At 63.2% G+C, this 57,671-nt stretch carries 49 protein-coding genes (2 of these 49 only partly in view); 24 read left to right on the top strand and 25 right to left on the bottom strand.

The window, feature by feature from the left end; translation table 11 throughout:
• The 3 genes from CCD76_RS02980 to CCD76_RS02990 form a co-directional block, all read left to right on the top strand.
• On the top strand, positions 1-323 hold the end of the coding sequence (locus CCD76_RS02980; protein ID WP_087718039.1) for a TRAP transporter large permease. 961 nt of this gene lie to the left of the window's left edge; 323 of the gene's 1,284 nt are visible here — the last part of the coding sequence; the start codon falls outside the window, past its left edge; it ends in the stop codon at positions 321-323.
• 160 nt (positions 324-483) lie between these two features.
• Positions 484-1,251: a FadR/GntR family transcriptional regulator gene (locus CCD76_RS02985; protein WP_087718040.1), complete on the top strand. Its 768-nt coding sequence runs from the start codon at positions 484-486 to the stop codon at positions 1,249-1,251.
• Positions 1,252-1,346: 95 nt separating this feature from the next.
• Complete coding sequence (locus CCD76_RS02990) at positions 1,347-2,135, top strand: SDR family oxidoreductase (protein ID WP_087718041.1); 789 nt, start codon at positions 1,347-1,349, stop codon at positions 2,133-2,135.
• Positions 2,136-2,786: 651 nt separating this feature from the next.
• Here CCD76_RS02990 and CCD76_RS03000 read toward each other — a convergent pair.
• Both CCD76_RS03000 and araD1 read right to left on the bottom strand, forming a co-directional pair.
• Complete coding sequence (locus CCD76_RS03000; RefSeq protein ID WP_087718043.1) at positions 2,787-4,586, bottom strand: IlvD/Edd family dehydratase; 1,800 nt, start codon at positions 4,584-4,586, stop codon at positions 2,787-2,789.
• Positions 4,587-4,694: 108 nt separating this feature from the next.
• On the bottom strand, positions 4,695-5,702 hold the full coding sequence (araD1, locus tag CCD76_RS03005; protein ID WP_087718044.1) for an AraD1 family protein: 1,008 nt from the start codon (positions 5,700-5,702) through the stop codon (positions 4,695-4,697).
• A 474-nt stretch (positions 5,703-6,176) separates the two neighbouring features.
• Between araD1 and CCD76_RS03010 the strand changes: the two genes are divergently transcribed.
• The 5 genes from CCD76_RS03010 to CCD76_RS03030 all read left to right on the top strand — a co-directional run bounded on the left by CCD76_RS03010 (position 6,177) and on the right by CCD76_RS03030 (position 11,652).
• Entirely contained in the window at positions 6,177-7,154 is a 978-nt protein-coding gene (locus CCD76_RS03010) for a tripartite tricarboxylate transporter substrate binding protein (RefSeq protein WP_087718045.1), read from the top strand.
• A gap of 28 nt (positions 7,155-7,182) precedes the next feature.
• A complete protein-coding gene (locus CCD76_RS03015) occupies positions 7,183-7,677 on the top strand; it encodes a tripartite tricarboxylate transporter TctB family protein (protein ID WP_087718046.1) in 495 nt (164 codons plus the stop codon).
• A 6-nt stretch (positions 7,678-7,683) separates the two neighbouring features.
• Positions 7,684-9,201 (top strand): tripartite tricarboxylate transporter permease, encoded by a 1,518-nt coding sequence (locus tag CCD76_RS03020; protein WP_087718047.1) that lies wholly within the window; start codon positions 7,684-7,686, stop codon positions 9,199-9,201.
• On the top strand, positions 9,198-10,253 hold the full coding sequence (locus tag CCD76_RS03025) for an Ldh family oxidoreductase (RefSeq protein WP_087718048.1): 1,056 nt from the start codon (positions 9,198-9,200) through the stop codon (positions 10,251-10,253). Before CCD76_RS03020 ends, CCD76_RS03025 begins: the two co-directional genes overlap by 4 nt.
• Before the next feature lie 214 nt (positions 10,254-10,467).
• Positions 10,468-11,652, top strand: a complete 1,185-nt coding sequence (locus CCD76_RS03030) for a fumarylacetoacetate hydrolase family protein (RefSeq protein ID WP_087718049.1) — start codon at positions 10,468-10,470, stop codon at positions 11,650-11,652.
• A gap of 76 nt (positions 11,653-11,728) precedes the next feature.
• On the opposite strand, the gene CCD76_RS03035 is transcribed toward CCD76_RS03030, so the two are convergent.
• Positions 11,729-12,658: a LysR substrate-binding domain-containing protein gene (locus CCD76_RS03035; RefSeq protein WP_179208823.1), complete on the bottom strand. Its 930-nt coding sequence runs from the start codon at positions 12,656-12,658 to the stop codon at positions 11,729-11,731.
• A gap of 272 nt (positions 12,659-12,930) precedes the next feature.
• Between CCD76_RS03035 and CCD76_RS03040 the strand changes: the two genes are divergently transcribed.
• From CCD76_RS03040 to CCD76_RS03065, 6 genes are all read left to right on the top strand, one after another.
• The gene (locus CCD76_RS03040) at positions 12,931-14,229 is read left to right on the top strand and encodes an L-fuconate dehydratase (protein WP_087718051.1); all 1,299 of its coding nucleotides are present in this window, start codon (positions 12,931-12,933) and stop codon (positions 14,227-14,229) included.
• Between the two features lie 117 nt (positions 14,230-14,346).
• Positions 14,347-15,441 (top strand): TRAP transporter substrate-binding protein, encoded by a 1,095-nt coding sequence (locus tag CCD76_RS03045; RefSeq protein ID WP_087718052.1) that lies wholly within the window; start codon positions 14,347-14,349, stop codon positions 15,439-15,441.
• A gap of 64 nt (positions 15,442-15,505) precedes the next feature.
• Positions 15,506-16,009, top strand: coding sequence for a TRAP transporter small permease (locus tag CCD76_RS03050; RefSeq protein WP_087718053.1), 504 nt, complete (start codon positions 15,506-15,508; stop codon positions 16,007-16,009).
• On the top strand, positions 16,006-17,262 hold the full coding sequence (locus tag CCD76_RS03055) for a TRAP transporter large permease (RefSeq protein ID WP_087718054.1): 1,257 nt from the start codon (positions 16,006-16,008) through the stop codon (positions 17,260-17,262). Before CCD76_RS03050 ends, CCD76_RS03055 begins: the two co-directional genes overlap by 4 nt.
• Positions 17,263-17,333: 71 nt before the next feature.
• Positions 17,334-18,761, top strand: coding sequence for an FAD-binding oxidoreductase (locus CCD76_RS03060; protein WP_087718055.1), 1,428 nt, complete (start codon positions 17,334-17,336; stop codon positions 18,759-18,761).
• Positions 18,762-18,809: 48 nt separating this feature from the next.
• On the top strand, positions 18,810-19,736 hold the full coding sequence (locus CCD76_RS03065) for an NAD(P)-dependent oxidoreductase (protein WP_087718056.1): 927 nt from the start codon (positions 18,810-18,812) through the stop codon (positions 19,734-19,736).
• 55 nt (positions 19,737-19,791) lie between these two features.
• Here CCD76_RS03065 and CCD76_RS03070 read toward each other — a convergent pair whose 3' ends face one another.
• Both CCD76_RS03070 and CCD76_RS03075 read right to left on the bottom strand, forming a co-directional pair.
• Positions 19,792-20,772: a GntR family transcriptional regulator gene (locus CCD76_RS03070; RefSeq protein WP_087718057.1), complete on the bottom strand. Its 981-nt coding sequence runs from the start codon at positions 20,770-20,772 to the stop codon at positions 19,792-19,794.
• A 252-nt stretch (positions 20,773-21,024) separates the two neighbouring features.
• Complete coding sequence (locus CCD76_RS03075) at positions 21,025-22,740, bottom strand: DEAD/DEAH box helicase (protein ID WP_087718058.1); 1,716 nt, start codon at positions 22,738-22,740, stop codon at positions 21,025-21,027.
• A gap of 466 nt (positions 22,741-23,206) precedes the next feature.
• On the opposite strand from CCD76_RS03075, the gene CCD76_RS03080 reads away from it, so the two are divergent.
• A complete protein-coding gene (locus CCD76_RS03080; RefSeq protein WP_087718059.1) occupies positions 23,207-23,674 on the top strand; it encodes a YaiI/YqxD family protein in 468 nt (155 codons plus the stop codon).
• A 40-nt stretch (positions 23,675-23,714) separates the two neighbouring features.
• Here the strand turns inward: CCD76_RS03080 and CCD76_RS03085 are convergent, their stop codons facing one another.
• From CCD76_RS03085 to CCD76_RS03095, 3 genes are all read right to left on the bottom strand, one after another.
• Entirely contained in the window at positions 23,715-24,719 is a 1,005-nt protein-coding gene (locus CCD76_RS03085) for a glutathione S-transferase family protein (protein ID WP_087718060.1), read from the bottom strand.
• A gap of 111 nt (positions 24,720-24,830) precedes the next feature.
• Positions 24,831-25,769, bottom strand: coding sequence for a LysR family transcriptional regulator (locus CCD76_RS03090; protein ID WP_087718061.1), 939 nt, complete (start codon positions 25,767-25,769; stop codon positions 24,831-24,833).
• A 12-nt stretch (positions 25,770-25,781) separates the two neighbouring features.
• Positions 25,782-26,039, bottom strand: coding sequence for a hypothetical protein (locus tag CCD76_RS03095; protein ID WP_143543247.1), 258 nt, complete (start codon positions 26,037-26,039; stop codon positions 25,782-25,784).
• A 247-nt stretch (positions 26,040-26,286) separates the two neighbouring features.
• Between CCD76_RS03095 and CCD76_RS03100 the strand changes: the two genes are divergently transcribed.
• Both CCD76_RS03100 and CCD76_RS03105 read left to right on the top strand, forming a co-directional pair.
• Positions 26,287-27,903 (top strand): peptidoglycan DD-metalloendopeptidase family protein, encoded by a 1,617-nt coding sequence (locus CCD76_RS03100; protein WP_256961064.1) that lies wholly within the window; start codon positions 26,287-26,289, stop codon positions 27,901-27,903.
• 326 nt (positions 27,904-28,229) lie between these two features.
• Complete coding sequence (locus tag CCD76_RS03105; protein WP_087718064.1) at positions 28,230-29,645, top strand: PhoH family protein; 1,416 nt, start codon at positions 28,230-28,232, stop codon at positions 29,643-29,645.
• A 79-nt stretch (positions 29,646-29,724) separates the two neighbouring features.
• Here the strand turns inward: CCD76_RS03105 and CCD76_RS03110 are convergent, their stop codons facing one another.
• The 3 genes from CCD76_RS03110 to CCD76_RS03120 form a co-directional block, all read right to left on the bottom strand.
• Positions 29,725-29,964 carry a hypothetical protein gene (locus CCD76_RS03110; protein WP_087718065.1) on the bottom strand — a complete coding sequence of 80 codons (240 nt, stop codon included), beginning with the start codon at positions 29,962-29,964 and terminating at the stop codon, positions 29,725-29,727.
• A 102-nt stretch (positions 29,965-30,066) separates the two neighbouring features.
• Positions 30,067-30,696 (bottom strand): DUF938 domain-containing protein, encoded by a 630-nt coding sequence (locus tag CCD76_RS03115; protein ID WP_218776949.1) that lies wholly within the window; start codon positions 30,694-30,696, stop codon positions 30,067-30,069.
• Positions 30,697-30,708: 12 nt separating this feature from the next.
• Positions 30,709-31,374, bottom strand: coding sequence for an alpha/beta hydrolase (locus tag CCD76_RS03120; RefSeq protein WP_087718066.1), 666 nt, complete (start codon positions 31,372-31,374; stop codon positions 30,709-30,711).
• A 248-nt stretch (positions 31,375-31,622) separates the two neighbouring features.
• Here CCD76_RS03120 and CCD76_RS03125 point away from each other — a divergent pair, with 248 nt between their 5' ends.
• Positions 31,623-33,299, top strand: coding sequence for a hypothetical protein (locus tag CCD76_RS03125; RefSeq protein ID WP_087718067.1), 1,677 nt, complete (start codon positions 31,623-31,625; stop codon positions 33,297-33,299).
• Here the strand turns inward: CCD76_RS03125 and CCD76_RS03130 are convergent.
• The 5 genes from CCD76_RS03130 to CCD76_RS03150 all read right to left on the bottom strand — a co-directional run bounded on the left by CCD76_RS03130 (position 33,256) and on the right by CCD76_RS03150 (position 38,312).
• Positions 33,256-34,257 carry a TerC family protein gene (locus tag CCD76_RS03130; protein WP_087718068.1) on the bottom strand — a complete coding sequence of 334 codons (1,002 nt, stop codon included), beginning with the start codon at positions 34,255-34,257 and terminating at the stop codon, positions 33,256-33,258. The two genes, CCD76_RS03125 and CCD76_RS03130, sit on opposite strands and share 44 nt — an antisense overlap.
• A gap of 247 nt (positions 34,258-34,504) precedes the next feature.
• Entirely contained in the window at positions 34,505-34,864 is a 360-nt protein-coding gene (locus CCD76_RS03135; RefSeq protein WP_087718069.1) for a hypothetical protein, read from the bottom strand.
• A gap of 191 nt (positions 34,865-35,055) precedes the next feature.
• A complete protein-coding gene (locus tag CCD76_RS03140) occupies positions 35,056-35,646 on the bottom strand; it encodes a DNA-3-methyladenine glycosylase I (protein WP_087718130.1) in 591 nt (196 codons plus the stop codon).
• 244 nt (positions 35,647-35,890) lie between these two features.
• Positions 35,891-37,084, bottom strand: coding sequence for a formaldehyde dehydrogenase, glutathione-independent (fdhA, locus tag CCD76_RS03145; protein ID WP_087718070.1), 1,194 nt, complete (start codon positions 37,082-37,084; stop codon positions 35,891-35,893).
• Between the two features lie 124 nt (positions 37,085-37,208).
• Entirely contained in the window at positions 37,209-38,312 is a 1,104-nt protein-coding gene (locus CCD76_RS03150) for an FAD-binding oxidoreductase (protein WP_373419395.1), read from the bottom strand.
• A 429-nt stretch (positions 38,313-38,741) separates the two neighbouring features.
• Here CCD76_RS03150 and CCD76_RS03155 point away from each other — a divergent pair, with 429 nt between their 5' ends.
• Positions 38,742-40,031, top strand: a complete 1,290-nt coding sequence (locus CCD76_RS03155; RefSeq protein ID WP_087718072.1) for an aromatic ring-hydroxylating oxygenase subunit alpha — start codon at positions 38,742-38,744, stop codon at positions 40,029-40,031.
• Between the two features lie 138 nt (positions 40,032-40,169).
• Here CCD76_RS03155 and CCD76_RS03160 read toward each other — a convergent pair whose 3' ends face one another.
• On the bottom strand, positions 40,170-42,221 hold the full coding sequence (locus tag CCD76_RS03160) for a TonB-dependent siderophore receptor (RefSeq protein WP_087718073.1): 2,052 nt from the start codon (positions 42,219-42,221) through the stop codon (positions 40,170-40,172).
• 240 nt (positions 42,222-42,461) lie between these two features.
• Here CCD76_RS03160 and CCD76_RS03165 point away from each other — a divergent pair, with 240 nt between their 5' ends.
• Together CCD76_RS03165 and fhuB are read left to right on the top strand one after the other, a co-directional pair.
• A complete protein-coding gene (locus CCD76_RS03165; protein ID WP_179208824.1) occupies positions 42,462-43,382 on the top strand; it encodes an ABC transporter substrate-binding protein in 921 nt (306 codons plus the stop codon).
• A complete protein-coding gene (gene fhuB, locus CCD76_RS03170; protein ID WP_087718075.1) occupies positions 43,379-45,376 on the top strand; it encodes a Fe(3+)-hydroxamate ABC transporter permease FhuB in 1,998 nt (665 codons plus the stop codon). The genes CCD76_RS03165 and fhuB overlap by 4 nt, the downstream gene beginning before the upstream one ends.
• Before the next feature lie 13 nt (positions 45,377-45,389).
• Here fhuB and CCD76_RS03175 read toward each other — a convergent pair whose 3' ends face one another.
• From CCD76_RS03175 to CCD76_RS03210, 7 genes are all read right to left on the bottom strand, one after another.
• Positions 45,390-45,635 (bottom strand): hypothetical protein, encoded by a 246-nt coding sequence (locus CCD76_RS03175; protein WP_087718076.1) that lies wholly within the window; start codon positions 45,633-45,635, stop codon positions 45,390-45,392.
• Between the two features lie 105 nt (positions 45,636-45,740).
• Complete coding sequence (locus tag CCD76_RS03180) at positions 45,741-46,583, bottom strand: electron transfer flavoprotein subunit beta (protein ID WP_087718077.1); 843 nt, start codon at positions 46,581-46,583, stop codon at positions 45,741-45,743.
• On the bottom strand, positions 46,570-47,883 hold the full coding sequence (locus tag CCD76_RS03185; RefSeq protein WP_087718078.1) for an electron transfer flavoprotein subunit alpha/FixB family protein: 1,314 nt from the start codon (positions 47,881-47,883) through the stop codon (positions 46,570-46,572). Before CCD76_RS03185 ends, CCD76_RS03180 begins: the two co-directional genes overlap by 14 nt.
• A complete protein-coding gene (locus CCD76_RS03190; RefSeq protein ID WP_087718079.1) occupies positions 47,880-49,910 on the bottom strand; it encodes a (Fe-S)-binding protein in 2,031 nt (676 codons plus the stop codon). The genes CCD76_RS03185 and CCD76_RS03190 overlap by 4 nt, the downstream gene beginning before the upstream one ends.
• A 673-nt stretch (positions 49,911-50,583) precedes the next feature.
• The gene (gene dgcA / locus CCD76_RS03200) at positions 50,584-52,641 is read right to left on the bottom strand and encodes a dimethylglycine demethylation protein DgcA (RefSeq protein ID WP_087718080.1); all 2,058 of its coding nucleotides are present in this window, start codon (positions 52,639-52,641) and stop codon (positions 50,584-50,586) included.
• Between the two features lie 108 nt (positions 52,642-52,749).
• Positions 52,750-53,280: a DUF5943 domain-containing protein gene (locus CCD76_RS03205; protein ID WP_087718081.1), complete on the bottom strand. Its 531-nt coding sequence runs from the start codon at positions 53,278-53,280 to the stop codon at positions 52,750-52,752.
• Positions 53,281-53,493: 213 nt separating this feature from the next.
• Positions 53,494-54,471: a dipeptidase gene (locus tag CCD76_RS03210; protein ID WP_087718082.1), complete on the bottom strand. Its 978-nt coding sequence runs from the start codon at positions 54,469-54,471 to the stop codon at positions 53,494-53,496.
• Between the two features lie 266 nt (positions 54,472-54,737).
• Between CCD76_RS03210 and CCD76_RS03215 the strand changes: the two genes are divergently transcribed.
• From CCD76_RS03215 to CCD76_RS03225, 3 genes are read left to right on the top strand one after another with little or no spacing between them, the layout of a single operon-like run.
• On the top strand, positions 54,738-55,283 hold the full coding sequence (locus CCD76_RS03215; protein ID WP_087718083.1) for a helix-turn-helix domain-containing protein: 546 nt from the start codon (positions 54,738-54,740) through the stop codon (positions 55,281-55,283).
• Positions 55,276-56,028: an AzlC family ABC transporter permease gene (locus CCD76_RS03220; protein WP_087718084.1), complete on the top strand. Its 753-nt coding sequence runs from the start codon at positions 55,276-55,278 to the stop codon at positions 56,026-56,028. Before CCD76_RS03215 ends, CCD76_RS03220 begins: the two co-directional genes overlap by 8 nt.
• Complete coding sequence (locus CCD76_RS03225; RefSeq protein ID WP_087718085.1) at positions 56,025-56,372, top strand: AzlD domain-containing protein; 348 nt, start codon at positions 56,025-56,027, stop codon at positions 56,370-56,372. The genes CCD76_RS03220 and CCD76_RS03225 overlap by 4 nt, the downstream gene beginning before the upstream one ends.
• Before the next feature lie 113 nt (positions 56,373-56,485).
• Here the strand turns inward: CCD76_RS03225 and CCD76_RS03230 are convergent, their stop codons facing one another.
• A protein-coding gene (locus CCD76_RS03230; protein WP_218776950.1) for an EAL domain-containing protein crosses the window boundary here: on the bottom strand, positions 56,486-57,671 show its 3' portion. Its footprint extends 1,343 nt past the window's final position; 1,186 of the gene's 2,529 nt are visible here — the last part of the coding sequence; its start codon lies off the right edge, out of view; the stop codon is at positions 56,486-56,488.

A 57,671-nucleotide genomic window follows, 5' to 3' on the forward strand; every position in this document is an offset into this window, starting at 1 on the left:
CCAACGTCCTGCTGCTGGTTCTCGGCATGTTTCTGGAGGGCAACGCGATTCTGATCGTGCTCTCGCCGTTGCTGGCTCCCGTGGCGGCCCAGTTCGGTATCGACCCGGTGCACTTCGGTATCGTGTTCATCCTCAACGCCTCGATCGGCACCATTACGCCACCCCTGGGCACGGTGATGTTCACGACCTGCAGCATCACCGGCGTCTCGATCGGCGCCTTCATTCGCGCCATCGCGCCCTACTGGCTGCTGCTGGTCGCCCTGCTGCTGGTGGTGACCTTCGTACCGGCGATCTCGCTGGCGTTACCCAACTGGGTGTTCTGACCCGGGAGCGTGCCCTGAACGCAAGCCTCCGAGTACGACCATGGCCGTATGTCGGCCTTTCCCGGTCGCGCGTTCGGCGGCCGGACAGGTAAGATGAAGTCGAAACAGCCAATGTTGACCATACGGCTCAACCCACTTCGAAGGCCGGGATTCGACTGACGTGAAGGACACCTCGACAACGCGTTCCCCACGCCGGCCCAGCGTCGCTGAAGCGCTGGTCAGGGAGATCTTCGCCGGCCATTACCAGCCCGGCGAATTCGTGCCCAAGGAGATCGACCTCTGCGAGCAGTTCGCGCTCAACCGCTCGGCGGTGCGCAGCGATCTGCGCCAGTTGGTCGACGCCGGCATCATCGAGCGTATCTCCGGTTACGGCTCCCGCGTTCGGGATTATGCCGAGTGGAACATTCTCGACCCGCAGGTCACCGAGTGGATGGTGCGTTTCGCCACACCCAACCCGGGTATTCAGCGCGAGATCCTGACCTTCCGGCTCGACGTCGAGCCCTATGTGGCGATGACGGCGGCCAAGCGCGCCACGGCGAGGGATCTCGTGGCGATCGAAGAAGCCTTCGAAGGCATGGGCCGTGACTTCCACAACCCCGAATCGGCCAACCGCGGGAGGCTTCACAGCGACCACGACGTCGCCTTCCACGTAGCCATCTTCAAGGCGACCCACAACATCGTCTGGAAGCAGCTATCGCACATCCTGAAGCCCTCGATTCATCTACTGGTGGAGACCTCCAACGTCAGCGCCAGCGATCCTGAGCAGAGCCTGGAGCGCCACCGCCACTTGATGGAGTGCATTCGAACCCGGCGGCCCCGCGAGGCCTTCTTCGCCTCGGTGGCGGTTTTGCAGGGAACGGCCGACGCGCTGGGGATGGAGATGCCGGAGACCTTGCTGGGCGAAGTGCCGGCAGCCGTCGAGCGCTGAGCGCCGTCCTCGCGTGCCGGCAGCGCGATACCCAAGGAGCGCGGAAACTCGCATGCCTGCGATGCCCGCCTCGATCTCGTCAGAGGAGAACCAACATGGATTTCGGTATCAACGGCCGCTGGGCCATCGTCTGCGCCGCCAGCCAGGGACTGGGCAAGGGTTGCGCCGTTGCCTTGGCCAGGGAAGGGGTCAATCTGGTCATCAACTCGCGCCGGCAGGAGACGCTGGACGCCGTCGCCGAGGAGCTGCGCGCACTCGATCCGGCGATCGAAGTGCGTACAGTTGCCGGTGACATCGGCGATCCGGCCATCCGAGAGGCGGTGCTAAGCGCGCCGCCCCAGGTCGATATCCTGGTCAACAACAACGGTGGCCCGCCTCCCGGCGATTTCCGAGACTGGGAGCGGGACGACTGGATCGCGGCGCTGGACGCCAACATGCTGGCGCCCATTGCGTTGATTCAGGCCTGCGTCGATGGCATGGCCGAGCGCGGCTTCGGCCGGATCGTCAATATCACCTCGTCGGCGGTGAAAGCCCCGATCGACGTGCTCGGGCTCTCCAACGGTGCCCGCAGCGGCCTGACCGGATTCGTCGCCGGCACCGCTCGCCAGTCGAGACTGGCCAGCCGCAACGTCACCATCAACAACCTGATGCCGGGCGCCTTCGACACCCAGCGGCTGAGGGGCGGCATCGACAAGGCCGCCAGCAAGAGCGGCCGCACGCATGACGAGGTGGCACAAACGCGTCTGGACGCGATTCCCGCCCGCCGCTTCGGCAACCCCGAGGAGTTCGGCGAGGTCTGCGCCTTCCTCTGCAGCCGCCAGGCCGCCTACATGACCGGCCAGAACATCCTGCTCGACGGCGGCGCCTATCCAGGAACTTTTTAAGGCGCCCGAGACTGCGCCTCTATCTAAGACGCCCGAGACCGCGCCTCAATCTCGGTCGAGGCGCCCCGAGCCGCGCCTCTGTCCATCGCGCTCGGAGGCTAGCGCCGCCTTCTATAGCGCCCAATGCTGACCTTCGCTCGTAGCTCGTAGCTCGTAGCTCGTAGCTCGTAGCTCGTAGCTCGTAGCTCGTAGCTCGTAGCTCGTAGCTCGTAGCTCGTAGCTCGTAGCTCGTAGCTCGTAGCTCGTAGCTCGTAGCTCGTAGCTCGTAGCTCGTAGCTCGTAGCTCGTAGCTCGTAGCTCGTAGCTCGTAGCTCGTAGCTCGTAGCTCGTAGCTCGTAGCTCGTAGCTCGTAGCTCGTAGCTCGTAGCTCGTAGCTCGTAGCTCGTAGCTCGTAGCTCGTAGCTCGTAGCTCGTAGCTCGTAGCTCGTAGCTCGTAGCTCGTAGCTCGTAGCTCGTAGCTCGTAGCTCGTAGCTCGTAGCTCGTAGCTCGTAGCTCGTAGCTCGTAGCTCGTAGCTCGTAGCTCGTAGCTCGTAGCTCGTAGCTCGTAGCTCGTAGCTCGTAGCTCGTAGCTCGTAGCTCGTAGCTCGTAGCTCGTAGCTCGTAGCTCGTAGCTCGTAGCTCGTAGCTCGTAGCTCGTCGCTCGTAGCTCGTCAGTGATTATCTCGTGGCAAGTCCCAGGCAATCGCCCGGTACTTGGTCGCCGGCGCCAGGGTCATGCCGCGGTCGAGCTGTTCGACCATCGAACGCTGGATCTCCTGCCACGGGGTCTGGTGGTCGCGATACGGGTAGCCGCCGCTGGCTTCGAGCTTGGCGCGTCGCGCTGCCAGCTCCTCGTCGTCGATCAGCAGATTGGCCTCGCCCCGCTTGAGATCGATACGGATCCGGTCGCCGGTTTCGAGTAGCGCCAGGCCGCCGCCCGTCGCCGCTTCCGGCGAGGCGTTGAGAATCGAGGGCGAGCCGGAGGTTCCCGACTGGCGTCCGTCGCCCAGGCACGGCAGCGATTCGATGCCCTGCTTGATCAGCGCTTCCGGCGGCTGCATGTTGACCACCTCGGCGCCCCCGGGATGCCCCACCGGGCCGGCACCGCGCATCACCAGGATGGTGTTCTCGTCGATCTCGAGCGCCGGGTCGTCGATGCGCGCATGGTAGTCCTCGGAGCCGTCGAACACCGCGACCTTGCCTTCGAACGCTTCCGGATCGTCCGGATTGGAAAGAAAGCGGCGCCGGAAGTCTTCCGAGATGACGCTGGTCTTCATCAGCGCGGAATCGAACAGATTGCCCTTGAGATTGAGAAAGCCCGCCGATTCGACCAGCGGCTTGCCGTAGCGCAGGATGACGTCTTCGTCCTGAGTTTCCTGGCCGAAGCAGTTGGCATGCAGCGTCTGACCGTTGACCGTCAGCGCGGCGCCATGAAGTCGTCCTGCCGCCAACAGTTCATGAACCACCGCCGGGACTCCACCCGCCCGGTAGAACTCCTCGCCGAGATAGGCACCGGCCGGCATCACGTTCGCCAGCAGCGGCACGTCGTGACCCAGCCGCTGCCAGTCGTCGTTGGTCAGCTCGATTCCTGCGTGACGGGCGATCGCGTTGATGTGAACGGGGGCATTGCTCGAGCCGCCCAGTGCCGAACAGACGACGATGGCGTTCTCGAACGCTTCACGCGTCAGGATGTCGCTCGGACGCAGGTCTTCCCACACCATCTCGACGATGCGCGCCCCGGTGGCGTAGGCGACCATCGGTCGCTCCTTGTAGGGGGCGGGAATCATCGCCGAGCCGGGCAGACTCATGCCCAGCGCCTCGGCCATGGAGTTCATGGTCGACGCCGTGCCCATGGTGTTGCAGTGCCCCACAGAGGGCGCGGAATCGGCGATGCGGGCTAGAAACTCGGGATAGTCGATCTCGCCGGTGGCGAGACGCTTGCGCAGCTCCCACACGATGGTGCCGGAGCCGACGCGCTCCTTGCCGCGCCAGCCGTTGAGCATCGGCCCGCCGGAGAGCACGATCGCCGGGATGTCCGCCGTGGCGGCGGCCATCAGACAGGCCGGCGTGGTCTTGTCGCAGCCGGTGGTCAGCAGCACGCCGTCGAGCGGATAGCCGTGAAGCACCTCGACCAGACCGAGATAGGCGAGATTGCGATCCAGCGCGGCGGTGGGCCGGCGTACGTTCTCGTGAATCGGATGCAGCGGAAATTCGAACGGGACGCCGCCCGCCGCGCGGATACCCGCCTTGACCCGCTCCACCAGCTGGATGTGATGGCGGTTGCACGGCGTGAGATCGGAGCCGGACTGGGCGATACCGATGATCGGCTTGCCGGAAGAAAGCTCTTCCAGGGTGATGCCGTAGTTCATGTAACGCTCGAGGCACAGCGCCGTGGTGCCGGCGTGGTCAGGATTATCGAACCACCAGCGTGAACGGAGTTGATCGGGGGTTCGGCGGGGACGTTCGGTCATGATCGGGGCTCTCACAAACTTGTCACTGACTTGGCCGACGGGCCAGCGGCGTAAACGATCGCTGGCCCGGCCGGTGCTGAAGCATTGGTGCGTTGGGTCGGCGAACGCTTATAGCGCTTTTGCGGCCGCGTAGCCAAAATCCTCTTCGCTCCCGAGCGTGTTGCGCAGCGGGCGACCCAGTGCCGGCAGGTCGATCTCGTAGCGATCGCCCGGCTCGACCACGACCTTGTCGGCGAAGCTCAGTGTCGCGGTGCCGAAGAAATGGACATGAACGTCGCCGGGACGGCGGAAGTTGCGATACTTGAAGTGGTGATGCTCGAGGTTCGCCAGGCTGTGAGCCATGTTGCCCTCGCCGGTCAAAAACGGCTTCTCCCATAGCGTGCGACCGTCGCGCACGATGCGGCTGGTGCCTTCCAGGTTCTCCGGCAGCTCGCCGATGAAGAGCTCCGGGCCGAAACTGCAGGCGCGCAGCTTGGAGTGCGCCAGCCACAGGTAGTTGAAGCGCTCGGTGACGTGATCCGAGAATTCGTTGCCGATGGCGTAACCGACGCGCCAGGGCGTGCCGTCCTGGCCGACGACATAAAGCCCGGCCAGCTCCGGCTCCTCGCCAGCATCCTGGGCGAACGCCGGGGACGGGATGTCGGTTTCCGGCGCCACCACGCAGTCGCCATCCCCCTTGTAGAACCATTCCGGCTGCGGCCCGACTTCCCCCGCCTTCGGCTTGCCGGCCTCGATGCCCATGCGGAACATGCGCATGGAGTCGGTGAGTTCACTTTCCTCGACCCTGTCAGGCGAGGACATAGCGGCAGCGTGCATCGCCGAACGGGTATCGGCGCTGCCGAGATGCGTCAGCCCCGTTCCCGTGACCAGGCAGTGCGCCGGATCCGAATGCGTCAATGGCGGCAGCAGGCGACGCTCGGCGACGATCTGCGCGTAGTCGAGACGCTTCTCGGTTAGCGCCGATTCGACTACCGCGGTCAGCGGCTTGCCCTCGTCGATGGCGCGTCTGGCCAGACCGTAGACGCCCTCGTCGGCGTCGACGACCTGGACCTCCCGTTCATCGATGACCATCGCCACGGTCAGTTGGTCGTCGTTCAGGCACTGTATCAGGCGCATCGTTCTTCTCCTCCATCGCTCATCGGTCATTGCCACCACGACGTCTCGACCACCCTGGCGGGACGTCTCGAATCTCATCCGGCTGGCCACCCGGCCCGGCGTCGGCGCCTCGTGACGCAACGGCCGCCGTTTATCACCTGACGCCTATGTTGAACATATGAAAAATAAGTACAACATAGACTTTCGGAGCAAATACCTCCGAAGCGAACCGGCGTAATCTAGCGGTGAAGGTCATTGTTCGGCACGAAGGGTTTCTCCACGATTTGCCTGACGATATTGATTAGCCAGAATAAAACTGCCTTCATCCGATCCGTTTTCAGCATGTCGCGTCACCAGAAAGGCATGGCCATGGTTTCGCAGTTATACCAATGTCTAGCCAATACGCATATTGCACTCAATGGTCATAAACCATAGCTTCATTGAGCGAAATGCAGGTTCATAACCACACAAAATATCCCCGCCGAGGAACATGCCATGAAGACGTCAATAACCAGAAGTCATCTCGCAGGATTGCTCGGATTGTCGTTACTGCTGCCGCTGCCGGCAATGGCCGACTATCCCGAGAAGCCGATTACGTTGATCGTTCCCTGGGCGGCCGGCGGGGGCACCGACGCGACCGCTCGAACCATCGCTGCCGCGCTGGAAGAGGAGCTGGGTCAGACGGTCAATGTGGTCAACCGAACCGGCGGGAGTGGCGTGGTCGGACATACCGCCATGGCCATGGCCAAGCCGGATGGCTATACGCTCGGTCTGATCACCGGCGAGATCAACATGATGCACTGGCAGGGACTGACGCAGCTCACCTACCAGGACTACACGCCGATCGCCCAGATCAACTACGACTACGCCGGCATCCAGGTCGCCGCCGACGGCCCGTTCGACTCGGTCGAATCGCTGGTCGAACAGGTCAAGAACGAGCCTGCCCGAACCTATACCGCTTCCGGTACCGGACAGGGTGGCGTCTGGCATCTGGCCTTCGCCGGCTTCCTGCTGGATCAGGGAATGGAGGCCGATCGCGTCTCGTGGATACCCAGCCAGGGCTCGGCCCCGGCGATGACCGAAATGGCAGCCGGCAGTATCGATATCGTCCCGAGCTCGGTCCCCGAAGGGCGCTCGATGATCGATGCTGGCAAGGCCAGGAGCCTGGCGATCATGGCGCCGGAGCGGCTCGACAGCTTCCCCGACGTCCCGACTTTGAAGGAAGCGATCGGCAGCGACTACGCCATCGGCGAATGGCGCGGCATCGCCGGTCCCAAGGGGATGGATCCGGCCGTCGTCGAGACCCTCGAGAAAGCGGTCGAAGCTGCCTACAACAGCGACACCTACCAGAACTTCATGGCCAAGCAGGGCTTCGGCACTGAATGGCGGGGCGCGGACGATTTCGGCAAGCTCATGGCCGAACAGGACGAGCGCTTCGGCAAGATCGTCGAACAGGTAGGTCTGGCCAAGTGATCCGACGACCCGACCGGGAGACGACCTCATGAGAGATTTCCTGCTCGGACTGGCGTTCATGATCGGCGGCGGCGTGGTCATTGCCGTCGCCCAGACCTATCCGACCATGCCGGCGCTGCAGTTCGGCCCGTCACTGTTCCCCTCGCTGATCGGCGGGGGAATGGTGGTCGGCGGGCTGCTGCTGGCACTGACTCGGGTGGGTCAACTCAGGAACGCGCTCGCCGGTCCTCGCGCGGGTCCACACACCCTGGCGACGCGCTACGATTACCGCGGCCTGTTGATCTCGCTGCTGCCCTGCGTGCTGATCGTGTTCTACATCCTGGCCAGTGAATTTCTGGGCGCGCCGCTGTGTATGGCGGTGAGCATGCTGGTCCTGATGCTGATGCGTGGCGCCAGGCTATGGCTTGCGCTGATCGTCTCGATCATCGTCGCCGTGGCAATCTATGTGCTGTTCTCGCGCTACCTGCTGATCCCGCTGCCGGAAGGCACCCTTTTCTCCCAAACCCTTCCCTTCGCCTGGTGACTGCTCATGGACGCTTTTCTGCAAGGCCTGGCAATGGTGTTCAACCTCCAGACGATGCTGGTCATCGTCGCGGCGGCCGTTTTCGGGCTCTTCGTCGGTGCCATACCCGGCTTGACCGCTACCATGGCGGTGGCACTGCTGGTGCCGATCACGTTCTATATGGATGCCACCCCGGCCATCGCCGCGATCGTGGCGACGTCGGCGATGGCGATTTTCGCCGGTGATATCCCCGGCACCTATCTCAACATTCCCGGCACGCCGGCATCGGCGGCCTACGTCGGTGAATCCTATCGACTCGCGCAGAAGGGGCGCGCCCGCGAAACGCTGGGCACCAACCTGGTCTGTTCGGTCATTGGCGGGCTGTTCGGCACGATGGTGCTGGTGTTCGTGTCACCCTCGCTGGCCGAAATGGCGCTCAATTTCAGCTCCTTCGAATACTTCTGGCTGGCGCTGCTGGGCCTGAGCAGCTCGATCTTCATCGCCATCGGATCCCGGGTCAAAGCCTTCCTGTCGCTGACGGTGGGCCTGCTGCTGTCGACCGTGGGGCTGGACATGATGAGCGGTGCGCCCCGCTTCACCTTCGGCGTTCCCGACCTGATGGCCGGGATCAACTTCATCCCGGTGATGATCGGCATGTTCGCGCTGAACGAGATCATGATGTTCTACGGCTCGCGGGTCGAGGAACGCCATGTCCCGGTGACAGCGAAGGACAGCGTCTTCCTCAAGGCGCCGGGGCACATCAAGACCTACTGGCGTAACGTCCTGCGTGGCAGCTCCCTCGGTACGCTGATCGGCGCGCTACCCGGTGCCGGAGCGGACATCGCCGCCTGGATCGCCTACGCACTGGGCAAGAGCCGCTCCAAGGAGAAGGAAAAATACGGCACGGGCCATATCGAGGGTATCGTCGACGCCAGCTCCGCCAACAACTCCGGCATCAGCGGCGCTTGGGTCCCGGCGCTGGTGTTCGGCATCCCCGGCGACACCATTACCGCCATCGTCATCGGCGTGCTCTACATGAAGGGCATGAACCCCGGCCCGACGATCTTCATGAATGGCGGCGGTCAGGTCTATGCGCTGTTCACGGTGTTCTTCGTCGCCAACCTGATCATGCTGCCCATCGGCTATCTCGCCATCCGCGCCTCGAAGGTGTTCATCCTGACACCGCGCAAGATCCTGATGCCGGTCATCCTGAGCTTCTGCATCGTCGGCGCCTTCGCCATCAACAACTCGATCACCGATATCTGGATCATGCTGATCATCGGACTGGTGGCCTTCGTGCTCGCCCGCAACGACTTCCCGATGGCCCCCGCCATTCTCGGACTGGTGCTCGGCAGTACCCTGGAGAACAGCTTCATGAGCTCGATGCTGAAATCCAACGGCGACCTGCTAGCCTTCTTCGAGCGGCCGATCAGCGCCGCGCTGGGCGCGCTGGTCATCCTGATATGGCTGTTGCCTTCACTGATCCGCCTGTTCCGCCGCTGGCGTAGCACGCCACAACCCAGCCACAAGCCGAGGTCCTCATGACCCGATATGATGCCGCCGCCCTGCATTCGACGCTGGTTACCCTGTTCGAGGAAAACGGCGTAAGCCCGGAGGTGGCGGAAACCACCGCACGCATTCTGGTCGAGGGGGACCTGCTCGGCCATCACACCCATGGGGTGAAGCTGGCCAACGGCTACCTCAAGGATCTCAAGGCGGGCCATGCCTGCGGCGATCACGAACGGCTCGAAATCCAGCAGAACAGCCCGGTCGCGGCGCTGTTCGACGGCCACTACCTGCTGGGGCCGTACCTCGTCCAGCGTGCGCTGGACCACTGCCGCGAGGCGGCCACCACCTTCGGCATCGGCATGGTCAGCCTCAAGCGCTCGCATCACATCGCCTGCCTGGCGGCGTACCTGCAGCCGTTGGTCGAGGCCAACCTGGTGCCGCTGATCCTGACCTCGGACCCGGCGGTCGCCTCCGTCGCCCCTTATGGTGGGCTGGATCGCGTCTACACGCCGAACCCATTGGCGATCGGCATTCCGGGGCGCGAGCAGCCGATGCTGATCGACGTCAGCATGTCGACCATCACGAACGGCACCGTGGGCAAGACCCGCGCGGCCGGCGAAAAACTCGACCATCCGGCGATCCTGACCGGCCAAGGCGAGATCAGCGACGACCCCGAGGACTACTTCGCCTCGCCCGAAGGGAGCATTCTGCCGCTGGGGGAACTCGCCTTCGGCCACAAGGGCTTCGCGCTGGGGCTGATGGTCGAAGCGCTGACCTCCGCCCTGTCCGGTTTCGGCCGCAAGGACGCCCCCGAGGGCTGGGGCGCTTCGGTGATGGTGATGGTGATCGATCCGGCCCGCTTCGGCGGCACCGAGTCGTTTCTCGACGAGACCGATCATGTCGCCAGACGCTGCCTCGACAGCCGGCCGCGCGACCCCGCCAGGCCGGTGCGTCTGCCCGGTCAGTCCGGCCTGGCCCGGCGCCGGGACTATCTCGACAACGGCATTCCCCTGCCCTCGGACGTGGTCGAGGCCATGCGCGATGCCGTGGCAGACTCATCTCTGGCCGGCAAGACAGCCTTCGGCTAGGCACTGTCTGAAAAGTACTGCGCTCGCCCATGCGGCGTTAAAAATCGGCTGGAGCGCCAGCCCGGTCAAAATGCTCATTTACACCCTGTAAACTGGAGCGCCAGCCCGGTCCGCTTTCGCCGATTTTTGCCTTGCCTGGCCTTCGCTCGTCGACTTTTCAGACAGCACCTAACAAGCACACATCCCTTTCGACTCGACAGGAGCTCTGTTTTTCATGACCCAACCCAATGATCCCGGTCGCCTTCACGACAACTGTCTTCCCGAAGATGCCGATCAGGCGCTGCTGGTGGGGCGCGTCTGGCTGACCAGCGATGATGGCCGCGCCGGCCCGGCGCTGGTAGCGCTGCGCGGCGAGGTATTGGTCGACCTTTCCGAGCATGTCTCGACCATGGCCGACCTGCTGGAACGCGACGACGCCGCCTGGCTCGCCCGTGAAGCGCCGGGTAACAGCGTTGGCACGCTGGCAGAAGTGCTCGCCAACAGCCACGGGGACGCACCGCGCGCGCCCTATCTGCTGGCCCCCTGCGACGTGCAGGCGATCAAGGCGTGCGGCGTGACCTTTGCGGTCAGCCTGCTGGAGCGGGTGATCGAGGAGCAGGCGGGCGGCGATCTCAAGCGCGCTGCCGAACTGCGTCAGGAGATTCAGTCGCTGATCGGTGGCGATCTGTCGCGGATCAAGCCGGGCTCGGAAGAGGCGATGGCGCTCAAGGCGGAGCTGCAGGCGCGTGGCGGCTGGTCGCAGTACATGGAAGTGGGTATCGGCCCCGATGCCGAGGTGTTCTCCAAGGCGCAGCCGCTGTCCGCCGTCGGTCATGGCGCCCGCGTCGGGCTGCACCCCGCCTCCGAGTGGAACAATCCGGAGCCGGAGATCGTGCTGGCTGTAGACGCACAGGGGCAAGTGCGTGGCGCCACGCTGGGCAACGACGTCAATCTGCGCGACGTCGAGGGTCGCAGCGCCCTGCTGCTGGGCAAGGCCAAGGACAACAACGCCTCCTGTTCGATCGGGCCGTTCATCCGGCTGTTCGACGAGCACTTCGGCATCGACGACGTGCGCAATGCACAGGTATCACTGCGCATCGAGGGCGCGGACGACGACTTCCTGCTGGAAGGACAGAGCGACATGCGCGAGATCAGCCGCGATCCGCTGGATCTGGTGGCGCAGACCTACGGCGTCCATCATCAGTACCCGGATGGCTTCATGCTGTTTCTCGGTACCATGTTCTCGCCGATTCAGGACCGTGACGGCGAAGGCCAGGGCTTCACTCACCACATCGGTGACCGGGTGACCATCTCGACGCCCAGGCTGGGGTCGCTGAGCAACGTCGTCGATCGCAGCGACCGCCTACCGCCCTGGACTTTCGGCATCCGCGCATTGCTGGCTCACCTCGGGCAGCACTGACGCCGGTTCGGCGTGAGCCCGAAGCCATCGCTTCTGCCTCTGCTGCCGACGCTGCCTTGGCGTCGGCAGTTAAAATTCAGGGTTCGTCACGCATCAACAGCGTATCGATGAACTCGCCAACCACATCGGAAATCTCCTCTCCCTTGCGGGTCAACACGCCGTAGTAGCCCAGCGGTTCGCCGATCACCAGCGGCAGCGCGGTGAACTTGCCCGCCGAAATGGCCGTCTTGAGCACCGATGTCGGCAGCAGGGCGATGGCATCCGACGAGCTGACCAGTTGCAGCGTGGTCTGCGTCGAGGTGGTTTCCACCACGTTGCGCGGCGTCGCGACTCCGGCTTCGGCCAGCGCCACCTCGAACAACCCCCGCATGGGGCTGCTCATGGGATGCAGCACCCAGGGCCAGCGCACGACCTCGCCCAGGCCGGGCGGGCGCTCGCACAGCGGGTGCCCCGCCCGCACCACGATCGAGACCGGCTCTGCCTGAAGAGGCAGGAAGTCGAACAGGTGATGCTGAGCGTGTTCTGTCACGCGTCCGATGACCACGTCCAGCCGTTTGTACTCCAGGTCCGCCAGCAGCCGATCGCTGGAATTCTCGAACAGGCTGACCGCCAGTTGCGGCCGTCGCGACTTGATCGTGGTGATCGCCTTGGGCAACAGCAGCGGTGCCGCGCCAGGGACCGCGCCAATGACCAGCTTGCCGTGGCCCCCTTCACGCAGCGATACCAGATCGTCTATCAGCCGATCGGTGTCGTTGAGGATCGTCCGGGCGTAACGCACCAGCAGCCGCCCGGCGTCGGTGATCTCCATGCTGCGAGGCTGGCGATAGAACAGCGTCATGCCGAAAAAGGTCTCGATATCCTTGAGCATCTTGCTGGCCGCCGGCTGGCTCATGTTCATATGGCGAGACGTGGCGTGGAGATTGCGACTTTCGTCCAACGTGACAAGCAACGCGAGATGCTTGATACGCAGCCAACCCTTGACGTGATTACGACTATCGTTGGACATCATTCCGATCCGGATAAGCCTTTGGTCAAAGACAATAACCCCCGGTTATCGAGGTTGCAAAAAAAAAGATTGGTCAGCGGCAACGAGCGCCAATTAGTCTGACAAGACATCGCCAAAAGGCAGCCAGCGCTCACGATGGCTTTTCTTGAAATAGCCGCACCAATTAACTGGAATCGTACGACTAAAGATATCGAATTTTTGTCCGTTATTTTTCGAAATTCCCCATAGAAATCGTGACAACCTTCATCCATAAGGCAAGGAATCTCGTCAGCATGCCCACGATTCAACGGGTCGAAGTTCAGGACATTCGTTTCCCGACCTCCCGCGAGCTGGACGGGTCGGATGCCATGAACGCCGCGCCGGATTACTCGGCCACCTACGTCATCCTGCATACCGACGCCGACGACGGCATCACCGGCCATGGCCTGACCTTCACCATCGGCCGGGGCAACGAGATCTGCGTCAAGGCGGTAGAGTCTCTCGCCTCCCGCCTGGAAGGGCGTTCGCTTTCGGATATCACCGGCGACATGGGTGCCTACTGGCGCGAGCTGACCAGCGGCGACAGTCAGTTGCGCTGGCTGGGTCCGGAGAAAGGCGTCATTCATCTGGCCTGTTCGGCAATGATCAATGCCGTCTGGGATCTGTGGGCGAAGCACGAAGGCAAGCCGGTGTGGAAGCTGCTCGCCGACATGACGCCGGAGGCGCTGGTGCGGTGTCTCGATTTCCGTTTCGTTACCGATGCGCTGACCCCGGAAGAGGCGATCGGCCTGCTCAAGCGTCGCGAGGCCGGCAAGGCCGAGCGCGAAGCCGCGCTACGCGAGCACGGCTATCCGGGCTACACCACCTCGGCCGGCTGGCTGGGCTACTCGGAAGAGAAGATGCGCCAGCTCTGCCGCGATGCCATCGCGGACGGCTGGGATCATTTCAAGCAGAAGGTCGGCGGCGACATCGAAGAGGATCGACGTCGCGCCCGTATCCTGCGCGAGGAGATCGGCGAAGCGCGCCTGCTGATGATGGACGCCAATCAGATGTGGGATGTCGACGAGGCGATCGCCAACATGCGACGGCTGGCGGAGTTTCGCCCTCACTGGATCGAGGAGCCGACCAGCCCCGACGACGTGCTGGGTCACGCCGAGATTCGTCATCGCCTGGCGCCGATCGGCGTCGCCACCGGCGAGCACTGCCACAACCGGGTGATGTTCAAGCAGCTGTTTCAGGCCGATGCGATCGATTTCTGCCAGCTCGATGCCGCCCGGCTGGGGGGCCTCAACGAAGTGATCGTGGTGCTGCTGATGGCCGCGAAGTACGACATTCCCGTCTGCCCCCATGGCGGCGGCGTGGGCCTATGCGAATACACCCAGCACGTCTCGATGTTCGACTACATCGCGGTTTCCGGCTCGTTGGAAGGCCGTTTGCTCGAATACGTCGACCATCTCCACGAACACTTCGTCGACCCGGTACGAATCCGTCGCGGGCATTATCTGGTGCCGGATGCCCCCGGCTACGGCGTCACCATGAAGGCGGACTCGCTCGCCGCTCATCGATATCCCGATGGCAGCGCCTGGCAATGACGGCGCCGCCGACCCGAGCATTCGGCCGCCGCCGAGACCCGCGGCGCCGGACTGCACGTCACTCACGCCATGCACGCCAATTGCGCTATTCACTTCACTAACGTTCTGGAGCTGAAGATGACAACAATCACATCATCGCATCCCGCCACACGATCCCGCCGCGCCCGTTCTCCGTTGACGACGCTGATGGTGGCGACCGTCCTGAGCTTGACCAGTCTCTCCGCCACGGCCGCCACCGAGATGCCGCCCTTCCCGGAAGTGACCGGCGATGTCGTCGAGGGCGACGGCAACGACTACAGCCTCAAGTTCAACATCGGCCTGACCCAGTCCAGCGCGCAGTACCGGGGACTGGAATACTTCAAGAAGATCGTCGAGCAGCGTAGTGACGGCCATATCGAGGTGCAGACCTTCCACAGCGCCCAGCTTGGCGATGACCTTCAGTCGGTCAGCGCCCTCCAGGCCGGCACGCTGGAAATGACGGCGCCTTCCACCTCACCCATGGTCAGCATGTTCCCGCAGTTTGCGGTGTTCGACCTGCCGTTCCTGTTCCCGACACCAGAGATCGCCGACAAGGTGCTCGACGGCGATATCGGCCAGCAGATGCTGGAAGAGGCGTCGACGAAAGGCCTGGTCGCTATCGGCTGGTCCGAGAACGGCTATCGCCAGCTCACCAACAGCAAGCAATCGGTGACCTCCCCCTCGGACCTGGACGGGCTGAAAGTCCGTACCATGCAGAACCCGATCCACCTGGACATCTGGCGTACGCTTGGCGCCAACCCGACGCCAATGTCGTTCGCCGAGCTGTTCACCGCGCTGGAACAGGGTGTCGTAGACGGGCAGGAGAACCCGTGGATCACCATCGAGTCCTCCAAGTTCAACGAGGTCCAGCCCTACGCCACCGAGACGAACCACGTCTACACACCGTTCATCACGCTGGTTTCCGAGCGTTTCTGGAACCGCCTGCCGGAGAGCTACCAGCAACTGCTGCGTGAGGCAGCCAAGCAGATGGGCGACTACGAACGCCAGGTCAGCCGCACCCTCAACGACCAGATCAAGCAGGAGCTGAAGAACGAGGGCATGCAGATCACCGAGCTCACGCCGGAACAGATCGCGACCTTCCAGGAGGATCTGGCGCCGGTCTACGACGAGTGGCGTGACAAGATTGGCGGCGACCTGATCGACCGTATCCGCGCCGAGTCCCAGGCTCAGTAAGTGCCGATTCGCCGCAGGCGTCACGGACGCCTGCGGCTAGCCCTGCGTGATCATGGAGGTGATGATGAATGCCGACTCCCCCGCCACCCGGGGTCTCCTGGGCTGGCTCCGCCAAACGCTGGAAATCGCCGCCGGGCTGCTCGTGCTCGGTGTCGTCTTCTGCGTCACGGCCAACGTCTTTGGTCGTTTCGTACTCAACTATTCCTACACCTGGGCCGAGGAGCTCTCCCGGGTGCTGTTCATCTGGCTGGTGCTGCTGGGCGCCGGCGTCGGCAGTCTCAGCAACGAGCATGTGGCGGTCACCTTCTTCCGCGACAAGGCGCCCGCCGGCCTGCGCAAGGCCGCGGTCCTGCTGAGCATTGCCATCATCTACATCGTCTGTATCTGCATTCTGCTGGGGTTCAAGGAAGTGATCTCAGGTTACACCAGCGCCACACCGATGCTGGGCATTCCCCAGACCTTCCTTTACAGCGCCATGCCAGTGATGGCGATCCTGACGATGATCGCCAACACCATTGCCTTGGTCGAATTGATCAGAGGCGCCCTGTTTCGGAGCAAGACACCATGATCCTGTGGAGCATTCTGATCGGGCTGGCGATCTGCATCGTCATCGGTATGCCGATCTCGTTCGGCCTCGCGGCCATCAGCCTGTTCATCTTCTTCGAATCCGGCTATGCGCTGACGCCGATCGTATCCCAGGCGGTCAATGGCCTGGACTCCTTTCCTCTTCTGGCGATTCCCTTGTTCATTCTGGTCGGGGAAGTGATGAGCGCGGGCGGTATCGCCACTCGACTGGTCCGTCTCGCCAGCGCCCTGGTCGGTTTCGTCGCCGGTGGCCTCGGCCAGGTGGCAGTGCTCACGTCAATGTTCTTCGGCGGCATCAGCGGCTCCGCCGTGGCCGATGCCTCCGCCGTCGGCAGCATGATGATCGAGCCGATGAAGCAGCATCGCTACAGTGCGCCAATGGCAACGGCCATCGTGGTTGCCGCTTCGGTAGTGGGCATCATCATTCCGCCGTCGATCCCGATGATCCTGTTTGGCGTGGTCACCAACACCTCGATTTCACAGCTGTTCATGGCGGGGATCGTGCCCGGCATCCTGATCACGCTGGGGCTGGCGGCCACTACCTACGTACAATCGCGCAAGAACGGGCGCGGCCAGCCGTTCTCGGTGCCTGAGCTGTTCGCGGCATTGAAGGAGGCCCTGCTGGCGCTGCTGTTGCCGGTCATCATCGTCGGGGGCATTCTCTCCGGCGTGTTCACACCGACGGAGAGCGCGGCGATCGCCCTGGTCTACGCCTTCGTGGTGTCGTTCTTCATCTATCGCAGCCTGACGTTGAAGCGCTTCTTCGAGCTTTGCATCGCTACCGGCAAGCTCACCGGCGTCGTGATGCTGCTGCTGGCGTTCGCCAGCGTGCTGGCCTGGCTGCTGACCGCCAACATGATTCCGCAGCAACTGGTGGTCACCCTGTCGGCCATTACCGAGAACCAGTTCCTGCTGCTGCTGATACTGACAGGATTCCTGCTGGTGGTCGGCTTCTTCATGGACCTGACCCCGGCGATGGTCATTCTGGCCCCGCTGATGACGCCGGTGGTGGTCAAGCTGGGCGTCGATCCGGTCTATTTCGGCGTGCTGATGTCGTTCGTGCTGGGGATCGGCCTGATCACGCCACCAGTGGGAACGGTGCTCTACGTCGGCTGCGGCGTGGGCAAGGTCGGCATGGAGAGTCTGGTGAAGAGCCTGCTGCCCTTCTATTTCACGCTGTTGGCACTATTGGCGCTGTTCCTGCTCTTCCCCCAGATCGTGCTGTGGTATCGCTGAGGCCGAGTGATTTCGATGATGCTGAGTGATTTCGACGACATCCCCTTCGATGGTTCCTAGAGAGGTGATTCATGACCCCGCAAGCTGCGCTGCTCGACGATCTGGCTACCCTACTTGGCAAGGGCGGGCTGCTGACCGAGGCCGACGACATGGAGCGCTATCGCGTCGACTGGCCAGGCCATCGCGGCGCCGAGCCGCTGGCCGTCGCCCGTCCCTCGACGACGCGCCAGGTGGCCGATGTGGTGAGCTACTGCCATCGCCACGATATCCCGCTGGTGCCACAGGGCGGCCACAGCGGGCTGGTCGGCGGTGCGCTGCCGGATGCGGATCACCCCGAGCTGGTCATCAGCCTCGAGCGCATGGCGTCGATTCGCCATGTCGACCCCATCAACTTCACCATGAGCGTCGACGGCGGCTGCGTCCTGCAGTCGATCAAGGATGCCGCCGAGGCGGCCGACTGTGATTTCCCGCTCTCGCTGGGGGCCCAGGGCAGCTGCCAGATCGGCGGCAATGTCTCGACCAATGCCGGCGGTCTCAATGTGCTGCGCTACGGCATGATGCGGCAGCTGGTGCTGGGTCTCGAGGTCGTGCTGCCGGACGGACGTATCTACAACGGCATGAAGGCGCTGCACAAGAACAACACCGGCTACGATCTGAAGCAGGTGTTCATTGGCGCCGAGGGCACGCTCGGCATCGTTACCGGTGCCGTCCTCAAGCTGTTTCCGTGTCCTCAGATCAGCCGCACGGCGCTGCTGGCGTGTCCGAACGTGGACGCGGTGCTGGCGCTCTACGCCCTGGCGAGACGCAGTTGCTGCGATCTACTGACCGCATTCGAACTGGTGCCGCGCACCTGCCTCGAACTGGCGATGGAGGCAGCCCCCGATCTGCGCGACCCGCTCGACGCCCCGGCACCGGTCTACGTGCTGATGGAGGTCGCCGCCAGCGGGCCACTGGACCTCGACGCCATGATAGAAGACCTCTTCGAGCGCGGGTTCGAAGCCGGCGCCCTCACCGATGGCGTGCTCGCCGCCAGTGAAAGCCAGGCCGGGAATCTCTGGCACATCCGCGAAGCGATGCTGGAGGGCCAGCGCAATCGGGGCGAACACCTGCGCACGGATGTCTCGATACCCATTTCGTCGCTGAGCGCCTTTCATCAGCGCGCTTCCGAGGAGATCCAGGGGCTATGTCCGCAGGCGACGATCATCGCTTACGGCCATATCGGTGACGGCAATCTGCACTTCAACATCCTGCCGCCGCCCGAGCAGGGGGCCGACGAGCGTTCGGCGCTGCTGCACGAGCTGGAGGAGCGGCTGTTCGAGATCGTCGACGACTTCGACGGCAGCATCAGCGCCGAGCACGGTATCGGTCGCTTCAAGCAGAGTGCTTTCATGGAGACGCTATCGGAACCGGAATACGACATCATGCGGGGGCTGAAGCACCTGCTGGACCCCCGCGGCCTGATGTCTCCCGGTCGCATTCTCCCCCGCCCCGCCGAATGACGCGCCGGGCTCGGACCCGGCGCTCGATCCCGTTCAGGAAATTTCGTCATGCCCCATTCCCACACGCTTTCGGACCGTCCCGCCCATCCCGATAGCCGGACCGTCGCCGTCATCGGCACCGGCATCATGGGCGCGCCCATGGCCAGCCGTCTGGCCGCCGCCGGCCATCGCGTACGCGCCTGGAATCGCTCGCCGGACAAGCTGGTTCCGTTGCAGCGCGTAGGCGTGGAAGCGGCCAGCTCTCCCGTGGCCGCCGCCCGCGACGCCGATGTCGTCATCGTCATGCTGAGCGCCGGGCCGGTCTGTGACGAGATTCTGCTGGGCGAGGACGGTGTCATTGCCATGATGCCGCCCGGCAGCAGCCTGATCGTGATGAGCTCGATTCCCGTGGATACGGCTCGGCACCAGGCGGAAGTCGCGAACCGCCAAGGCGTCGGCTACCTGGACGCCCCGGTCTCCGGCGGCGAACGCGGCGCCATCGACGGCACGCTGGCGATCATGGCCGGCGGCGAGGCGGAAGTCTTCGAGCGCTGCCGGGCCTTGCTGGCGAATCTCGGCCGCCCGACCCACGTCGGCCCTGCCGGGAGCGGCCAGCTTGCCAAGCTCGCCAACCAGATGATCGTCGCGAATACCATCGCCACGGTGGCGGAAGCGCTGCTGCTGGTGGAACGTGGCGGCGCCGATCCCGCGCAGGTGCGTGAGGCGCTGATGGGCGGCTTCGCGGATTCGACGATCCTCAAGATGCACGGCCAGCGCATGCTCGAGCGAGATTTTGCCCCCGGCGGCCCTGCCAAGTGGCAGTACAAGGATACCCAGACCGCGATGGCGGAGATGACTCGCCTGGAACTGGATCTTCCGGTCAGCATTCAGGCCGATGCGCTGTTCGGCGACATGCTGAGCCACGGCGACGGTGAACTGGACCACAGCGCGCTGATCCGGGAACTCCACCGTCGCAATGGCATGGCCGTCGACTGATACATTGGCGGGCGCCCCGCTCTCTTGCGCGCCCCGCCCTCTTGCGCGTTTCGGGTCAGCGCTGGCCGAGCCAGCGCAGATAGCCCGGCGCCTCCAGTTCGCCGGTATGGCGGAAGTTGGCCAGTCGCTCCTGAACCAGCGACTCCGATGCCTCGAGATGTTGATGCAATGCCGAGCCGGCCAGCGCGGGGCGGCGTGCCTGCATGACCTCGAATACCTGCCGATGCGCCGCAAAGAACGGATCGCCCGGCGGCAATTCGATCTCTTCTCCCAGCAGGTGCTTGCTGATCAGCAGGATTGGCCGCGTGCGCTGCAGCATGATCAGTATCTCGGCATTGCCGCCATGCTCCAAGGCTTCGTGATGCAGGTCGTTCTCCAGCGCATCGAGCTGACTGGCCTGAACCTCGGGATAGCGGGCCTGCGCCTGATCCAACCTGTCGAGATAGCGGCGAATCGCAGCGTCGGGGATCCGGTCGCAGGCGCGCGCGATCATGAACGGCTCCAGCTGCCGCCGGGCCTCGTAGAGTTGATGCAACCGCTCGTCGTCCAGCGGCACCACGTTCCAGCTGCTGTACTTGATCTTCTCGACCACCCCCAGCGACTGCAGTTGCAGCAGGATGCGATACGTCGTGGCACGGCTCACATCCAGCGACTTGGCCAGCTGCAGCTCGTTGAGCTCGAGACGCCCCTTCATCGAGCAGAGCACGATATCGTGCTCGACCTTTTCCGCCAGGGCGCGCCAGGAGTCCGTGCGCCTGACCGAAGCCCGCCCGCCCGCCGCGCGAAAATCGGCGGCAGTCAGCGAACGCCGCACGACCGTATGCGGATCGCGACCCACCAGGAATCCGCGCCCCTCGAAGCGGCTGATGGCCCCCTCCTGATGCAACCGCCCCAGGGTCTGGCGTACCGGAGAGCGACTCATGCCGAAGATTTCGGCAATGTTGCCTTCGAGCAGCACCAGCCCCGGCTCCAGGTGCCCGCTCGCCATGCTGCGCAGCAGCGCATCGTATAACTGATCCTTGAGTGTCTTTGCCATCGAACGCATTCCCGCCGTGTGTCAGGAGAGCGCGAACCGGGACGTGCCACGATTCAGCGATAACGAGTATTGCATACAAAGATCGTCACTGGCTGCCCGACCTAGGGACTACGCCCCGTCCTGAATCACCCGGAAGAGGCCCGGTCAACGCCGGGCCGACGACAGGCAAAATAAAACGCCGCCCACTCGAAGTGGGCGGCGTCTCGATGCTACCTGGGGCTGGGCCCCGCTATCGGATCAGTCGTCGGCAGTTCAGGCGCGAGAGCGTCGCACCGGCGCGTCGCCATCGTTGCGACGACGCGGCGCGCGTTCGGGTGCGCCTTCGTCTTCGGAGATCTCCAGCGGCCGGCCACCGACGCGAGCCCGTGCCATCTTGGCCAGAATCGAGGACGGCAGACCGCTCGGCAGCTCGACCACGGAGAAGGCGTTACGGATATCGATACGGCCGATGCGTCCGCCTTCGATGCCGCCCTCGTTGGCCAGGGCACCGACCAGCTGACCCGGCTTGACGCCATCCTTGTGGCCCACGGAAACGCGATAGCGCGTCATGCCTTCACGCGGCGCGCTGTCGCGGCGGCGCGGCGCGCGTTCACGGCCGCTATCTCGGCCGCTATCTCGGCCGCCCTCGCGGCGCGACGGTGAGTTGGTGATACGCCCGATCGGAGCTTCACCGGCTCGCGCCAGCGTGGCCAGCGCCGCCGCCAGATCGATCGGATCGTGACCTTCCTCGACCAGCTTCTCGATCAGCGCGCGCTGATGATCCGCGCCGGCGTCGAGCATCTCGCGCAGACGCGCACTGAAGCGGTCGTCGCGGTGAGCACGAATGGCTGCTTCGTCGGGCAGCGGCATCTCGGTCATGGCCTGGCCAGTCGCCTGCTCGACCCAACGCACCTTGCGGGTCTCGCGACCGCCGGCGAAGGTGATGGCAACACCGTCACGACCGGCACGGCCGGTACGACCGATTCGGTGGATATAGGCTTCGGAATCCTGCGGCAGGTCATAGTTGACCACGTGCGTGATGCGCGGCACGTCGAGCCCGCGAGCCGCGACGTCGGTGGCCACCAGCACGTCGACCTTGCCACGCTTGAGGCGTGTCACGGTGCGCTCGCGCAGGCTCTGGTCGAGATCACCCGACAGCCCGGCGGCGTTGACGCCACGGGCGGTGAGCTGCTCGACCAGCGTGGTGCACGCAGCACGTGTGCGCACGAACACGATGGCCGCGTCGACCGCTTCGACTTCGAGAATACGAGCCAGCGCTTCCAGCTTGCTGGGACCTTCGACCCGCACCACACGCTGTTCGATGTTTTCGCCGGTGCTGACCTTGGATTCGATGGTCACCTTGACCGGATCGACCAGGTAACGGTTGACGATACGCTCGATCTCGCTCGGCAGCGTGGCCGAGAAGAACACCCGCTGGGCATCTTTCGGGGTATCAGAAACCACACGCTTGACGTCGTCGATGAAGCCCATGCGCAGCATTTCGTCGGCTTCGTCGAGGACCAGGGCAGACAGGCCATCCAGCTTGAGGCTACCGCGATCCAGGTGATCGATGATCCGACCCGGCGTGCCGACGACGACCTGGGCACCACGCTTCAATGCCGACAGCTGCTCGCGATAATCCTGACCGCCACAGAGGGTGGCGATTTCCAGCCCTTTCAGGTTCTGGCCGTACTTGGAGAACGACACGGCGACCTGCTGTGCCAGTTCCCGCGTCGGGGCCAGCACGAGGACTTGCGGTTCACGCCGGCCGAGGTCGAGCCGGCTCAGCAGCGGCAGCGCGAACGCGGCGGTCTTGCCGGTACCGGTCTGCGCCTGGCCCAGCATGTCGCGACCTTCCAGCAGCGCAGGGATGGTCTGCGTCTGGATCGGTGAAGGAGTTTCATAGCCCAGGGTTTCGAGGGCAGTCAGTACTTCCGGCAATAGAGCCAGATCGCCAAAGCTTGGCGAAGCAGTAACAGTCGAGGTCATTTCACACCTTGGAGTGGCCGGTAGGCACCGGCGAAAATGTCATGGCATCGGTGGCGTGATCACCACGGAATGCCGGTCGCACCTGGCATTGCGCATATCGCCCCGCGAATGGCGGAAGCGATAGCGTATGTGGCGACCTTGATGCGCCCGGTTGCTTGAAACATCAACCGATCTAGGCGCTCCATCGTTGCATCCGGACGCGAAAAACGGCTTGGCCGTGCGTCATGTACGAGATACGTCCGGTGCTGGGCATCGATTCACGGATCGATGGCGTCGATTACAGACATATCGGCAGGATGGTGGGGTCAACACATGCGAGGAGGCGCTACTATACCATCGGCGTAAGCGTTTCACCACCGGAACGTAAAAATCCTACAGAAACGGGGGAACGAGGCCGCCGGGATGAAGCGCTTCGTCGAAGGCCGTAGACTATGTATCCCTCTCTCCGGCCACCGAGCATTTCGCCATGCCGATACCCAAGCCCACGCTGTGGGTCGACGCCGACGCCTGCCCCCGCGTCGCCCGCGACATCATCCTCCGGGCCGCCGAACGCACGCAGACTCAGACCTGGATGGTCGCCAATCACGCGCTGCCGTTACCGCCGTCGGCCTGGGTCAAGTCGCGCTCGGTGGCGCATGGCTTCGACGCCGCGGACAACGCGATCGTCGAGGCTGTCGTTTCCGGCGATCTGGTCATTACCAGCGATCTGCCGCTGGCGCAGGAAGTGATCGAACGCGGCGCCGAGGTCATGACCACCCGCGGCGAAAGCCTGAGTATCGACAACATCAAGGCGCGAGTGCAGATGCGGGACTTCATGGAGACGCTGCGCGCCAGCGGCGAACATACTCGGGGACCCAACGCCTACACCGATGGCGATCGCCGGGAGTTCGCCAACGCGCTGGATCGCTGGCTGCAACGCCATGCCCGCGGCTGACGTGGTCACGGCCGGCGCGCAGCAGGTCGTCAACCGGCTCTCAATCGGCGCCGCGAATTCCCTGCCCGGGTAGTCGCCCACGGTCATGTGGCGCATCCAGTGTCAGCGACGGCCCCAACGGAACGATCCGAGTCGGATTGATCGTCGGATGACTGTAATAGTAGTGGCGCTTGATGTGGTCGAAGTCCACCGTCTCCCCGATGCCCGGCCACTGATATAGCTCGCGCAGATAATTCGACAGGTTGGGAAAGTCGGCGATGCGCTGGCGATTGCACTTGAAGTGCCCATGGTAGACCGCATCGAAGCGTACCAGCGTCGTGAACAGCCGGATATCGGCCTCGGTCAACCACTCTCCCGCCAGATACCGCTGGCTCTCGAGCCGCGCTTCCAGACGGTCGAGACAGTCGAACAGCGCCACGAAATGCTTCTCGTATACCGCCTGCTCGGTTGCGAAGCCGGTCTTGTAGACGCCGTTGTTGACGTTGTCGTAGACGTCCGCATTGACCTCGTCGATGACGTCACGCAGGTCGTCGGGATAGAAATCCAGACGGTTGCCGGTCAATTCATCGAATGCCGAGTTGAGCATCCGCAGGATCTCTGCCGATTCGTTGTTGACGATGCGCCGCTGTTGCCGGTCCCACAGCGCAGGCACCGTCACCCGGCCGGTGTAGCGAGGGTCGGTCAAGGTATAGAGCTGGTGATGGTAGTCGACGTGGTTGACCTCATCGCCGCTCGATCCCTCGTCCACGCGATAGCTCCAGCCCTGGTCGAGCATCAACGGGCTGGTATGGGAGACGCCGATCTCCGCCTCCAACCCCTTGAGCTTGCGCATGATCAGCGTGCGGTGGGCCCACGGACAGGCCAGCGATACGTAGAGATGATAGCGTCCCCTTTCCGCCGCAAGCCCTGGCTGCCCTTGCGGCCCCGGCGCGCCGGCAGGCGTGATCCAGTCACGCAGCTTGGCGGACTCGCGCACGAATTCGCCGCCGTGGCTCTTGGTGTCATACCACTGGTCTCGCCATTCTCCGTCGACAAGCAATCCCATGAGTCTCTCCTGTCAATGCCAGTGCGCGCCGTTCGGTGACGCGTGCCGTTAGATGCCGAATGGCTGACAGGATAGACCGCTTCGGTCAGAGATCGAGCGTAATAACTCGGCTCATTCGTTCGGCTGCATCGATGCATTCGAGTTCTGCGGCCGGGCATCCTGTGGGCAGGTAGCGACTACGCTGGCCATCAGCGCCTCGGCCAGGGCACGCGTCGCCGGACCGGCGCCATCGATGTCACGATGCACGAGCTGCAGCGATACCCGGCGCACGCCACCTGCGCGCAACGGCAGCGCCTTCAGTCGCCCCTGGTCCAGCGCCGCGCGAATCCGCGTTTCCGGCACCCAGGCAAAGCCCAGCCCCCGCTCCAACATGTCGATCGACGTCGATAGATGCCCCAGGGTCCAGCGCTGTTCCGCCTTTAACCACCCGGCGTCGAGCCGTTGACGAATCGCCGAATCGCGCACCACCAGTTGACGATGTCGTTCCAGGTCGCGCAAATCCAGCTCGCGCTCAAGCTGATGCAAGGGATGCCGGGGATGCGCCACCGCGATGAAAGGCACGTCGACGATGGATTGCCCCAGGAAGCCCTGGGCGCTGACCCCCGAGATGACGAGGTCGGCATGCCCCTCATACAACATTTCGACAGCACCATTGAGGACGGTTTCATGCAATTGAACGCGCACGTGGGGAAACGCTTCCGAAAATTGCGTCAACGCCTCGGCCAGAGCATCCCCTGGAAAGACCTGATCCACGGCCAGCGTGACTTCTGCTTCTAGCCCACCGGCCAGACGCTCCGCCACGTCCTCCAACGACGCCGCGTTTTCGATGAGTTGACGCGCTCGACGCAGCAATAGACTCCCTGCCTCGGTGAGCACGACCTGACGCCCCCTGGGCTCGAAAAGCACCACGCCCAGCTGCTCCTCGATCTTGTGGATCGCGTGATTGAGCGTCGACGGGCTTCGATGAATCACTTCGGCAGCCTTGGCAAATCCACCGTTATCGGCTACCGCCGCCAGCATTTGCCACTGCAGCAACGTCACTTTCGGCACAACACTCTCCCGTTAGCCTCGAACCTTCATGCGCAGAAGAATCCCATGAAAGTCCGGCTTTTCTTCAATTCGATATTCTGCCGTCAGGTTAAGCGTCAGCGCCACGACCATGACTGACCTGCTGTTACGATGCCGAAAAAACACCCTGACCATGGCAATCTTCTGGAACAATAAAATTCCTACAAATCTTATACGAGCCAATATTCTGCTGGAAAACAGCGCTTTATTGTGCACCATAGTGGTGCGCAACCATGCACCACTGCGTTGCATGTCCTTACGCTCGGCTACCCCCCGCCCATACTTTCAGCTGATGTCTTTTCCTCGCCGAAGCCCCGCGAGACGGGGTCTCGTGTACTGTATTTAAATACAGACTAGACAATTAACACGAGCTTGGGGTACGGTCACCCGGCCTTTATTTAAATTTGTCATCCTTTTTCATTCGGGCCTCATCTTCATGTTGCGAATATTCCATTCGCTACCCCGCACGCATAAAGTGTTATTGCTTCCGGTTGCCACCATGGTCACCGTGCTGGGTACGCAAAAAATCATGGGGGTTTTCGGGAATGCCGAAAACGACCAGCAGCAGATTCCTCTCGCGACGACGACGACCATCTCTCAGTCGATCGTCAACTCAGCCGCCCCGAAAGAGGCGGCAGAACCCACATTTTCCCTCGGCGATTTAACGCAAGACATTCCTCTGGCGCAACTGAAGCCGCTGGAGGTAATGCATGTCGATTTCATCTCCGAAGCGCGGGCTGACGAAGGTTCGACGGTGCCTTCGCAGGCGCAGGCGATCTCTCCCATCGTCAAGCCGGCCATCGAGCCCAACGTGAAACAGGTAGCCATGCAGCTGCCTGCGGAAGACGTACAACCAGCGTCCGACGACGATGGCAGCGACATCGGGGGCACGTCTTACGAGGACTGGTCGTTCGACAATACGATGGACCCTTCCGGCGATACCGAGCTGGGTGACGAGATCGCTTCCGAGGAAACCTACGTCCCCGAATGGCAGAGCTATACCATTCAAAGCGGTGACTCCTTCGCCCTGACTGCCGAAAGAACGCTGGGTCTCGTGTACAGCGATGTGATGCAGATCCTCAACACCGTACCGGATCAGAAGGTCCTGACCCGATGGCGTGTCGGCAATAGCTTCGACTACAAGCTCGACGAGAATGGCCAGCTGCTGGCACTGCGCGTGATGAAGGATCCTCGAGAAGGCTACCTGATCCAGCGCGGCGATGAAACGGCAGAGTTCGCCTACTCCCCGGTAGAGAAAGCGGGAGAAGCCACTCAGCGCATGTTCAGCGGCACCGTCAGCGGCTCGTTCGCCTTGTCGGCACAGTCGACAGGCCTATCCAACGCAGAAGTGTCCAAGCTCACCAACATTCTCTCCAAGAAGCTCGATTTCCGCCGCGATACGCGCGCCGGCGATCAATTCCGGGTGTTGGTGGAGTCCGAGATGATCGACGGTCAATCCATGGACTCCAAGATCCTGGCCGCCGAATACGAAGGCCAGCGCATGGATCTGACGGTGCTTCGCAATAGCGCCGATGACCATTTCTATACCCCGGACGGCAACAGCCTCGACCCGGCGTTCAATCGCTATCCCTTTCAAGGTGACTACCGCATCAGTTCGCCGTTCAACCTGCGACGTCTTCATCCTGTCACGGGTCGGATCAGCCCTCACAAGGGCACCGATTTTGCCATGCGCACTGGCACGCCGGTTGACGCACCCGCCGACGGCGTCGTCGAACGCGTAGTCGATCATCCGCTCGCCGGGCGTTATATCGTCATCCGCCAAGACAACGGTTATACGACTCGCTTCCTGCATCTGAGCAAACCTCTCGTCAAACCCGGCGAGCGCGTCAAGATGGGTGAAAAGATCGCCTTGTCGGGGAGCACTGGGCGCGTTACCGGACCCCACCTTCACTACGAAGTCATGGTCAACAACCGTCAGGTCGATCCCATGCGCGTGAAGCTGCCGGAATCCCAGAGCCTGCGTGGCGATGCCCTCGCCGCCTTCAAGCGCGAATCGGAAAACCTGCTGGCCAAGCTGGATCAGCGGGATGACAACGAACCGGCTATCGCGCAGGTGGAAGTCAAGAAAGGCGACGACGCCGACGACAATACCTGAGATCACGGATCGCCCGTTCATCGAGCCCTGCTTCGGCAGGGCTTTTTCGTTTCTGCCGTCTGGCTCTCCCTCGTCAGCGCAGGGATAGGTACCGGCCATCAGAAGATCACGCGACCGGTTTTTGCTGCCGATGTGAAAAAAGGGGGTAGCGCTTTCGGCGTCGTGGGGTCATTCTGGTAACGACTTCATCCGTCAGAGAGGTAAAGCCGACACAGTCTTTACGTTCCAACGATAGTGGCACTGACGGAGTGAGTCGGGCGACATCGAGCTGTCACCGCACTCTGTCAGGGTCGAGAAGCCTTGAACTCACAGGAGTGCTTTTGCCGATGGTGCGAATCGACAAGAAAGCGAACAGGCTCTACGTACTGGACACCAATGTCCTGATCCACGACCCAACAGCCCTCTACCACTTCGAAGAGCATGACGTCGTCATCCCGATGACGGTGCTCGAGGAGCTCGACAAACACAAGAACGGCATGCGCGAGATCGCGCGCACGGCCCGACAGATCAGCCGTACCCTATCCGACCTCACCGCTCACGTTACCCCACGGGAGATCCAGCAAGGCATCCCCATTCCTCGCGTGACCGGCGGCCCTGCCGGCCGCCTGCGTTTCCTCTGCTACCGAGACCTGGCGCCGCTGGAGACGCTGGAAAACTCCCCGGACAACCGCATCCTCGCCGAAACCTGCCGGCTCCGCGATGAACGGCCGGATGCCTCGGTCATCCTGGTGACCAAGGACATCAACCTGCGAGTCAAGGCCACGGCACTCAACGTGCCGGTCGAAGACTATCTCAATGACAAGGCGTTCGATGACCTCGACGCGATGATCGAAGGCGCAAAGGTCTACGCCGACGCAGGCCGCGACGGTCGCAGTCTGTGGGAGTCGCTGGACGTCGAAGTCATGGTCGAGCGCGCCGACGGCCACACCTTCTATCATCTGGAAGGCCGCATTCCCGAGGACTGGCACGTGGGAATGCTCGTTTCCGACAGCGACAACGGCGCGGAATTCGAAGCGATCGTGCGCAGCCATGGACCCAGCAAGGCGACGCTGCAACTGCTGACGAACTACCGGCATCATGGCGGCGTCTGGGGCGTGCATGCACACGACAGCCGCCAGAACTTCGCCCTCAACCTGTTGATGGATCCCTCCATCGATTTCCTCACCCTCGCTGGCAGCGCGGGCACCGGCAAGACCTTCATGACCCTGGCGGCTGCGCTGCAGCAAACGCTGGACGGCAAGCAGTTCGAACGTATCGTCTTCACGCGGGCACCCATTCCGATGGGAGAGGACATCGGCTTCCTGCCAGGCACCGAGGAAGAGAAGATGTCGCCGTGGATGGGCGCCTTCCACGACAACATGGACAACCTGCTACGTGACGAGCGTGAGGGCTCGTCCAGCTGGAACGATGGCGCGACGCGCCAGTTGATCGGCTCTCGCGTGCAGATCCGCTCACCCACCTTCATGCGTGGACGCACGCTGAACGACACTTTCCTGATCATCGACGAGGCTCAGAACTTCACGCCCAAGCAGCTCAAATCCCTGATCACGCGTGCCGGGCGCAATACCAAGATCGTCTGCCTGGGCAACGTCGGCCAGATCGATACACCCTATCTCACCGCCAACACCTGCGGAATGGCCGCAGTGGTGGAACGCTTCCGCGACTGGCCCCATGCCGGTCACATCACCCTGAAGAGCGTCGAGCGCTCGAGACTTGCCCTGGCGGCGGAAGAGCTGCTCTAGATCCATTCCCATCGAAACCCAGACGCAAACGCCCCGGCTTGGCCGGGGCGTTTGCGTTCGACACTCACCGCATCGCGCTTCAATAGTCTTCTTCGGAAGGCTTCTTGTTGTTCATGACGTCTTCGATCAACTGCTCGGATTCGCTGCGCGGTGTCTCTGCCATGATCCGCTCGGCCTCTTCCCAGGAGCAGACCTCGGCATTGCAGGAGGTGCAATAGACCTGATCATCCGCGGATTTGGCCTGGGAAACCTTCATCATGTGGTTGCCACAATTGGGGCAGCCCTTGGGCATGCGAAACTCATCGGAAAAGTCTGACATGGCGTCACTCCTTGTCGGCCACTGAATGTCTGTGTTGAGTGTAGTCGAGTTGCGGGTGCCTGCGGCGATATCTTCCTGACGCGTCAGGAAATCGCAGCGATCTCAACGCCGCCAGACGACACAAAGGTTGTTGGCCGGCAATTCACGGATCGCCTCGCACGTCAGCCCATTGTCGCCGGCCAAGGCCTCGACCGTTTCGAGGTCGCGAACGCCCCAGCGCGGATCCCGCGAGCGCAGGTCCGCATCGAACGCGGCATTGCTGGGCGCGGTATGCTCGCCATGACGCCGGAAAGGTCCGTAGACCACCAGCACACCACCCGCCGGAAGTCGCCGGCCAGCCTCGGCAAACAGCGCTTCGCTCGCATCCCAGGGCGAAATATGCAACAGGTTGATGCAGACGATCGCGGCGAGATCCGGCAGCATCGGCCACTGCCCGGTGACATCGAGACGAACCGGCGCCGCCAGATTGTCCAGCGCCTCGGCTTCGCGCCAGGCCGCGATCGACGCCAACGCCGTCTCGCTGGGGTCCGAAGGCTGCCAGCAAAGCGGCGCCAGATGGTGGGCGAAATAGACCGCATGCTCGCCACTGCCGCTGGCGATCTCCAGCACCCGCCCCGTCTGCGGCAACGTCGATCGCAACACGTCCAGGATCGGCTCCCGGTTGCGCCGGGCCGCGGGGCTGGACAGGCGCCGGTCGGCTCCCTCGCGCTCGAGGTTATCCATGCTGTTCATGGCGAACTCCGATCATCCCAGCGTCGCGGTCAACCAGGCCGCGATGTCCTGTGCCTGCTCGGGGCAGAGACTGTGCCCCATCTCGTAGGTCCGGTAATTGACCGGATACCCCAGCGCTTCGACCTTTTCCGCGCCTTCCCGGCCCAGCGATTCCGGGACGACCGGATCGGCCGAGCCATGATGGGCTTCGATGGGCAGGTGACGATTGGCCTCTGCCAGCTCGATGCTGTCGGCCGTGGCGAAGTAGGTCGACAGCGCCAGCAAGCCCGCCAAAGGCTTCGGATAGGAGAGCGCCGCCTCGTAAGCCACCGCCCCACCCTGCGAGAAGCCGGCGATCACGATACGACGGCTGTCGATGCCGGCGGCGATCTGTGCGTCGATCAACCCGTGGACCCGCCTGGCCGATGCCCGCAGCTGCTCGACATCGACCCGCCGCCCCAGATTCATCTCGAGAATGTCGTACCACGCCGGCATCGTCATGCCACCGTTGACGGTAACCGGCAGTTGCGGCGCGTGGGGCAGCACGAAGCGAACGGCCAGGGAATCGGGCAACCCCAGCGCCGGTATCAGCGGCTCGAAATCATGACCGTCCGCCCCCAGCCCATGGAGCAGAATGACGCAGGCCTCGGCTTGTCGCCCATTCGTCGGTTCAATGATCAATTCTTGCGCAGATGCCATATTGGATCGTCCTCGTCGCCCCAGTTTGGATTCAAGATTCTCGCCACCCAGTTTAACGTGCCATCCGAAAGCTTGCCCGCTGCGTAGTTCAATGAATAGTTCAATGAATAGTTCGATGAGTAGCTCGATGCGTAGTTCGAGGAGTATTCGAGGAGTAGTTCAATGAAGCGGCCATAGCGCCTCATCTCACCCTGGTGGACCGATGCTATGCTGACCCCGAATCGCCGGACCCGACTCAAGGACGAGCCATGATGTCTTTTCTCGACCGGGCGCCTCGCTGGCGCCTGGTGCTGGCCCTGCTGTTACTCAACGGCTTGCTGCTGACGCCGGAACTGCCCTGGGCCGGGTTCCCGCCAAGGCACTGGATCGCACTCGAGGCACCGCTGGTCGTCGGGCTGTTGGCACTGTTGCCGCCAGCGCCCTGGCGGCGCTGGATCGCCGGCCTGATTGCCCTTCTGGCGCTGGTCATCGTGCTCGGTGCCGCCGGCGACGCCTTGACCCAGACCATGCAGGGCCGGTCGCTGAACCTCTATACCGACATCAAGCTGATCCCCATTCTGATCGAACTGGTCGTGACCAATCTTGGCCTGCCGCTGGCGATCGCCGGACTGCTGGTCATTGGCCTGGCTCTGCTTGCCCTTGGCCTCGTGCTGACGAAACTGCTGCAGGGCTTTCATGGCCGCAACACGTCGCGCGGATTCGCGCTGCTGCTGATCCTTCTGGGGGGTGCGGGTCTGGCCCGCATCGACGCCATGAACCGCGACGAGACGACGGGACTCACGGCCAGGATCGGCCACCCTGCCGTCAGCTTCGTGACCTTCGAATGGCAGCGTGCACAGGAAACCCGTCAGGCAATGGCAGCATTCGGACGCCAGCTATACGAAGACGACCACGCCTACGCCAGGCCCGATGGCCAACCACTGCCGGGGCTGGCCGATACCGACGTCATCCTGGGCTTCATCGAATCCTATGGCGTCGCCGCCATCGAGCGCGCACCGTTCGAGGCCGAAATCAGGCCACGCCTCAGCAAGGTCGAGAGCCAGCTTGCCGATGCAGGCCTGTCGGTCGTCACCGGGCGCGTCACCGCCGCCACGCTGGGCGGGCAGTCCTGGCTCAATCACGCCACCTTTACCAGCGGCCTGCCGGTCACGTCCCAGTTGCGCTTCGAGCTGATGATCAACAGCCCCCATTCGACCCTGATCGACGATTTCCAGGCCACCGGCCACGACGCCGTCGCCCTCATGCCGGGCATCACCCGGGAGTGGCCGGAAGGCGGTCTCTACGGTTACGACGACATCCACACCTCGGACAGCATGGGCTATCGCGGGCCTGCGATGGGCTGGGCGAGCATGCCGGACCAGTTCACCTGGCAGCGGGTCGAGGACTACGTCCTGTCACGCCACGACGGCCCGACCTTCACCGAATTGGCCACGCTCTCGAGCCACGCCCCGTGGTCGCCGGTGATCGATGTGATCGATGACTGGACGTCGATCGGCGACGGCCGGGTTTTCGATCGGTGGGAAGGTGCGGGCGAGGATTACGCCACGCTGTGGCAGGACACGGCGGCGATGCGCCGAAACTACGCCCCGGCGATCGACTATGCGCTACAGGCCGCCAGCGGCTTTGCCCGCCGCTACCTGGGCCAGGACAGCAGCGGGAACCGCACGCTGCTGATGGTGCTCGGCGATCACCAGGCTGCACCGGCGATCATCGGCGACAACCCCGGCCGGGACGTGCCGCTGCATGTCATCAGCGACGATCCGACGTTGCTCCGAGGGTTCATCGACAACGGCTTCCGGCCCGGCATGTTCCCGCCCGGGCCGGAAGCCGCGATCCCCATGGAGGGGATGCGCGGCCTGCTGCACCGGCTCTACGGCAACCTCACTCCTGATGAGACGGCGCCGACTTCAGGTTCCGGCTCTTGATCAGGCTGGCCACGGTGGTGATGACCAGTGTGCCGAGGATGATCGTCATCGACAGCCAGATCGGGATCTCCGGCACCAGGTGCAGTGGCTGGCCACCGTTGATGAACGGCAGGCTGTTGGTATGCATCGCTTCGATGATCAGCTTGACGCCGATGAAGGCCAGAATGAACGATAGCCCCAGGCTGAGGTAGACCAGACGCGTCAACAGACCACCGAGCAGGAAGTACAGCTGCAGCAGCCCCAGCAGAGCGAAGGCGTTGGTGGTGAAGACGATGTAGGGCTCCTTGGTCAGCCCGTAGATCGCCGGGATCGAATCCAGCGCGAACAGCACGTCGGTCATGCCCAGCGCCACCACTACCATGAACAGCGGCGTCACCAGACGCTTGCCGTTCCTGACCGTCAGCAGGCGATCGCTGTCGAACTCATCGGTGGCCGGCAGGCGCTTCTGAATCCAGCGCACGATGGCGTTGGGTTCGTACTCCTCGTTCTCGTCATGACCGCCCGTGCCCTCGCGCACCAGCTGGATCGCGGTGTAGAGCAGAAACAGCCCGAACAGATAGAACACCCAGCTGAACTGCGCGATGGCCGCAGCGCCGACGGCGATGAAGATGCCACGCAGAATCAGCGCGATCACGATGCCAATCAGCAGCGCCTTCTGCTGGTAGGCGCGCGGCACCGCGAACTTGGCCATGATGATCAGAAAGACGAAGAGATTATCGACCGACAGGCTCTTCTCGGTGATGAAACCCGCGAAATACTCGGCGCCATGCTGCGCGCCCCAGACCCACCACAGGCCGCCGCCGAAGACCATCGCCAGAGCGATGAAGAAGACCGACCACCAGGCCGCTTCCTTGAAGGAGGGATCGTGGGGCTTACGCACATGGGCGTAGAAATCGAAGATGAATAGTGCGGCAATGCCAGCGACAGTCGCCAGCCAGACCCAGACGGGTACGTGCATAGAGAAACCTCCGGTAGACGGTGAACGTCACCGAAAGTCTCTCCCGTCACTCTGATTGCCCTGTCTCCAATCGTGACATGGCTCACAGAGCGACCGATAGCGCCGGGGCATGTGGCCCGTGCTGACGACGCTATCGTCGGGGAGGATCGACGATCCTGCCCGTGGGATACTCCCCTTCCGTGCTGCGCGCATTGTGTCCCGAAGCCAGCCACGACACAAGACTTGCCCGCAAGTCAGGCAACGGCATTCAATGCTGCTCGCCGGTGCTCTCGGCTGACGGGGTTGCTTCCTCTTCCTGCTTCGTTCCCTTCATGAGCTGTTCCCGGGCGGAAGGCGAACCGGAGTCGCCAGAGTCGACATCGTCGCTGGTCTGGCCATCCTCGCTGCTCATTTCGTATTGTGCCGACGCGCCCTGATTCTGGCCCTCGACCGTGTCCGCCTGCATGTCGGGGTTATTCTGAGTCTGGTTATCTTCACTATTCATTTCGCCAATCTGACTCTTCGTCTGGACGTCGTTGCCTGACTGGTCGGTGCTGTTGGACTGTGCCATGGCCCCGGTGGAGAACAACGCAATGGCGATTATCGATGCAAAGTGAGAAATGCGCATGGTATGACTCCTTGCTGGTATAGATCACTACCGTTGGCAGCATCGAAAGCCTTTGCCTTCGATCACCTAAACGATATAGAAGTCATTCCGTCACCAGACAATTACGATGGTTAACAGACTTTAAGCTGCCAGAACGATCATGGATTTCACGCGCGGGAATACAACCGTGCTCCCCATTCAGCAACTTCGTCTCATGCCATCGCTGCTACAAGCTCGCGCCGATGGCACTCCTCGGCGTGGTCGTTGACCATGCCGACGGCCTGCATCCAGGCGTAGACGATCACTGGGCCGGTGAACTTGAAGCCACGCTTCTTGAGCGCTTTGGATATCTCCAGGGAAAGCGGCGTCTGCGCAGGCACGGGGCCGTCGTTTTCAAAAGAGCGCTGGATCGGTCGGCCGCCGACCATGCCCCACAGGAACTCGGAGAATTCCTCGCCGTTGTCTCGCATGGCGAGATACGCGCGGGCGTTGCCGATAGTAGCCTCGATCTTGGCGCGGGAGCGAATGATGCCGACGTTGCCCATCAGTCGCTCGACGTCGTCGGCATCGAAGCGAGCAACCCGCTCGGGATCGAAGCCCGCGAAAGCTTCCCGGAAGGCGTCGCGCTTCTTGAGAATGGTCAACCAGGAAAGGCCGGCCTGGAAGCCGTCGAGCATCAGCTTTTCCCACAGCGCGCGGCTGTCGTACTCGGGAACGCCCCACTCCTCGTCGTGATACTCGGCATTCAGCGGATGGGTCTGCGCCCAGGCACAGCGCGGCAGGTCAGGGATCGGTTCACTCATCATCGGCTCTCGCGGGATTGTTTTCGCAGGGTCGTGGTGGGGCCGATTCTGCCGTCTATCGCTGACGCAGCCAAACGAAAAAGAGCCGGCGATGCCCCAACGCATCGCCGGCTCGTAGCTCGTAGCTCGTGGCTCGTGGCTCGTCGCTCGTCGCTCGTCGCTCGTCGCTCGTCGCTCGTAGCTCGTAGCTCGTAGCTCGTAGCTCGTAGCTCGTAGCTCGTAGCTCGTAGCTCGTAGCTCGTGACTAGCGAAGCGTCCCGTGCGGATCGATGACGAACTTCTTCGCCGCGCCACCATCGAAGGCGGCATAGCCTTGCGGCGCTTCGTCCAACGAAATGGTCTGGACGTTTACGGCGCGACCGATCTGCACTTTGTCGTGGAGGATCGCCTGCATCAACTGGCGCTGATAGCGCATGGCCGGTGTCTGCCCGGTGTGGAACGACATCGCCTTGGCCCAGCCAAGGCCGAACTTCATCGAAAGATTGCCTTGTTTCGCTTCCTCGCTCTCCGCGCCGGGATCCTCGGTCACGTAGAGCCCCGGAATCCCGACCCGGCCACCGGCCTGGGTAATCTCCATGGCGGCATTGAGCACTGTCGCCGGCTGTTCATGCGCATGGTTGTGGCCGTGGCAGTTGGCCTCGAAGCCCACCGCATCGACCGCGGCGTCGACCTCGGGGACGCCCAGCACGGACTCGATCAGCTCGGACATGCTGGCGTCCTGCTTGAGATCAAGCCCGACACAGCCGAAGCTTCGCGCCTGCTCCAGACGTTTGTCGTTCATGTCGCCGACGATCACGCACGCGGCACCCAGCAGTTGGGCGGAAACCGCGGCAGCCAGCCCGACCGGACCTGCACCGGCGATATAGACTGTCGATCCCGGCTGAACCCCGGCAGTCACGCAACCATGGAAGCCGGTGGGGAAGATATCCGAAAGCATGGTGAGGTCGAGGATCTTCTCCATCGCCTGCTCCCGGTCGGGGAAGACCAGCAGCTGGAAATCGGCATAAGGCACCATCACGTATTCGGCCTGGCCGCCGACCCAGCCACCCATGTCGACGTACCCATAGGCACCGCCAGCACGGTCACCGTTGACGTTGAGACAGATATGAGTATCGCCACGCCGACAGTTGCGGCACCGGCCGCAGGCAACGTTGAACGGGACCGAAACGATGTCGCCGACCTTGATGAATTCGACGTCGCGACCGCATTCGATCACCTCGCCGGTGATCTCGTGACCCAGCACCATGCCCTCGGGCGCCGTGGTTCGACCACGCACCATATGCTGGTCGCTGCCGCAGATGTTGGTCGTCACGACCTTGAGGATGACGCCGTGGTGGCATTGGCGGCTACCGAGAGCCAGCTCGGGGAAGGGAATACTTTCGACGGCGACCTTGCCGGCGCCGCGAAAGACGACGCCGCGGTTGGCGGGTGAAGACATGGCGTGGACTCCTGTGACTGGTCTTTAGATGCCTTCCCGATGTCCGCTCGAATCACGATCTCTCTCATCACGGTCTTTCGAGGAAGGCATGCCGTAGCCAGCGTACAGCTCCGGCGCAGCCGGGTCAAAAATCGATCACGACCTTGCCTCTCGGCTTCGAGCAGCAGGAGAGAATGAAACCTTCGGCTTCGTCTTCCTCGGTGATGCCGCCGTTGTGCTCCATCTCGACCTCGCCTTCCAGCTTCATCACGCGGCAGGTGCCGCAGATGCCCATGCCGCAGGCCTTGGGAATATGCAGGCCGAGCTTGGCCGCCGCCGAGTGGATCGTGTCGTTCTCGCTGACGCGAATACTCTTGCCACTGCCCATGAACTCCACCGGCATCAGCTTCGTCGTATCGATCTCTTCCGCATCGGCCTCGGCCTGCTCGGCCAGCTCCAGCACGTCCTCCTGCACGCTCAGCGGCGTCGCGCCGAAGGACTCCTGGTGGTAGCGCGACATGTCGAAGCCGTCTTCCAGCAGCACCTGACGCACCGCCTTCATGAACGGTGTCGGTCCGCAGCAGAATATCTCCCGCTCGAGATAGTCCGGCGCCATCAGCGTCAGCATCTGCCGCGTCAGGTAGCCCCGGAAACCGGACCAGGCCTGACTCAGCTCGTCGCTGCGCTCGCAGACGATATGCAGACGGAACTCCGGCAGCCGCGAGAACATGTGCACCAGCTCACGGTGATAGATGATGTCGTTGGGCGCCTGAGCACAATGGATGAACTCCAGATCGACGGCGGCGTTGGTGTCGAAGAACCAGCGCGTCATCGACATCAGCGGCGTGATCCCGACACCGCCCGACAGCATCATCACTTTTTCCGCCGGGTGATCGATGACGTTGAAGTTCCCCACCGGCCCGTGGACCACCATCGGATCGCCGACCTTGAGATTGTCGTGGAGCCAGTTGGAGACCTGGCCGCCGGGCAGTCGCTTGACCGTGATCGAGAAGCTGTAGGGAATCGAGGGCGAGCTGGAAATCGTGTAGGAGCGCATCACGGGCTGCCCGGCGATTTCCAGTTCCAGCGTGACGAACTGCCCCGGCTTGAAGAAGAACATGAGCGGCTGGTCGGCCATGAAGCAGAACGTCCGCACGTTCCAGGTTTCCTGGATGACCTTGACGCACCTCACCTGGTGGCGGCCGTTGGTCCAGGTTTGCGTATTGACCGGATTGAAGAATTGCATCATCACCGCGCTCGATCGGAGGAAGATGGCGCTGGCGAGACGACATCGGCCCGCACCGCCGCTTCCGGTGAATTACCCTCATGAGCGGATTCTGCGCACGCCGAGGTCGGCCGACTTGTCCATCAGCGACACAGGCATGCCAACCAACCCCAGCCGCCACCAAAACCTCGATGCAGAAACGAAAACTTACCTATCGTGACGCCCACGCAGTGCCATCGGCGCTCCGGTATCGACCGGTGATGTGACAGTGAGCATTTGTACCTGCCGGTCGGCCTGACATCGACGAATGTCGCGGGTGGACAATTTCATGGCCGGCACCTGAGCGACACTCCGCCCAAAGGATGGATCATCGCCGCCACCCCCTATCTCCCATGCCGCTCCCGCCGCGACACGCGGAAGCGGCCCACACCAGTCATTGATGAGGATGCGACCATGTCACCACTTCCACGCGATAGCCTGGAGGATTCTCTCGCCAGTACCCGTCAGGCCGTGGCCGACATGCTGGACCAGCGTGACCCTACCTTCTCGCTGCCGCAGCCGTTCTACAACGACCCGCGCCTGTTCGAACTGGACATGCAGAACGTGTTCGAGAAACAGTGGCTGTTCGCCGGCATGAGCTGCGAGATCCCCGCCAAGGGCAACTTCTTCAAGGTGGAGATCGGCAGCAACTCCGTCCTCGTGGTGCGCAGCGCCGAGAATCGCATCCACGCTTTCCACAATGTCTGCCGTCACCGCGGATCTCGATTGTGTCTCAAGGACAAGGGCAAGGTCGCCAAGCTGGTCTGCCCCTACCATCAGTGGACCTACGAACTCGACGGCCGGCTGCTGTTCGCCGGCAGCGACATGGGCACCGATTTCGACATGAGCGCCTATGGTCTCAAGCCGGTAGCGGTGAAGAGCGCGGGCGGATTCGTGTTCATCAACCTGAGCGACGACCCGGAACCGATCGACGATTTTCTCGTCTCGCTCGAGCACTACCTGTCGCCCTACGAGATGGATAACGTCAAGGTCGCGGTGGAATCGAACATCGTCGAGCGCGCCAACTGGAAACTGGTGATCGAGAACAATCGCGAGTGTTACCACTGCAATGGCGCCCACCCGGAACTGCTCAACTCGCTGCTCGAATTCGACGATACCGACGACCCCCGCTCCACCGGCGAGTATCACGACCTGGTCGCCCGCAAGCAGGCCGACTGGACCGCCTGCGAGGTGCCGTGGCAACTGGCGCGATTCGGCAAGCGCAACCGCCTCACCCGCACGCCATTGATCGACGGCGTCGTCTCGATGACCCTGGACGGCAAGCCCGGCTGCAACAAGCTGATGGGGCGTATTCCCGACGCGGACATGGGTTCGCTGCGCATCCTGCATCTGCCCAATTCATGGAATCATTTCATGGGCGATCACGCCGTGGTGTTCCGCGTGTTGCCGCTGGGCCCGCAGGAGACGCTGGTCACCACCAAATGGCTGGTTCACAAGGATGCCGTCGAAGGGGTCGACTATGACCCCGAGCGCCTGCGCCAGGTCTGGGATGCCACCAACGACCAGGACCGGCGTCTTGCCGAGGAAAACCAGCTCGGCATCAATTCGCTGGCGTATCAGCCGGGACCTTATTCGAAGACCTACGAATTCGGCGTGATCGACTTCATCGACTGGTACAGCGAAACGTTGAGGGCCAATCTCGGCATCGAGACATCGAGCCACTTGCAGGTCGCTTCGCAATAGTTCTATCTCGTCCAGTCCAGGATTCACCGACGAACTCGCTAACGAGCTTCTCAATGAAAAAGGCGCCCCGTCCGGGGCGCCTGAGATTGGCGACAAAGCCGGCGTTGGGCCGGGCTCTCGTTCGGTGCGGAAACTGTATTACCAACGATATTTCAGACTGCCGATAACGCTGCGGGACTCACCGTAGTAGCACCAGTAGTCACAGCCGCTGACATAATCTTCATCCGTCAGATTGGTCACGTTGACCTGAGCGGTCCAGTGGGAATCGATATCGTAGCTCGCCATCGCGTCATACAGCGTGTAGGCCGCCACTTTCGTGTCGCTGTATTGAGGCGAGTCCACGCTGGTGCCGACATAGCGCACCCCGGCACCCAGATCCACCCCCTTCAACGCACCCTGTGCAAAGTCGTAATCCAGCCATAGCGATGCCTGATGGCGCGGAATCAGTCCGGCACGAAGCTCTTTCTGGGTATCGCTGACATCCAACGTCACATCGGTATAAGTATAGGCCGCAGTAACCTGAAGATTGTCGGTGACGTAGCCCACGCCCTCCAGTTCGAAACCGCGCGAGTGACGTTCCCCGCCCTGGTTGCTGGAAGCCCCTCCACTGGGATAGAGCGTGTCGCTCTCCTTGAGATCGAACACGGCCGCAGTGACATAACCGTCCAGCCAATTGGGCGCGTACTTGAGCCCTAGCTCCCACTGTTTACCCTCGCTAGGCTGGTAGGCATCACCGTTCAGGTCATTGCCGATATTGGGCGTGAATGACTCGCTGTAGCTTAGATATGGCGACAGTCCGTAGTCGCCCAGATACATGACCCCGCCGGTGTAGGACATCTGGGTATCGTCATAACTCTGGTCTTCGCCGCCGTCCTGCTTGTTGGTCACGTCGACGCTATCGTGCCGTGCGCCAGCGAGCAGAATCCAGCGATCGTAGAGGCGCAACTGATCCTGCACATAGACGCCGATCTGCTCCTTGCCCTGATCGTAGTAGGTCGGATCGCCGGGTTCACCGACACCGCTATTGTGAGGGTCGAAGATATCGATGGTGTCGTAGGCGAAGTTGTCGCGACTGAGATAGTCGGCGTCCAGATGCTGATAATCCAAGCCCACCAACAACGTGTTTTCGGTGTTATCCGTATACCAGCTACCGATCATGCGGTTGTCGATGGTAAAGGCGTCGTAGCTACCGTCGCGATAGGTCAGGCCACGCTGCGCGGTACGATCATCGAGCATATACGAGGGGTAAGCGGTTCGCAGAAACAGGTCCAGGGAAGCGAGACGTGCGTTCTGCTGGAATTCCCAGGTATCGTTGAAAGTGTGCTCGAGCTCATAGCCAACCGCGATCTGCTCATGCTCGAGACGATCGTTGTCGTTGTCACCGAGGTCCGTATCCCGATCCACCTTGCCAAAAGGCGTATCATTGACGGAGCCGTAAGGCAGATAGAATACGTTGGCGGGCGTGCCGTGATCGCGCTGATAGCTGGCCAGCAGCGTCAGCGTGGTGTCATCGGAGAGATCCACCGCCAGGCTTGGAGCAAAATAGACCCGCTCGTTATCGGTGCCATCGAGTTCACCGTCCTGATCTCGAAACAGACCGACAAAACGGTAGCGCACATCACCGCTGTCGGTGACCGGACCGGACGTATCGATGCCGACCTGGCGATGCCCTTTGTTACCGTCCTGGATCTCGAACAACCCTTGCGTCTCTTCCGTCGGCCGCTTGCTGACGGCGTTGACGATACCGCCGGGAGGCGCCTCACCATAGAGAATCGAGGCCGGCCCCTTCAGAAAATCGACCCGTTCGAGGCCGAACGGCTCGGTCTTCCACCACAGGTAGCCAGCCTCGCGGAACAGACGCAAGCCATCCTGATAGGTCGAATCCTCGCCCGAGAACCCCCGAAAAAAGAACCAGTCCGCCTTGGCGTCGTTACCATAGGGCGAAGACAGTGCGCCGGAACGATAACGCAGCACCTGGTCATATCTGTTGACCGATCGTTTCTCCAGTTCCGAGTCGCTGACGACGGAGGTCGCGCGTGGCGTTTCCAGCAGCGGCGTATCGACCTTGAGCGCTGTCCCGGTAACGACCACCGTATCGTTGTTGACTGTCGACTCCTGCGCGAGAGCATTTCCGGCGTAGATCAACAGCAACGAACCGCCGACGGCGGCAAAGGTGTTCCCTGATTTCATCGGATCGAGTGCCCGTTCATGACGTGGTGGAAGCCGGCGGCGTCCGACCGGCGATTATTCTCGCATATCATTGTAAATAACAATCATTACTATGTGTATCAGCAATTCGCTTTCGCTCACTCTCCTCGATTGATAACGATTGTCATTCGATCTACCATCACCGCCCAACGCCGCTTCCAGCGCCCTCTCGAGTCAGCGGGCGTCTGCGTCATCGTTTCCCGTTGCCAGGAACCCGTCATCTTGTCGCGTGCCCGTCCTATCCCTGCTCTCCTTGCACTCGCCGTGACCGTGCTGCTGGGGTTGGCTACCGCGCTTGCGAGCACGCCAGCGAGCGCCGGTTCGTCGCCATTGCGGATCGCCGCCGCCAACTGGACGGTCGCGGAAACGCTGATTGCGCTTGGCGTCGTACCCTATGCGGTTTCCGATATCCCCAATTACAACGCCTGGGTCAAGGCGCCCCCGATCCCCGATTCGACACTGGATATCGGCCTGCGCAACGAGCCCAATCTCGAACTGCTGGCCCAGGATCCGCCCGACCTGCTGCTGACCAGCGCGCTGTTCTCCCGCGACAATGCCCGTCTCGAACGGCTGATGCCGGTCAAGATGATCGACAACTTCTATACCGACGAGCCGTTCTACGAAGCAACGCTGGCCATGACCCGCAAAATCGCGCAGCTGACCGACCGCGAGCCGCAGGCGGAGGCGCTGATCGCCGAAACCGAGCAGGTGCTGGAAGAGACGGCCGGGGCATTGCAGGGCTCAGAAACGCCGCTCTATGTCGTCCAGTTCAGCGACGCGCAGCACGTGCGTGTCTTCGGCCACGGCAACATGGTAGGCACGCTCTTTTCCCGCACCGATCTGACCAACGCCTGGACGGGCCCCACCAATGCCTGGGGTTATGCCAGCATCCCGATCGATCGCCTGGCCGAGCGACCCGATGCGAGGATCATCGTCATCGAACCGTATCCGCGCGGTGTCGGCGAGGCACTGAAAGACAATCGGATCTGGCAGCATCTGCCGGCGGTGCGTGAAGGTCGCGTGAGCTTCATCGAGCCCATCTGGCCCTACGGCGGATTGATCTCCCTGCAGCGGCTTGCCCGCTCGCTGGTCACGGTCAGCGACAGGATCCCGCCCGCCGCAACAGAGGAAGGCGCGCCATGACGCTTCGCGCCCGCTCGCCGGCCTGGTTCGCCCTGGCCCTGTTGCTGTTGGCAGTGTGCCTGGGGGCCGCCACCTTGCAGACTCAGTTTGCCGACCTCTCGGGACACTGGTGGCAGGCGATCGTCTCACCGGATGATGACCAGATCCGGCAGATCGTGATGCACTACACCTTCGCCCCGAGACTGCTGGTCGCGCTGCTGGGCGGCGCCGCCCTGGCGCTGGCGGGCTGCCTGATGCAGCAGGTGCTGCGCAACCCGCTGGCTTCCCCGGCAACCCTGGGGGTCACCAGCGGTGCGCAGTTGGCGCTGGTCATCGCCACGCTATGGGCGCCGAGCTGGATGCTGGCCGGACGAGAGTGGCTCGCGCTATTGGGCGGCATCGCCGCAACACTGCTGGTCTTCGCGCTCTCCTGGAAGCGACGGCTGGCGCCGATGGTGGTGGTGCTGTCCGGCATGGTGGTCAGCCTCTACTTCAGCGCCATCAACAGTGCGCTGCTGCTTTTCCACCAGGAGAGCCTGTCGGGGCTGTTCATCTGGGGGGCGGGCGCGCTCGCTCAGGACAGCTGGCACGACACGCAGTTCTTGCTTCTGCGCCTGTGTATCGTGGTGGTGCTGGCACTTCTGCTGCTGCGCCCGCTGTCGCTGCTCGATCTGGAAGAGGATGGCGCCCGGAGCCTGGGCATCTCGCTACGCAAGCTACGCTTCGCCGGCCTGGGGCTGGGTATCTTCATCACGGCCTGCGTGGTCAGCGCAATCGGGCTGATCGGCTTCATCGGCCTGGCCTCGCCGGCCATCGCGCGCCTGTCCGGCGCCCGCACGCTCCCCCAGCGACTCGTCTGGTCGATGATACTGGGCGCTCTCCTGCTCGCCGTGACGGATCTCGCCGTGCAGCAGCTCGCGCCGTTCACCGCCTCCCTGCTGCCGACAGGCGCCATGACCGCGGCCCTTGGCGCTCCGCTGCTGCTCTGGCTTCTGCCACGACTCAAAGTCGGCGGATCCCGGCCTACTCCCAGCACGGGCCTGATGCTGCCGCGCCTTGCGCATCCTCACCATCGCCTGTGGGTGCTGGGCGCGATGACGCTCGTCGCCTGTGCGCTGGCCCTCGTCGTCGGCTTCATGCTCGACAGCCACTCGAAATATCCCAGCCTGGCCGGTATCGACGACCTGGTGCTGATCGTCGACTGGCGATTGCCCCGTGTCGCCACCGCCGCCGCGGCCGGGCTGATGCTGGCCGTCGCCGGCACGCTGCTGCAGCGGATGACCGGCAATCCCATGGCCAGCCCGGAAGTCCTGGGTATCAGTGCCGGCGTGGCGATCGGCGTCATTGCGCTGATGCTGTTGCCTCTGGGCATCGCCCCGCTCAGCGGGTCCGTGATGGGATTCAGCGGCGCGACCGTGGCCCTGCTGGTCCTGATCGTCTGCAACCGTCGCAGTGGCTTCGCGCCGGAAAGGCTGCTGCTGACCGGGATCGCCATTTCGTCGCTGCTGGATGCCATGCGCGCCATCGTGCTGGCCAGTGAAGATCCCCGTGCGCAGCAGCTGCTCTCCTGGCTGGGCGGCTCGACCTACTACGCCAGCCTCACCTCCAGCGCCTGGATCGTGGTCATCGCGATCATGCTGTTCGCGCTGGCGCTGCCGTTGCAGCGCTGGCTTACGTTGCTGCCGCTGGGTGCCCCCACCGCCAAGGCGCTGGGCATGGACGTGGACCGGAGCCGCCTGGTGTTGCTCGCGCTGGTGGCCCTGCTGACGGTCGCGGCGACGCTGGTGATCGGCCCGCTCTCGTTCATCGGGCTCATGGCCCCGCACATGGCACGCCTGATGGGATTCCATGGCGCCCGCCACCAACTGCTCGGTGCCGGGCTACTGGGGATGCTGGTGATGGTGACCGCCGACTGGCTGGGCAGGAATCTGTTCTTCCCCTATCAACTGCCGGCGGGACTGATCGCCGCGCTGATCGGCGGCGTCTACTTCATGTGGGGGTTGCGAAGACTTTGACGTTGCCGGATGATCAGGCACCGTTGAATGCGGGCAAGAGATGGCGCTCTATCGCCTCCCGAACTGACGGCAACATCACGTCGGTGTGCTGCATCAGGTCGCGAATGGCCGGCTCCAGCCCTTCGACACCCTTGGCACGATGACAACCCGCCGCCAGCCGGGCACAGGTTTCGGGGCACGCCTCTTCGGGGATACGCACGCCCAGCGAGGTCAGCCGCTGACGAAAATCTTCCCCATCGATAAGATCGACGATCATCATGTCTCGTCTCCCGTTCGGTCGTTGGTTTACCTCTCGCGCTGGCGAAGGACCGATCATGTCGTCCACTGGCCAGCTGTCCTCGTCGAGAATGCCGAAGCTGCTCGATCACGGCATCTCATCGCCCAGTATCTTCTCTTCACTTAGTATCTTCTCTTCGCGCAGATAGGCAATTAGCCTATCGGCCGCCTGTTCGGGGGTCAGATCGGTCAGCACCTGGCCGCCAGCCGACGACCTGGCCGCCGCGGCTCGGAAGCGATCCCGCGCATTGCCGGACTTGACGATCTTGAGCCGCTTGGGGCGGGCTCGTGCCGGCTGCCATCGCCATTCGCCGCTGGCCGAATCCTCTTCGGCGGTCAGCCCGTCGACCACCTGAATGCGGCCCCTTCTTGCCGGGCCGAAAGCGCTCTGGCGCGGTGGAGGCGCCAGAGTATCGACGGTGATCAGACAAGGCAGCGACACTTCCAGCCGGCGGCGTTGCCCCTGCGGCAGCACCTGCAGCAGGGTGACGCGATCCGCGTCGATCCGCTCGATCGTGGCGGCGCCGGACACGATCGTCCAGCCCAGCCGTTCGGCGAGCAGATAGGGCAGCAGCCCGGAGCCCTCGCCACATTCGGCACGCTGCCCGGCAAGCACCAGCCGACAGCCGCTTTCCGCCAGCCATGTCGCCAGCAACAGCACGGCATCGTCGGCGGGTGTCATCGGCAACAGCGCCAGCTCTCCCTGGGCCGCAGCATCGTCCAGCCCATGATACATACCCAGATAGTCGCGCAGCACGGGCTCCTCGGCGTTGCCTGCATGGACGAGTTGCAGGCGCGCCCCGGCCAGCGTCAACCCCATCTCGACGGCTCGCGCATCCTCCCGGGCGCGTCCCGGCCGCCCGGAAACCGGATGACGTCCGCTGGAGACCAGCGCCACGACCGGGCATGCGGCAGCATCAGGCGGCGTCATGATAGCGCTCCTCTTTCGACAAGGCCCCGGACCCGGCCTCTGACACAGCTTCGGACGGCTCGGCGGCACGCGGCTGGCCCAACCGTTCGCACACGGCCGCCAGCACGGCATCGCCATCGGCGATGAGCGCCAGATCGGCACGCTTGACCATATCGCATCCAGGGTCGCGGTTGATCGCGACGACCCGCTGGCATTTGGCGATACCCTGAAGATGCTGCACCGCGCCGGAGATCCCCACCGCGATGTAGCAACTGGCGAAGACGAACGTTCCCGTCGCCCCGACCTGCCGAGCGCGGGGCATGTTGCCGTCGTCGACGGCCACCCGCGAGGCGCCCTCGCTGGCCCCCAGCACCTCGGCGGCGTGATGGAAACCCGCCCAATCGCCGACACCGCGCCCGCCGGAGAGAATGAACGGCGCCTGGGACAGCGGAATCTGCTGCGGGTCCACCGCGACCCGGCCGAGGTCGACGACTCCGACCGCAGTCATGTCCGAGGTCTTGGAGCCGGCCGCGTCGATCGACACTAGCCGAGCCTCGTGCCGCGTCTCGCTGACCGGCTTGGCGCACTCGGGCAGGGCCAGCAGAATACGCGGGAGTTCGCGCTGGATATCCTGCCGATCTCCCGCCCGCGACAGGGCAAGACCCTCGGCGACCTGCCACACCCGCGTCGCCGCTCGCGCGTTGGCGCCATGACTGGAAGAACGGGAAAGCCGCGCCGCCAGACGCCGGCCAAGATCGCCGCCGCCGGGGAAGCTGTCCGCGAACAGCCAATGCCGTGGCGACATGGCCGCCTCCACGCTCACCAGCGCCGCGAGACGCGATTCCGGATCGTGGGTGTCGCCATCGACGGTAGCCGACAGGTCGATCCAGCGGTCGGCGCCGGCCTCTTCCAGCCCCGCCACCGCGCCCTGGAACGTGACCGCCGTGACAGCGAGCGTCTGCCCATCGGCCAACTGCCTGGCCAGACCGAACAGATCCCGGTCGTGATCGCTCAGTCGCCCTTCCGGGCACTCCGGCACCACCATGACGAAGCCGGCCGGATCGTCGATCACCACCATGCGGCGCGAAGGTCCGCTCTCGATTGGTGACGATGCCAGCGGCTGCGTCTCGACGACGGCGCCGCTGCGATCGATCCGCCTGATGCCGTTGGGGCCGAGGGCGCCGATCGCATGCGGATCGATTCGTGTCACCCCGTTGGGGCCGGCCCAGCGCCAGGCGGGACGCGCGAACTCCTGATGGCGCGGGTGGAGCCGATTGCGCCGGATCCGTTCGGCGTAGGGGTCGATGCGTCTGACGTTCATGCCGGTTCCTCCTCGCGACTCGGGCTCGAGACAGCGACACTCGCTTCGGGCTCGGCCGATGCCGGCGTTACCAGCGCATCGGCCACCAGCTCGGCCAGATCCTTGATTTGCGGCCGCGGCTCGACCACGCCTTCCAGCATCGCGGTGCATTGCGGGCAGGCGACGGCGACCGTGGTGGCCCCCGTGGCGCGCGCGTCCTCCATGCGCATATCGGGGATGCGCGCGCGACCTGGGAGATCGGCGGGCACGTCGGAAAGCGCCGCCCCGCCACCGCCGCCGCAGCAGCGCGAGCGGAATCCGGAGCGTTCCATCTCGGCGATCTCGATGCCGAGTGCCTCGAGTATCCGTCGCGGCGCAGCGAATTCGCCGTTGTAGCGCCCCAGATAGCAGGGGTCGTGATAGGTCACCGTCTCCTTGCGCTCGGCCGGCCTGATCGTCAGACGACCGGCGTCGAACAGCTCGGCGATGAAGGTGGAGTGGTGCAGCACCCGATATTTGCCGCCGAAATCGGGATATTCGCGGCCCAGCACATGAAAGCTGTGCGGGTCCACCGTCACGATGCGCTGGAAGCGGTAGCGCGAGAGCGTGATGATATTGCGCTCGGCGAGACGCTGGAAGGTCGCCTCGTCGCCCAGGCGCCGGGCGACATCGCCGCTGTCCCGCTCCTCATCGCCGAGCACGGCAAAATCGACGCCGCCGGCACGCAGGATCTGGACCAGCGCGCGCAGTGTGCGCTGATTGCGCATGTCGAAAGCGCCATCGCCCAGCCACAGCAGCACGTCGACGCCCTCGGGCCGAGTCTGAATGCGGGGCAATTCCAGATCCGCCGCCCAGTCGAGGCGCGAGGCGTTGTCCAGCCCGCCGGGGTTGTCGGTGGCGATCAGGTTGTCGATCGCCACCGCGCCCTTTTCCGGCGTCTCGCCCTTTTCCAGCGTGAGAAAACGGCGCATGTCGACGATGGCATCGACGTGCTCGATCAGCATCGGGCACTCCTCGACGCAGGCGCGACACGTCGTACAGGCCCACAGCGTTTCTGCCTCGACAAGCTGAGGCACGATGGCCTGTTCCGGCGCCCCCTGGTGTTTACCTATCTCGATGCCGGGATAGCCGGCGCCGGCATAGCCCGTATCGGAGCCGCCGGCCATACCGACGACCATGTCCTGGATCAGCTTCTTGGGATTGAGCGGCTGCCCCGCCGCGAATGCCGGACATACCGCCTGACAACGGCCGCACTGCACGCAGGCATCGAAGCCCAGCAGCTGATTCCACTGGAAATCGGCCGGTTTTTCCACGCCCAGCTTCGGCGCGGTCAGATCGAGCGGGAACAGCGCCGTCGACCGGCTGCCGCGATGAGCGTCATGCGTGTTAGTCGATCCGGCATGGGCCTGCCGATCGTCGAAACGTTCCGGACGTCGGTGAAAAGCCAGGTGCAGCGAGCCGGCGAAGGCATGCTTCATCGGCCCGCCCCAGCCCATGCCGACGACCAGTTCCAGCACGCCCCAGGCGACGAGCGTAAGCAGGACGATCGCCAGTACGCCGCCACCGAAAGCGACAGGACCGATGCCCACCAGCGGCAGGCTGACCAGAAACATCCCCACCGAATAGGCGAGCAGACTCCTGGAGAGCCGCTGCCACGGGCCTTTCGAGAGCTTTTCGGGGAATGGCCTGGCCCGCGGATGGATGCGACGGCGATTGACCGCCAGCGCGCCCACGAACATCACCGCACTTGCCGCCAACAGCAGGCCACCGAGAATCGGATTGCGCCAGCCGAAGCCGTGGACGACGATCGCCAATGCCATCGCCGCCACGAAGCCCCCGGCCGTTGCCACGTGGGTATGCGCCATCGCCTTGTCGCGAGCGACAATGTGGTGCAGATCATTCAGGTAGCGCTTCGGCATGTGCAGAATGCGAGCCCAGCCCACCGGCGTCCGCTGGCCCTGGCGCCACAGGCGGATGCGACGCGCCGCACCGATAGCACCCACGATCAGCGCCGCGAAGATCAGAATGGGGAGTAGCGTCTGCAACATGTTCTGCTCCTCGTTTGGCCGCCTCATACAGAAGCCGTAAGCCGTAAGCCGTAAGCCGTAAGCCGTAAGCCGTAAGCCGTAAGCCGTAAGCCGTAAGCCGTAAGCCGTAAGCCGTAAGCCGTAAGCCGTAAGCCGTAAGCCGTAAGCCGTAAGCCGTAAGCCGTAAGCCGTAAGCCGTAAGCCGTAAGCCGTAAGCCGTAAGCCGTAAGCCGTAAGCCGTAAGCCGTAAGCCGTAAGCCGTAAGCCGTAAGCCGTAAGCCGTAAGCCGTAAGCCGTAAGCCGTAAGCCGTAAGCCGTAAGCCGTAAGCCGTAAGCCGTAAGCCGTAAGCCGTAAGCCGTAAGCCGTAAGCCGTAAGCCGTAAGCCGTAAGCCGTAAGCCGTAAGCCGTAAGCCGTAAGCCGTAAGCCGTAAGCCGTAAGCCGTAAGCCGTAAGCCGTAAGCCGTAAGCCGTAAGCCGTAAGCCGTAAGCCGTAAGCCGTAAGCCGTAAGCCGTAAGCCGTAAGCCGTAAGCCGTAAGCCGTAAGCCAGGCAAACAACCGCTTCCACCTGCCAGATCAAACAGTTTTGGTTTTTGATTTTTCTTACAGCTTAAAGCTTATGGCTTACAGCTCTTCCGCTCGTGGCTCGTGGCTCGTGGCTCGTGGCTCGTGGCTCGTGGCTCGTGGCTCGTGGCTCACAGATCTTTCAATAATCGCAACGCATCATAGATCGCCGCATGCGTATTCCTCGGCGCCACGCAGTCTCCCAGCCGGAACAGCGCGAACTCGCCACTTTCGGAAAGCGTCGGCTGCGGCTTGATCGCGTAGAGCGCTTCGAGATCGATCTGGCCGCGATTGCGCGAACGCTCCTTGAGCGCGTAGTAGAGCGATTCGTCCGGGCGCACGCCGTTTTCGACGATCACCTGATCGACCACCCGCTCTTCAAACTCGCCGGTGTATTCGTTCTCCAGCAGCGCCACCAGCTTGTCGCCTTCGCGGTAGACCTTGTGCAGTGCCAGGTCGCCGGTCATCACCACGGCGTTCTGGTAGAGGCTGCGGTAGTAGGTCGGAAAGGTGGTGCCGCCGATCGCCACGCCGGGCTTGGTGTCGTCGGTGACGATCTCCACCGTGGCGCCCTGGCTGGCACAGTAATCCGCCGTCGACATGCCGCTGAATTCACACATGGTGTCGAAGATCAGCACGTTCTTGCCCGGCTCGACCTTGCCCGAAAGGATGTCCCAGCTGCTGACTACCAGCCCTTCCTCCGCGCCCCACTCGGGGACTTGCTCCAGGAACGGATGGCCGCCGTTGGCGAGAACCACCACGTCCGGCTGCCGATCGCGGATCATCGCGTCGTCGGCACGGGCTTCCAACCTAATGTCGACGCCGAGGCGCGAAAGCTCCATTTCGTACCAGCGGGTGATCCCGGCGATCTGGTCGCGCTGCGGGGCCTTCGCCGCCAGCGTGATCTGTCCGCCCAGTTGCGGTTCGGCCTCGAACAACGTGACGTCGTGGCCCCGTTCGGCAGCGACCCGTGCCGCTTCCATGCCGCCGGGGCCGCCACCGACGACGACGACGTGGCGTCGCGGCCCGGTGGTCTTCTCGATGATGTGCGGCAGACCCAGGTACTCCCGCGAGGTGGCCGCATTCTGGATGCAGAGCACATCGAGCCCCTGGTACTGGCGATCGATGCAGTAGTTGGCGCCGACGCACTGACGAATCTGATCGACATTGCCGGCCTTGACCTTGGCGATCAGGTGCGGGTCGGCGATATGGGCGCGGGTCATGCCGACCAGATCGACATAGCCGCCTTCGAGCACGCGTTCGGCCTGGGTCGGGTCCTTGATGTTCTGGGCGTGGATCACCGGCACCGAGACCACTTCCTTGATCCCCGCCGCCAGATGCAGGAACGGCTCCGGCGGGTAGGACATGTTGGGGATCACGTTGGCCAGCGTGTCGTGAGTGTCGCAGCCGGAACCGACGACGCCGAAGAAATCGACCATGCCGGTGGCGTCGTAGTAGGCGGCGATCTGCTTCATGTCGTCCTGGGAGAGGCCGTCCGGGTGGAACTCGTCGCCGCAGATTCGCATGCCGACGCAGAAATCCTCGCCGACCTCGGCGCGCACCGCCTTGAGCACTTCCATGCCGAAGCGCATGCGGTTTTCGAAGTTGCCGCCCCACTGATCGGTGCGCTTGTTGACCCGCGGGCTCCAGAACTGATCGATCAGATGCTGGTGGACGGCGGAGAGCTCGCAGCCGTCCAACCCGCCCTCTTTCACCCGACGCGCGCCCTGGGCGAAATCGCCAATGATGCGCCAGATCTCCTCTTCCTCGATGGTCTTGCAGGTGGCGCGGTGGACGGGCTCGCGGATGCCGGAAGGCGACAGCAGCGTCGACCAGTGGTGGCCGTCCCAGCGCGAACGCCGGCCCATGTGGGTGATCTGGATCATGATCTTGCCGCCGTGCTTGTGAACGGCATCGGCAAGATTCTGAAAGTGGGGAATGATGCGGTCGGTGGAGACATTGACCGAACTCCACCACTGCTGGGGGCTGTCGATGGAAACCGGCGAGGAGCCGCCGCAGATGGCGAGCCCCACGCCGCCCTTCGACTTCTCTTCGTAGTACCTGACATAACGCTCGGTGGTCATGCCGCCGTCGGTGGCGTAGACCTCGGCGTGTGCGGTACTGACCACGCGATTGCGAATGGTCAACTTGCCGATCTGTATCGGCTTGAACAGTGCCTCGTATGCCATCGCAATCACCTCACATGGACCGACTCGAAAGCGGGCGTCTCACCGGCTTTCCAAATCGATCTCGGTCACCATGAATTCAGGGTCTCGTTATCAGAAACGATGTCGCGCCTAGAGGGCGCTGACCTCGAAGTAGCCCACGTCACAGCCGGCTTCCGCGCCGCTCTGGGTCTGTTCGGCACGGGTGCGGAGATCGATGGCGCGCGCAGCCAGGATCTGGTCCATGGCGCCGGCGAACCAGCCGGTGAACAGGTACTCCTCGCGCTTGCCGGTCTTGCCGAGCTGGTAGACGAAGCAGGAGTGTTCCAGGCGCACCTTCGCCGTCCCCGCCTCCAGATCGATCGCTTCGGTGACGAACTTTCCCCACCCGCGCTGTGACAGTCGATTCATGTAGTGCTCGAACACCGCCACGCCCTCGAGGCCGTGCAGCTCGGCCTCCTTCTCGCACCAGTACCAGGCCGACTTGTAGCCGGCGTCGTAGAGGATCTTCGCGTAGGTCTCGACACCCAGAGCCTGTTCGATGGCGATGTGATTGTTGATGAAGAAGTGCCGCGGCACATAAAGCATCGGCAGCGCATCGGTGGTCCAGACACCGGTTTCGCTGTCCACGCTGATCGGCAGTTCAGGGGCCATTGCAGTCATATCGGTTACCTCTGAATTTGTTCTTTGAGCTGCGAGCTACGAGCTACGAGCTACGAGCTACGAGCGGAATTGTGCGCGAGACACCGCGGAGCCGAGCGAGCTAGCGAAGACAAGGCAAAGGCTGCCGGGCTCGCGCAGTGGACGCGGTTGTCCATGAGCAGAGGCCGGCAGCCTTTAACGCCGTATTCGCGACGCGCAGCCGGCTCTGTCGCCCTATTCGCCCCACACCTCTTTCAAGATGCGGACCCAATTCCCCCCCATGATCTTCCTCACTACCGGTTCGGAAAGCCCGTGATCCAGCAGCGCCTGGGTCAGGTTGGGGAACTCGCCGATGGTACGGATGCCCTTGGGATTGATGATCTCGCCGAAGCGGGTCAGGCGCCGGGCGTAGCCCTTGTCGTGTGTCAGCCATTCGAAGAAGGCTTCGTCCTGGCCCTGGGTGAAGTCGGTGCCGATACCGATCGCGTCTTCGCCGACGATGTTCATGATGTAGACGATCGCTTCGACGTAGTCCTCGACCGTGGCGTTGACGCCGGCCTTGAGGAATGGCGTGAACATGGTGACGCCGACGAAGCCGCCGTGATCGGCAATGAACTTGAGTTCATCGTCGGACTTGTTGCGGGGATGTTCCTTGAGCCCGGTGGGCAGGCAGTGGGAATAGCAGACCGGCTTTTTCGATTCGAGAATGACCTCTTCGGAGGTCTTCGAACCGACGTGGGAGAGATCGCACATCATACCGACCCGGTTCATCTCGGCGATCACTTCGCGGCCGTAGCCGGAGAGCCCGCCATCGCGTTCGTAGCAGCCGGTGCCGACCAGGTTCTGGGTGTTGTAGCAGAGCTGAGTAATGCCGACACCGAGCTTCTTGAATATCTCGACGTAGCCCAGCTTGTCCTCGAAGGCGTAGGCATTCTGGAAACCCAGGATGATGCCGGTCTTGCCCTCTTCCTTGGCCCGGGTGATATCCCGCGTGGTGGTTACCGGTCGTACCAGTTCGGCGTTGTCGCGCATCAGCCGGTTGACGCTGACGATGTTATCGACGGTGGATTCGAAATCCTCCCACACCGACACCGTGCAGTTGGCGGCGGTCAGGCCACCCTTGCGCATGTCCTCGAACAGGGCGCGGTCCCACTTGGCGATGATCAGACCATCGATGATGATGGCGTCGTCGTGGAGAGATGGCATCGACATGGAAAGTTCCTCTTCGGTTGCGCGCCCCCGGCAAGTCGGCTGGTTGCTGGAAGGTCGTGATGAAGCGCCGGGGCGACCGTTCTGCGCAGCATATCCCCGCGCTCGCTCCATCCGCCGACCGAAAGCGAATCCCAGTGTTCCGATTGCGTCACGCCGACTGTCCCCTGTGCGACAGTCCTTGCCCCCTCGAAAGCCCTATTGACCGACGCGGATCCGTTCTTTATATAGAACGTTCGATATATAGAACGACGTGAACCGCAAAGACCATGGACGAGATTTCACTGGAAACCCTGGGGCGACATCTTCAGGCGCTCCGTCAGGCGCGCGGACTTTCCCTGTCCCAGCTCGCCGGCCAGGCGGCGATTGCCAAGTCGAATCTGTCGCGCCTCGAACAGGGCAATGGCAACCCCACCATCGACACGCTGTGGCGCCTGGCGAAGCGGCTCGGGGTACCGTTCGGCACCCTGGTGGCGCCCGTCGCGACACCGGTGGAGGAGAATGGGGTTAGCGTGCGCTTGATCGAGCAGAGTCATCACCAGCGTCATGATGAGCCGGCAGTGGATGTCTACCTGATGCGCTGCGCGCCCCACACCTGCCGACGCGCCGAGGGCCACGCCTCCGGAACGAGGGAAACGCTCCAGGTGATCGAAGGGTGGATAGCCGCCGGCCCCACGGGAGCGGAGCGCCAGCTCGCTGCCGGCGAGCTCTTCACCTTCCGTGCCGATCGCCCTCATGACTATCGCACCAGCGACGTCGCAGCGACGCTGCTGGTCACTATCGTTTACGCCAAGGAAGACGAATCGAATGGCTGACACCGAACACTCGCGCCGGCCCCGTGGCTGGCTGATCGGCATCCGTGAGGCGATTCCACTGCTGGGCGGCTATATTCCGGTGGCGATCTCGTTCGGGCTGATCTCCACCCAGGCCGGTTTCAGCACCGCTGAAACGATGGCGATTTCGACGCTGATCTATGCCGGCGCCTCGCAGTTCCTGTTCGTCGGCATGGCCGCCAGCGGCTCGCCGCTGTGGCTGACCGTGGCGATGACGCTGCTGATCAACGTGCGCCACGTCGTCTACGCCCCCAACATCGCGCCCTGGCTACCCAGGAGCCGCTGGTGGCCGTGGCTGATGCACGGCCTGACCGACCAGGTCTTCGCCCTCGCCCACAGCCGGCTGCCGCAGTTGCCGGAATCCCAGCGCGTCGGCTGGTTCTTCGGCGCCGCAATGCTGGCCTGGCTCAGCTGGATTGCCGGTTCCCTGCTGGGCGCCGTCGGCGGCGAATGGTTGACCAGCCGCTGGCCGTTGCTCGGCGAGGTCATGCCTTTCGCGCTCCCGGCGCTGTTTCTGGTGTTGATCGTGCCGCGTTTCACCTCGCGCCGCTGGGCTGCCGCATTGAGCGTCAGCGTCGCCGCGGCGCTCGTCTGCACGCTGGTCGGGTTGACCAATATCGGCATCCCGCTGGCCGCAGCCTGCGGTGCGCTCTGCTTCTACATGATTCGTCTGCCGGAAACGGCCGGAACGGACAAGGGAACGACTAAAGAGGGGCGTCCATCATGAGCCTCGAACTCTGGATCGGCATGATCGTGGCCGCACTGGGCACCTATCTGATCCGGCTGCTGCCACTGCTCTGGATGCAGAAGCGTCTGACGCGCAGCGAGGCGGATGGCCCCGTCGACGCCCTGCCCAAGTGGCTGGTGATCCTGGGGCCGATGATGATCGCCGCGGTACTCGGCGTATCACTGGTGCCGCGCACGCCGGATGCCGCCGGTTGGCTCGCGACCGTCATCGGACTGGGAGTGACGCTGGCGATCTGGCGGCGAACCCGCTCGCTCGGCTGGCCGGTGGTGGGTGGTGTACTGACTTTCGGGGTGGTGGTGATCGTGGCGCGCTCACTGATGTGAACCATATCCCCAAGGGCTGTTGCCGTTTCATGCCCCAGAAGCTGTTGCCGTTTCATGCACGGCCGCGCCGGTGGTCATGGCGCGCCACGATCGCCGATATCGTGATGCGGCGTCTATGGCGAGGCATCGTCGGTAGAAAGGCGACCCAGCCATTCGCTGGCGGCATTCGCGGCCAGCGGTCGCGACAGCCAGTAGCCCTGAACGATCTTGCAACCTTTCGCGCGCAGGAAATCGGCCTGGGCGTCGGTTTCCGCCCCTTCGGCGATCACGTCTAGCCCCAGCGCGTTGGCCATGGCGAGGATCGCGCCGACAAGCTCGCCATCTTTGTAACTGTCAGGCAGTTGCCGGACGAAGCTGGCGTCGATCTTGAGTGTACTGATCGGCAACTGGCGCAGATAGGCCAGCGACGAATAACCGGTGCCGAAGTCGTCGATCAGCAGGAGAATGCCGCGGTCCCGCAGTCGCTGCAACATTCGATGCGTCGTCTCGGAATTCGGCAGCACGGCGCTTTCGGTCAGTTCCAGCTCTAGCAGCTCCGGCGGCAGCGCATAACGCGCCAGACACTTTTCGACGTCATCGACGAAGCGGCGATCGCTGAGCTGCAGCGCCGAGACGTTGACCGCTACCGGCACGCGTGCCAGGTGTCGCCAGGCATGAAGCTGGGCACAGACGCGATCCAATACCCAGCGACCGATACGATCGATCATGCCGAGCTTCTCGGCCAGCGGAATGAATTGCTGCGGTGACACGACACCCAGTTCAGGGTCGTTCCAGCGCAGCAACGCCTCGAAGCCGACCAGGCGTTTGTCTTCCAGCGCCGCCTGGGGCTGATAGACCACCTCTAGCGCATCGTTGTCGAGCGCCCGGCGCAGGCTCTGCTCCAGCGTCAGCGCCCGCTGGTCGTGCTCCCCCATGTCCGATTGGTAGAAGCACCACTGGTTGCGGCCCGCCTCCTTGGCACGCGACATCGCGGTGTTGGCATGCTTGAGCAGAATTTCAGCGCTCTCGCCGTCTTCGGGGTAGAGACCGATGCCGATACTGGCCGACACGCTGAGCGTGTGGCCGAGCACTTCGATCGGACGGCAGAGGCTTTCCAGCAGCCGCGCCGCCTGGGCTTCGAGCGCGTCGGGATGCGCTATCTCGTGAATGAGTACGGCGAACTCGTCACCGCCGAGGCGTGCCACCGACTCGCCGTCATCGGCCAAAGCCTGCAGGCGCGTGGCGATGGTAGAGATCACCCGGTCGCCGGCATGGTGGCCGAGGGTATCGTTGATGCGCTTGAACAGGTCGAGATCGAGA

It is taken from the genome of Salinicola salarius (assembly GCF_002179555.1).
GTDB classification, from domain to species: Bacteria; Pseudomonadota; Gammaproteobacteria; order Pseudomonadales; family Halomonadaceae; genus Salinicola; species Salinicola salarius_A.

Coding starts and splice junctions, on each gene's coding strand:
- CCD76_RS03155 (WP_087718072.1), top strand. CDS start 38,742: ATGTCACCACTTCCACGCGATAGCCTGGAGGATTCTCTCGCCAGTACC.
- dgcA (WP_087718080.1), bottom strand. CDS start 52,641: ATGGCATACGAGGCACTGTTCAAGCCGATACAGATCGGCAAGTTGACC.
- CCD76_RS03040 (WP_087718051.1), top strand. CDS start 12,931: ATGCCCACGATTCAACGGGTCGAAGTTCAGGACATTCGTTTCCCGACC.
- CCD76_RS03190 (WP_087718079.1), bottom strand. CDS start 49,910: ATGTTGCAGACGCTACTCCCCATTCTGATCTTCGCGGCGCTGATCGTG.
- CCD76_RS03065 (WP_087718056.1), top strand. CDS start 18,810: ATGCCCCATTCCCACACGCTTTCGGACCGTCCCGCCCATCCCGATAGC.
- CCD76_RS03015 (WP_087718046.1), top strand. CDS start 7,183: ATGAGAGATTTCCTGCTCGGACTGGCGTTCATGATCGGCGGCGGCGTG.
- CCD76_RS03185 (WP_087718078.1), bottom strand. CDS start 47,883: ATGAACGTCAGACGCATCGACCCCTACGCCGAACGGATCCGGCGCAAT.
- CCD76_RS03095 (WP_143543247.1), bottom strand. CDS start 26,039: ATGCAACGCAGTGGTGCATGGTTGCGCACCACTATGGTGCACAATAAA.
- CCD76_RS03055 (WP_087718054.1), top strand. CDS start 16,006: ATGATCCTGTGGAGCATTCTGATCGGGCTGGCGATCTGCATCGTCATC.
- CCD76_RS03045 (WP_087718052.1), top strand. CDS start 14,347: ATGACAACAATCACATCATCGCATCCCGCCACACGATCCCGCCGCGCC.
- CCD76_RS03030 (WP_087718049.1), top strand. CDS start 10,468: ATGACCCAACCCAATGATCCCGGTCGCCTTCACGACAACTGTCTTCCC.
- fhuB (WP_087718075.1), top strand. CDS start 43,379: ATGACGCTTCGCGCCCGCTCGCCGGCCTGGTTCGCCCTGGCCCTGTTG.
- fdhA (WP_087718070.1), bottom strand. CDS start 37,084: ATGTCTTCACCCGCCAACCGCGGCGTCGTCTTTCGCGGCGCCGGCAAG.
- CCD76_RS03075 (WP_087718058.1), bottom strand. CDS start 22,740: ATGACCTCGACTGTTACTGCTTCGCCAAGCTTTGGCGATCTGGCTCTA.
- CCD76_RS03010 (WP_087718045.1), top strand. CDS start 6,177: ATGAAGACGTCAATAACCAGAAGTCATCTCGCAGGATTGCTCGGATTG.
- CCD76_RS03225 (WP_087718085.1), top strand. CDS start 56,025: ATGAGCCTCGAACTCTGGATCGGCATGATCGTGGCCGCACTGGGCACC.
- CCD76_RS03020 (WP_087718047.1), top strand. CDS start 7,684: ATGGACGCTTTTCTGCAAGGCCTGGCAATGGTGTTCAACCTCCAGACG.
- CCD76_RS03220 (WP_087718084.1), top strand. CDS start 55,276: ATGGCTGACACCGAACACTCGCGCCGGCCCCGTGGCTGGCTGATCGGC.
- CCD76_RS03085 (WP_087718060.1), bottom strand. CDS start 24,719: ATGGGATTGCTTGTCGACGGAGAATGGCGAGACCAGTGGTATGACACC.
- CCD76_RS03060 (WP_087718055.1), top strand. CDS start 17,334: ATGACCCCGCAAGCTGCGCTGCTCGACGATCTGGCTACCCTACTTGGC.
- CCD76_RS03125 (WP_087718067.1), top strand. CDS start 31,623: ATGATGTCTTTTCTCGACCGGGCGCCTCGCTGGCGCCTGGTGCTGGCC.
- CCD76_RS03080 (WP_087718059.1), top strand. CDS start 23,207: ATGCCGATACCCAAGCCCACGCTGTGGGTCGACGCCGACGCCTGCCCC.
- CCD76_RS03130 (WP_087718068.1), bottom strand. CDS start 34,257: ATGCACGTACCCGTCTGGGTCTGGCTGGCGACTGTCGCTGGCATTGCC.
- CCD76_RS03025 (WP_087718048.1), top strand. CDS start 9,198: ATGACCCGATATGATGCCGCCGCCCTGCATTCGACGCTGGTTACCCTG.
- CCD76_RS03120 (WP_087718066.1), bottom strand. CDS start 31,374: ATGGCATCTGCGCAAGAATTGATCATTGAACCGACGAATGGGCGACAA.
- CCD76_RS02990 (WP_087718041.1), top strand. CDS start 1,347: ATGGATTTCGGTATCAACGGCCGCTGGGCCATCGTCTGCGCCGCCAGC.
- CCD76_RS03115 (WP_218776949.1), bottom strand. CDS start 30,696: ATGAACAGCATGGATAACCTCGAGCGCGAGGGAGCCGACCGGCGCCTG.
- CCD76_RS03110 (WP_087718065.1), bottom strand. CDS start 29,964: ATGTCAGACTTTTCCGATGAGTTTCGCATGCCCAAGGGCTGCCCCAAT.
- CCD76_RS03070 (WP_087718057.1), bottom strand. CDS start 20,772: ATGGCAAAGACACTCAAGGATCAGTTATACGATGCGCTGCTGCGCAGC.
- CCD76_RS03135 (WP_087718069.1), bottom strand. CDS start 34,864: ATGCGCATTTCTCACTTTGCATCGATAATCGCCATTGCGTTGTTCTCC.
- CCD76_RS03140 (WP_087718130.1), bottom strand. CDS start 35,646: ATGAGTGAACCGATCCCTGACCTGCCGCGCTGTGCCTGGGCGCAGACC.
- CCD76_RS03105 (WP_087718064.1), top strand. CDS start 28,230: ATGGTGCGAATCGACAAGAAAGCGAACAGGCTCTACGTACTGGACACC.
- CCD76_RS03215 (WP_087718083.1), top strand. CDS start 54,738: ATGGACGAGATTTCACTGGAAACCCTGGGGCGACATCTTCAGGCGCTC.
- CCD76_RS03205 (WP_087718081.1), bottom strand. CDS start 53,280: ATGACTGCAATGGCCCCTGAACTGCCGATCAGCGTGGACAGCGAAACC.
- CCD76_RS03150 (WP_373419395.1), bottom strand. CDS start 38,312: ATGATGCAATTCTTCAATCCGGTCAATACGCAAACCTGGACCAACGGC.
- CCD76_RS03160 (WP_087718073.1), bottom strand. CDS start 42,221: ATGAAATCAGGGAACACCTTTGCCGCCGTCGGCGGTTCGTTGCTGTTG.
- CCD76_RS03035 (WP_179208823.1), bottom strand. CDS start 12,658: ATGTCCAACGATAGTCGTAATCACGTCAAGGGTTGGCTGCGTATCAAG.
- CCD76_RS03000 (WP_087718043.1), bottom strand. CDS start 4,586: ATGACCGAACGTCCCCGCCGAACCCCCGATCAACTCCGTTCACGCTGG.
- CCD76_RS03050 (WP_087718053.1), top strand. CDS start 15,506: ATGAATGCCGACTCCCCCGCCACCCGGGGTCTCCTGGGCTGGCTCCGC.
- CCD76_RS03175 (WP_087718076.1), bottom strand. CDS start 45,635: ATGATGATCGTCGATCTTATCGATGGGGAAGATTTTCGTCAGCGGCTG.
- CCD76_RS03180 (WP_087718077.1), bottom strand. CDS start 46,583: ATGACGCCGCCTGATGCTGCCGCATGCCCGGTCGTGGCGCTGGTCTCC.
- CCD76_RS03210 (WP_087718082.1), bottom strand. CDS start 54,471: ATGTCGATGCCATCTCTCCACGACGACGCCATCATCATCGATGGTCTG.
- CCD76_RS03100 (WP_256961064.1), top strand. CDS start 26,287: ATGGTCACCGTGCTGGGTACGCAAAAAATCATGGGGGTTTTCGGGAAT.
- araD1 (WP_087718044.1), bottom strand. CDS start 5,702: ATGCGCCTGATACAGTGCCTGAACGACGACCAACTGACCGTGGCGATG.